Genomic DNA, 55,933 nt, shown 5'->3' with positions numbered 1-55,933 from the left:
GTTGGATCAGATGTTCCACTGCTCGGCAAAGTTCCATTTAGCCCTGAACTTCGCGAAGGTGGAGATGGTGGAAGCCCGGTAGTTATTTCGGCTCCAGAAAGTCCAAGTGCTCAAGTGATTAACGAAATCGTTGGCAAGCTGATTGTGCGAGAGAAATCTTTACTTGGCGTCAGACTCGGGCTTGCGTAACTCTTCCACAATCTCTTTGGCAAGATCGCCCAGCTCATTGCGTAAGTAATCGCGCGTAGCAACATCACCTAGTGCAATTCTTAGGCTTGCCAGTTCACGCGTCAGATACTCAGTGTCGGCGATACTACGAGCATTCTGTGCGCGATCTTCGTTAAGTGAGATGCGATCTCTATCTGCCTGGCGATTTTGCGCAAGAAGAATAAGTGGAGCAGCGTAAGAGGCTTGCAAGGAGAGAATGAGAGTAAGGAAGATGAATGGAAAATCATCAAATCTAAGATCACGTGGAGCGAGCGCGTTCCAGATAACCCAACTAAACACAAAGACTGTCATGTATACCAAGAAGCGAGCAGTGCCTAAGAAACGAGCAAACTTCTCGGAAAGGCGACCGAATGCCTCCGGATCATAATTTGCGCGAAGGGATCGACGGGTCTCGCGTGGGGTATCTAAACCATTGTTACGTGCCATCATCAGAGCTCCTTCGGTACATCGTGTGAATCTTCAAAACTTGTATCAATACTTTCAAGGGCGGCAGTTGTTGTTGCTGAATCTCGGTGGTCATGTCGCCAGTTTTCAGGAAGCAAGTGGTCTAGGACGTCATCGACCGTTACTGCGCCAAGCAGGCGATCATTTGCATCGATAACCGGCAGGGAGAGCAAGTTATAACTAGCTAAGTATGAGGAAACAGCATGTAAAGAGGCATCGGGGTTTACGCCTTGGGTATTGGTATCAACGATCGATCCCAAGAGCGTTGATGGACGCTCACGCAGTAGTCGCTGGTAGTGCACCATTCCGATAAATCGCCCAGTAGGTGTTTCTAGTGGTTGGCGGGCGATAAATACTTGTGATGCTAGCGCAGGTGAGATTTCACTCTGACGCACGGCTGCCAGTGCATCAGCAACGGTGTAATCAGCTGACATCACGATTGGCTCTGTCGTCATCATTCCACCGGCTGAGTAATCCTCATATGTCATTAACCGCAATACATCTTCCGCATCTTCCGGGTCCATCAAGTTAATTAGTTCTTGTGCACGTTCTTCACCGATTTCGCGCAACAAGTCTGCTGCGTCATCAGGATCCATCTCCTCCAGTACATCGGCAGCGCGTTCACCTTCGAGTTCAGCAAGGAGAGCCACGCGCTCTGCCTCATCCATTTCTTCTAGAACATCGGCAAGACGTTCGTCATTGAGTGCACGCGCAACTTCAACGCGGCGTTTAGGTGCCAAGTCTTGAATCACGGCAGCTAAATCTGCCGCACGCAGATTACTTAACGTTGAAAGCAAATTTGCAACACCTTGATTTGATTCGTGTTGTGCAAAGCCGGTGACATCTTCCCATGCAAGAGTTGATGTTGCTCCTTTACGGCGGAAGCCATGGCCTTTTCGCATTATGTGAACGCGAGTGATGAGCCAATCGCCGGTGCGGTTCTGCTCCATCGCCATATCTTCCACAAGCACAGCTTCATTATCTTCAATCACTGTGATGGTGCGGTCGAGTAGATCACCTAGTACGAGTAATTCACCAGTGCGGGTATCAAAGCGGCGCATATTAAGAAGCCCAGTAATCACAACGGCGCCTGATTCAATTGATGTCACACGGGTGATTGGAACGAATACACGACGGCGAAGTGGTACTTCAACTACTAAACCTAGAATGCGCGGTGATTGGTTATTAGAACGCAGGGTCGCCACAGCATCGCGCACCTTGCCGACTGGATCACCGTTAGGGTCAAAAACTGCAGTTCCGGCTAAGCGGGCGAGAAATATTCGATTGCTGTTATTTCCGCTCATGGGATAAGAGTAACGGGTGACCTATCGGCTAGGTTTGCGCAATGGAGTCATCTGGGAAATCATCGGCCGGCATAGGTATCGATAACCACACTCAGATGCCTGCACGCCCCGACCTGATTCGCCTCATTATCGGAGTATGTGGAGTCGGCTCCTCAGGGCCCCTAATTGCAATGAGTGCGATGCCGGTACCCACATTGATTTTCTGGCGAAATTTCGGAGGCGCGCTACTTACTCTGCCATTTGCACTGCGACATAAAGTCACTCGCACAGGTGTTCAATTAGCTGCACTTGCGGGAGTGTTGCTCGCACTGCACTTTGTAGGATTCTTTTTATCAATGCGTATGACAAGTGTTGCAGCAGGTACAGCCCTGGCTGCAACACAACCTATCTATGCCGCCTTCTTTGTAAAACTCACAGGGGGCCACATTCCAGGTAAAGCATGGGTTGGAATGTTTATTAGTTTTCTCGGCGTACTTCTTGTGACGGGCGTTGACTTGCAACTGGATAAAAAATCATTCTTAGGAGATCTGGCAGCGTTGATAGCCGGTGCACTCGCTGCTGCCTATATGTTGGTAGGTTCGCGCGCACAGCAGCAAATGGAAACAACGTCTTATACGACTATTTGTTACTTCGTATGTTCAATTACCGCACTACCGATGGCCTTACTCCTTGGCTATGAAGTGATTCATTTTTCAGCCAGAGAATGGTGGATCCTGCTGGGTCTGATTTTGGGAGCGCAACTCCTTGGCCACACGGTATTTAACTCAACGCTTAAGCGGGTATCTCCTGCAATTGTTTCGATGATTGTCTTCTTTGAAGTACCTGTAGCAGCAATTCTCGCCTTCATCTTTGACATTGGCAAGCAACCAACTTTAAGTATTATTCCTGGAGTAGTTCTTATTCTGCTTGGTTGTGGACTTGTTGTATTAAGGAATACAAAAGAGAGTAGCGTGGAACTGTGATAGACCTACACACTCACACAACCTGTAGCGACGGTACTGATTCCCCATTCGCGCTAGTGAAGAAAGCACTTTCTACTGGCGTTACCACTCTTGCTATCACCGATCATGATTCCACTGCTGGATGGAGTGAAGCAATTACCGCGCTGCAACCTCAAATTGAACTTGTCTTAGGTGCAGAAATTTCTTGCCTGACTTCAGATGGAATTAGCGTGCACATGCTCGGACTTCTCTTTGATGGCGAAAACGCTGCGATTCAACAAATTCTTGCTGATTCACGCGATACCCGTATACCTAGAATGCGAAAAATGGTTGAACTCCTGCGAGCTGATGGCATTGATATTTCGCTAGCGGATGTGCAGGCGCAGACTCCAGCAGGTGCCACAGTGGGTAGACCACACCTAGCAGATGCACTTGTGCGCAAAGGAGTAGTCGCAAGCCGGGATGAAGCTTTCTTAAACTTGCTCAACAATGAATCCAAATACTATGTAACTCACGCTGCGCCCACTCCGGTCGAAGCAATTCGCGCAATTCATGCAGCGGGGGGAGTGGCAGTCATTGCTCATCCTTTTGCATCGCGCCGAGGGCAAATCATTACATCAGAGACATTTGCTGATTTGGTTGCTGCGGGGCTTAATGGCATTGAGGTAGACCATCGTGATCAAAATGCAGAGGAGCGCAAAACTCTGCGTGAAATAGCACAGGAGCTCAACCTTGTTATCACTGGATCAAGTGATTATCACGGCACCGGAAAACTTAATGCAATGGCAGAGAACACAACACTTGCGGCACAATGGGAAGCCTTAGAAGCGCAAGCAGATGCACGAAGGGTGGTACGAGTATGAATTCAATGGGAACAATTACCTTTGCCACGCAAGCTTTTGTCACACTCTTTGTCATTATGGATCCACCAGGAGCTACGCCAATATTTCTTGGTTTGGTAGGAGATAAATCGCCACGCGAGCGAGTGCGTTTAGCGTGGCAGGCAGCAGCTGTTTCACTCTTTGTTATTGCTAGTTTTGCTTTCTTCGGGCAGTTCATTCTGGAATATATGAATGTCTCTATCGAGGCGCTGCAGGCAGCTGGAGGGTTACTTCTCCTCTATGTCTCATTACAACTTCTCACTGGCACATCAAAAGGTGGAGCTGATCAGAAAAGTTCCAATATCGGAATGGTGCCACTTGGTACTCCACTCCTTGCTGGCCCTGGAGCAATCGTTGCAACCATGATTTATGTGCAGAAGGCAGACTCAACTGCGCAGTTCATAGGATTAGCCGTGGCAATAGTTGCGGTGCACCTAATCATCGGAACAGTTCTGATGGCATCGACCAAGATTGTTGGTGTAATTAAAGATGCTGGGGTCACATTGTTGGCAAGTATCGCTGGGTTACTACTTGCGGCAATTGCAGTACAGATGTTGGCAAATGCAATCAAGGCATTTACCGCAAATTAGCTAGATATTCGCTTAGTCCGAGTGCGTTCGCGTTTTACCTGTGGAGCTGAACTCTTTGGAGCACTCTTTGCCGGAGTAGCTTTCTCAACCTTGGGTGCACGCACCTTCTTGAGACTTCCAGTTGAATCGCGCGGAATGTCGAGCATTTCATATAAGTGATCTGAAGAGGAATATGTTTCAAGTGGTTCTGCTAGACCTAATTTGAGTGCGGTATCAATCATCTTCCAACGCGCGAGATCATCCCAGTCAACGAAGGTTACTGAAATACCGTGGGCGCCGGCTCGCGCAGTACGACCAATGCGGTGCACATATGTCTTCTCATCTTCTGGGCATTGGTAATTAATGACGTGAGTAATACCATCGATATCAATTCCACGTGCTGCAACATCTGTTGCAATCAGGACATCTGATTTACCAGCCTTGAAATCATTGAGCGCCTTTTCGCGCGCAGATTGCCCGAGATCACCGTGGATAGTTGCCGCGTTAAATCCACGCTCTACTAACTCATCTGATGTCTTCTGTGCGGTGCGCTTGGTGCGACAAAAGACAATAGTTGGCCCGCGACCATTGGCTTGAAGAATGCGTCCAAGTAGCTCGATTTTATCCATGGCGTGCGCGCGGATCACGTGCTGCACAATGCGAGAGACAACTGCGCCTTCATCCTCATTATCTTGCGTGCGAATGTGCACAGGCTGGTTCATGAAACGACGTGCTAAAGCAATGATGTCCCCGGGCATGGTCGCTGAAAAGAGCATCGTCTGCTGGCGAGCAGGAGTACTAGTAAAGATTTTCTCAACATCAGGTAAGAAACCGAGATCAAGCATTTCATCAGCTTCATCCAGAACTACTCGCGAAACGTTCTTCAGCGTGAGTTGTCCTTGACGATATAAATCTAATAAGCGACCTGGGGTTCCCACCACAATCTCGACGCCCTTTTGTAGCGCTTCAATCTGTGGTTCAAATGCCCGGCCGCCGTAGACAGCCAAAGTGCGAATTCCGCGGTTGAAGGAGAGCTCTTCAATATCTTTGGTGACCTGAACGCAGAGCTCGCGCGTTGGAACAACAATGAGAACTTGCGGATGCCCCTGATTAGCTAGTTGTGACCAATCAGCATCATTGGGTGCAATCACGCGCTCAATGACTGGAATTCCAAATGCGAGGGTCTTACCGGTACCGGTCTTTGCTTGACCAATCACATCGCCATCGGCAAGTGCAATAGGCATGACCATCTCTTGAATAGGAAAAGGTGAAGTAAAGCCATGTTCATTGAGCGCATCGATTGTCTCTTTGCGAAGTGGTAAGTCTGCGAAAGTTATCGACACTTAGTTGGCACCGAAACCGACGCGACGCTCGGTTGGTTGCCCGATTTCTACATAGCCAATTTTCTCTGCCGGCACGATAACTTCATGGCCGCGAACATCTGAAAGAACAAGGGGAGTAGCTGATGAAAGCGCAGCGGTGACTGCGGCCTTGATCGCTTCGGGAGCCATTGGGCATTCAAAGGAGAGCTCGCTGCTGACATGTGTAATGGAGATGCGAACTTGTGATGCCTTATCTGATTTCTTTGTGCTCATAGCCCTATCTTAGAGTCAGAGTTCAGTACGGGGAAATCCAGAAATTCCCCGCCACATGAGGTTCTCAACGAGTTCTATCGCTTGTTGGCGAGTGAGTTTTCCATCTCTTTCCAGCCAATGACGAGCTGTGACTTGAACATAGCCAATTAATCCAACGCCGAGCATCATCGCTTCCTCACGAGGAAGTCCGGTGTCATTGGCGATCACACCACTGACCGCGGCGGCGCAGTCATAGGTCATGCGATTAAGTCGCTCGCGAACTTGAGGCTCAACGTTCATATCACTTTCAAAGAGGAGGCGAAATGCCTCTCCCTCATTTTCAATAAAATTAAAGTAAGCATCAATAGTCACATGCACGCGTTGCTTATTATCTGGAGTTGAAGAGATAGCTTTCTGAAGTTCAAAGACCAGAGAATCAATGTGAAGGTCAAGAACGGCGAGATAGAGATCTAGTTTTGAGGGAAAGTGCTGGTAGAGAACTGGCTTACTGACATTGGCTCGGTCTGCTATCTCATCCATCGCCGCTGAGTGATATCCAGCAGCTGTGAAGACTTCAAGAGCCGCCGAGAGCAAAATCGCTCGTCGCTCGTCGCGCGGCAGGCGTGATTTATCTGAACGCGAATTATGTGCAGATGCAGTTTCGGTAGTCATTATGCGCATCGTACAGAATTGGCAGGCAAAGGCACAGTACGGCAGAATCACTCCCATGAAGACTCCGCCGCTGGTTACGCCAGGTCCTGCGCTTAGCGTTGCTGAGGTTCGTCGATATAGCCGTCACTTAATCATCCCTGATGTTGCAATGGCGGGTCAGCAGCGCATGATGAATGCCAAAGTACTCTGCGTTGGCGCAGGAGGCCTCGGATCTCCAGCCCTGATGTATTTAGCTGCAGCTGGTATTGGAACTCTTGGAATCGTTGAATACGACACAGTTGATGAGTCAAACCTGCAGCGACAAATTATTCATGGCCAATCAGATATCGGCAAAAGTAAAGCACAGAGTGCGAAAGAGAAAATTGCTGAGATAAATCCGTATGTGAATGTCATTACCCATGAAGCACGACTTGATAATTCGAATGTGATGGAGATTTTTTCTCAATACGACATTATTGTTGATGGCACAGATAATTTTGCAACTCGCTACTTGGTTAACGATGCATGTGTACTTTTAAAGAAACCATATGTGTGGGGTTCTATCTATCGCTTTGACGGACAGGCAAGTGTGTTCTGGGCCGAGTATGGTCCTTGCTATCGCTGCCTCTATCCAGAACCACCACCTCCGGGCATGGTTCCAAGTTGTGCTGAAGGCGGAGTTCTTGGAGTTCTCTGCGCAACAATTGGCTCAATCCAAACTACAGAAGCAATCAAAGTTCTCACTGGAGTCGGTGAACCACTTATTGGTTCTTTGATGGTTTATGACGCACTTGATATGAGCTTTAGAAAGATTAAAGTGCGTAAAGATCCTAACTGCCCACTGTGTAGTGATAACCCGACTCAGACCGCGCTACTGCCTGATTACGAAGCATTCTGTGGGGTGCTCTCTGATGCTGCGCAGGAAGCAAGTGCTGGTTCAACTATTACGGTGCAAGAGCTGAAGTCAAAGATTGATGCGCAAGAGAACTATTACCTCATCGACGTGCGCGAACCAAGTGAATACGAGATTGTAAAGATTCCAACAGCGCATCTGATTCCAAAACAAGGATTTATTGATGGATCTGTATTGGCAACCTTGCCGCAAGACCGACCAATCATCTTGCATTGCAAGAGTGGTGTGCGATCTGCCGAGTGTCTAGCAATACTTAAGGATGCCGGATTCTCTGATGCATCACATGTCTTTGGTGGCGTGGTGGCATGGGCGAAGCAGATTGATACATCACTGCCGGTCTATTAATGCTTGCTAATTACACCGGCTATCGAGCCCTGCTTGTGCATGCCCATCCTGATGATGAAACTATCAACAATGGCAGCACGATGGCACTTTATGCAGCACTAGGTGCGCAGGTAACACTGGTTACTTGCACCCGTGGTGAAGAAGGTGAAGTTCTAATTCCAGCTCTTGCCCACCTAGCAGCAAATGAAACCGACGCACTGGGTGATCACCGCGTGGAAGAGTTAGCGCAAGCAATGGCCGAACTCGGTGTTACAGATCATCGGTTTCTTGGTGAGGGAGTCAAGCGTTATCGCGATAGCGGCATGATGGGAACAGAACCCAACAATCGCGCCGATACTTTTTGGAGCGCAGACTTCGATGAAGCTAGCCAGTTACTGGTTTCAATTATTGATGAAATCAAGCCACATGTGATGATTACCTATGATGAATTTGGTGGCTATGGCCACCCCGATCACATCCAAGCCCATCGCGTTGCGATGGCGGCGGCTGAGCGCGCTACTTGGAATATCCCCAAAATTTATTGGAATGTGATGCCCAAATCTGTTATTCAAGCGGGCATCGAGAAGATGAAATCACTTGGTTCAGATTTCTTCGGAGCAGAGAGCGCCGATGATTTGCCTTTCGCAAAAGATGACTCTTTTGTTCATGCATGCATCGATGGTGGTGATTACGTTCATCAGAAGATGGCTGCGATGGCTGCGCATGGCACACAAATAGCAATCGATGGCCCTTTCTTTTCGCTCTCAAATAATCTTGGGCTCGAGATCTGGGGTAATGAGTACTACACGCTAGTTAAGGGTGAAAAAAGTGGAGAGCTAGATGGGCAGGGCCACGAGAGCGATCTCTTTGCCGGCATATCAGTCACATCATGAGAGCGCTGTTTTCGCTTCTCTTTGGAGCAGTTGTAGCACTAGGTGCAACTCTGATTCACCCAACCCGTCCACCCATTGGAGTGATACTTGCACTCATTGGTACTTACATGTGCATTCGCTGGGTGGGTCGATATTTTGGTAAGAAGAGATACAAGCTCATCGCACTCTTTGGTTGGTTTATTGTCATCGTTCGCGCCGGAACATTTGGTGTGGGAAAAGAACTGCTGATCCTAGGAGATAACTCAGGGACGGCACTTTTGTTTATTGGATTTATCATTGGAGTAATTGCAGTCCTACAACGCGCCTAACTTACTTCCAGCGCCAACTCTGTCCGGTGGGTCCATCGCTGATCTCCAGGCCGCGTGCTTCTAGCTCTGTGCGCAGGGAATCACTTCGATCCCACTCTTTAGCTTCTCTGGCAACAACTCGATCATTCAGAAGTTGTTCCAACTCGGGGGTAAGTGGTTTTGACTCAGGAACTCGATTGAGTTCGAGTCCGAGTACCTGATCTGCATATAAGAAAATGGCACGTTTATCTTGTGAGCCCATGGCAGAATCTTTTTCAATGGTGCGCAACCTTTGCATGGCCCGCGGTGTGTCAAGGTCATTGGTGAGTGCATCAGTAATCTCTTGATCAATTTTAATCTCTGTTGATATTCCCCATTCAGACATCAGCGCGCGCCACTTGCGAAGCGTTGAGTGCGCAGCATCAAGTGCTGCCCAAGAGAGATCCATCTGTGATCGATAGCGGTTTTCCAGGAATGAGAAACGGAGTGAGAGCGGATCTAAACCACGTTCCTGCACATCACTAAGAAGTACAACATTTCCGGCACTTTTTGACATCTTGCGACCTTCAAAGAGCAGATGTTCTCCATGGACCCAGGTAGCTACAACTTCAGAATGGGTTAACGAGTTTGACTGAGCTCTTTCATTTTCGTGGTGTGGAAATCTAAGGTCAATTCCGCCCACGTGAATATCTACCTTCGAATCCAGGAAATCAATTGACATTGTGCTGCACTCGATATGCCAGCCAGGAAAACCTGGCCCCCATGGGGATTCCCAGATCATTTGCGTGCGTTCGCCGGCTAATTTCCAGAGCGCCCAATCGGCATGGAAGCGCTTACCGCTTTCATCGTTGTGCTCATGACGATAGCCGGGTTTGAGCGCTGCTAATTTGTTGCCGCTAATTGCACCATAACTTTCAATAGATGTTGCATCAAAGTAGACCGAGCCATCACTTCCGATGTAGGCGTTCTTACTTTCGATAAGTTTTTCGATGGCAGCGATCATTGAATTCATATTCTCAGATGCTCGTGGATATCTGTCGGCTTTTCTGACATTGAGTAAGGCCAAATCTTTGTGGAAGCGGGATTCAAATTCGCGAGCAATAGCAAATGGGTCAGTCTTCGTGCGTTTAGATTCTGCCAATAATTTATCTTCACCTTCGAAGTCATCGGCCATGTGTCCAACGTCAGTGATGTTTTGAATGAGTTCCACGTCTACACCTGTCATGGTTAGTGTGCGGGAGATCAGATCTGCAAGTAAGAAGGTACGAAGGTTTCCTACATGAGCATCTCGGTAGACGGTAGGACCACAGCAGTAGATGGAGATATAACCATCACGACTGGCTATTTCTTGAACTTCTCGAGTGCGGGTGTCATAAATGTGAAGCTGACCGCTGGCGGCATCTCGGCGGTTAAAGACTGGGATGACGCGAAAGAAAGCAATATCTGCGAGTTCAAATTCAATGAACTCACCCCGGCGATTGATGAGGCGTGTCTCACTATGTAGAACGCCGACGATGTCACGGAATCCGCCATCCGAATCTCGCAGGCGAATAGTGGCTCGCTTGCCAACGGCAGCCCGTAAAGTCTCGGCGTTCACGTGGCAACCTTAATCATGTAATCAGTCTCTTGCAGGGTTAGACTTATCGCCTACCGCTTCAAGCCTTCTGGAGGATCTTTCGTGACATATGTAATCGCCGAACCTTGCGTGGACGTTAAAGATAAGTCCTGCCGCGAAGAGTGCCCCGTTGATTGCATTTATGACGGTGCTCGGATGCTCTATATCCAACCCGACGAATGTGTTGATTGTGGTGCGTGCGAGCCGGTATGCCCGGTCGAAGCTATTTATTATGAAGATGATGTTCCGGGTCAGTGGCAGAACTACAAGAAGATCAATACTGAATTTTTCATAGAACTTGGATCACCTGGGGGAGCATCAAAGGTCGGAGAGACAAACTCTGATCACACCGATGTCACTGCTCTTGCGCCAAAAACTACCTGATTTTCCATGGGACGCGCTCGCTCCCTATGGCGAGATAGCGCGCAAGCACCCGCAAGGTGCCATTGATTTATCAGTGGGAACTCCAGTAGATCCCACTCCTGAATTCATTCAGCAAGCTTTACGTCAGTCATCTGATTCGCCAAGTTACCCGGTAACAATGGGAACTCAAGAACTGCGCACTGCAATTCATCATTGGGCTACAACAACTCTTGGTGCCAGTGGCGACTTTGCCGTGTTACCCCTTATTGGATCTAAAGAGTTCGTTGCTTGGTTACCCACCTTTCTTGAATCGGCAACTGTTCTTTACCCACGTATTGCCTACCCAACATATTTAGTCGGCGCACTCCTTGCCCAAGCAAAACCCACCGACGTCGATATTGATGCAGCAGCATGGCCCAAGGCCGATATGGCATGGGTGAATTCACCTTCTAATCCAACCGGAAGAGTTCACTCCGAATCTGAATTACGTGCAGCCATTGAATGGTCACGAAAGAATAAGAGCGTCGTAGTTTCAGATGAGTGCTACCTGGAATTTGGCGATACCAAAACTCCTACCTCTATTTTGCGATACACAGATGGTGATAACACCAATGTTTTGGGTGTGTACTCACTTTCCAAGAGATCTTCGATGGCTGGCTATCGCGCAGCTTTCGTAGTGGGGGATCCACAATTAATTGCCAGAATTCTTGAAGTACGTAAGCACGCCGGCATGATGGTCTCTTTACCGGTGCAGCACGCCATGGTCGCCGCACTTTCTGATAGCAAACATGTTGCTGAACAACGTGGGCGCTACAACGCACGTCGCACTCGCCTGGCACCTGCTCTGATTTCTGCCGGTTTCAGTATCGATCATTCAGAAGCCGGCCTCTATATCTGGGCAACGCGAAATGAAAGCTCATGGGACTCAGTTGCCTGGCTGGCAGCACTGGGAATTCTTGCCACTCCCGGCGTTTTTTATGGCCAAGCAGGAGAGAACCATATTCGGATTGCACTGACTGCCACTGATCAACAGATAGCAACAGCGGCAGAGCGCATTCTTGCGAAAGTCAGTGCACCCTAATGGCTGTTGGAATTTTACTAGTCGGTGGTCTTGGCACCCGCCTTAAGCCACTGACTAATGAATCTCCCAAACCGATGTTGCCAGTTGCTGGCTTGCCTGTCACTGAACATCAAATACTTGCCGCTAAGCGCGCTGGTATTCACACCCTTGTGCTTGCCACTTCCTACCTGGCAGAAGTCTTTACGCCATATTTTGGTGATGGAAGTAAATGGGGAATCAACATCCGCTACGCAGTTGAGAAGGAGCCCCTTGGTACCGGCGGTGCAATAAGAAATGCGGCGCAGCTATTAGAAGGCGATGAGCCGATTGTCATTTTCAATGGCGATGTTTTAAGCCGGCATTCGATTGCAGACCAAATTGCATTTCATCAAGAAAAGAATGCTGATGTCACACTGCACCTCATTGAAGTCGATGATGCGCGTGCATTTGGCTGCGTGCCGACAGACTCAGAGGGACGAGTTACCGCCTTCTTGGAGAAGATGGAAAATCCGGTAACCAAATTTATTAATGCCGGCTGCTATGTTTTTAACCCTGATGTCATCAAGGAGATTCCGCTGGGATCCGTGGTCAGCGTTGAACGCGAAACTTTCCCAGCACTGATTGCACAGAACCGCCCGGTCTTTGGATATAAGCAAGCTGCTTATTGGCTCGATGTCGGCACACCGGCAGCACTCTTTCAAGGCTCACGCGATCTAGTAGCTGCACCCTTTCTTGCGATGGCTGGCTCCACGATTGGCAATGACACCCAGATCACTGGCGGTACCGCAATCGGTGCCAACACAACGATTGCATCGGGCTGCCGCATCGATGACTGCATCATCGGCGATAACGTGGTGATCGAATCTGATGTGAAATTGTCACAATGCTTCATTGCAGAGGGAACACATGTGAATAGAGGCACCGAAAAAGCCCGTACCTACCTCTCAAATAGCTCAGATTTACCAATTTCTCTCTAAAAATCGACTTTTCGTCCTAAAAAAAGCGCCAAAAGTCTCGACTTAGGAGTTGACTCCAAGGGATTACACCGGTGTAATTAATACCTAGAGCGCAGGTGATTCACAACGAATTCCGCCCCTAATGACTTGAGGAGATTTGCAGATGCCAATCCGCCCAGAAGGAACATCGACTGGCAAGCCATCAGCCCCCACTGCTGGACCAACTATTCAACTAGCTAATGGCGAGAATTTTGAACTCTCCTGGCAAGAGCGCTCACTCTGCGCTCAAACTGATCCGGAAGCTTTCTTTCCAGAAAAGGGTGGCTCCACTCGCGAAGCAAAGCGAGTCTGCCTCTCATGTGATGTGCGCCAAGAGTGTCTTGAATACGCTCTGGCGCACGATGAACGCTTTGGTATCTGGGGCGGTCTCTCAGAGCGTGAGCGTCGTCGACTTAAGCGTCGCCCTGCGTAAGGGCAGCCAGCAACAATTTCCGGCCCTGGGCCTTACTTTAGGTAGGTTCTTCCCATGAGCGCTCCGCGGGTAACTGCACTCTTAGTTGTACACGATGGAGCAACTTGGCTATCTGAAGTTGTCGCTTCTCTTGCTTCGCAATCTGTGCGACCTAATCAAGTTTTTGCCATTGATACTGGCTCCCTCGATGCTTCGGTGAAGTTGCTGAAAGGCGCTCGCATTCCGGTAGCAACAATCGATAGAGAAAGTGGATTTGGTGCTGCCGTAGCTCATGGAATCACGCAGCTGCCTGCGCTGATTAAAGATAGTGAAGAATGGATTTGGATTCTTCACGATGATTGCGCGTTGCATCCGGCCGCACTTGAATCTTTATTAGCAGCGATTGCAGATCGCCCCAGTGTTGTGATGGCTGGACCAAAACTTCTTGGTTGGCATGATCGAACGCATCTCATTGAATTAGGAATCAGTATTGCAACTAACGGTGCGAGATGGACAGGTCTTGAACCTCTTGAATACGATCAAGGTCAACACGATGGCGTAACAGAAGTTCTTTCTGTGAGCACAGCAGGTGCCCTCATCCGTCGTGACGTCTTTGAAGAACTCGGTGGCTTTGATCAGAATTTAGAGCTATTCCGAGATGATGTTGATTTTGGTTGGCGTGTTCGCGTTGCGGGACACTCGGTGATTGCCGTCTCTGATGCGATTGGGTATCACGCACAAGCATCGGCGACCGAACGAAGAAGTGTTGATGTGCAAGGAGCGTTTCTTCACCGCCCACTTTTACTAGATCGGCGCAATGCAGCCTATGTCTTGCTTGCTAACTCAAGTGTGTGGTCACTACCTGGACTCATCTTCACGCTATTTGCCGGGGCTATCTTGCGTTCTGTCGGCTACCTATTTGCCAAACTCCCCGGCTATGCATCGGATGAGATCTTGGCAATTGGCTCACTCATTATTCATCCCACCGAATTACTTTCAGCTAGAAAATTTCGCAAACAGCACCGACTGATTTCTCCGAGAGTGGTCAATGCCTTTGTTCCATCGCGGATATCCCAACTTCGTTCATCTATTTCTCGTCTGGCATCGACGCTACGTTCCGCTGTGCTTCCTCATTCACCATCACGTGAACTACCGATTGTCAGCGACTTAGAAATAAATGAGGATGAAGATCCTCTTACCCCGGTGTCACGAACTCCATGGAAATCACTTTTCTATAGACCCATGATTATTGCCGCATCAATCATCACACTCGTCTCACTTTCCTGGGCACGACATAGGTTTGGGCCATTAGCCGGAGGAGCTCTTGCCGAATCTCCAGCTAGTTTCCGAGATTTAATCAAGCTCTATATCTCTAGTTGGCATGACGTGGGTATGGGCAGTGCGCAATCCACTCCTACTTGGGTCTTAGTCATCGCAATCGCATCTCTGCTCTTCTTCGGAAATGTTTCAGTATTTATCACTATTTTCTTTCTCATCGCTCCCTTGATACTTCTGCTTTCAGCACACCGATATTTAAAGAGATTTACAGATAATCAGTGGCTATCAGCTGGCGCTTCCTTGCTCTATGCCTTATCGCCGGTGGCGATTGCATCGGTGAACGCCGGGCGACTCGGAGTACTTGTCTTTATGGCGTTACTGCCCTTTTTCATAGTGCAATTTCATACCTGGGCCGAAATCGATCGTTGGAGTTGGCGAAGCATCTTTGGATACTCACTTTTTATCTGGTTCCTGCTTTCATTTAATCCATCGGTGCTGCTTATCCTTTTCGTGGGAATCATCCTTACAATTTTCGGCGACTTCAGGAAAGCATCAAATAATTACCAGGATCAACTCTTCCTCGAACGACTCAAGCGTCGCCTGACTCTTCTCATAATTCCATTCTTGTTATCGGCGCCGGCTTCTTTCGGTGTGTTACTCAACCCAACCCGTATTCTTCGAGAAATTGGACTATCCGTTTCTGGCGGTGGCCCGAACCTAGCAATTCTTGCCAATCCAGGTGGGCCGGGATCTCTTCCGTGGTGGTGTGCCAGTCCGATAGTGGCAATTTTGCTCGTCGCCTATTTCTCTACTACCGCCGCTCGAAAATTTGCAGTCCCAGGAATTACTTTCTTGCTGTGTGGAACTTTGATTAGCGTTGCAGTCATACCGGGTAATGGAACACCGTTAAATGCCCAAGTATCTGTTGGAACCTTTATCGCTATTGCCACGCTCTTCTCATTAACATCTGGTGTTGTGATGTTCGATAAAATTAGATCTCGACTTGAACAATCCCACATTAATTTCAGGCATATTTCGGTTGCACTCATTCTCGCTTTAACCCTGGTTTATAGTGCGACATCTCTTTCCTGGTTGGTTTCTGCGGGAGCTGATTCACCACTTCGTACGGGGCAGAAGAACGTACTACCGGCCTACCTTGCAATAGAGAAGAGCGCCAAGTCACTCGTGCTTCGTCCATACACCAGAAATGGCGAGCAAACTCTGTCCTATTACATTTCCAGAGGAAGAGATATCACACTGGGTGAAGTAGATGTTGCGCCAGCGGATACGGAAGTAATTTCCCGAGCAGTTGAAGGCTTAATCGACAACACCGGTGTGAGTTCAAGTGCAGTCTTAGCAACCTACGGAATCAAATACGTTTACTTAAAGAATCCGATTATTGATGAGGTAGTTCAAACTATTGATGGCTTAGGAGGCTTCATTAGAACCTCTGCGACAAAAGCTGGAGTTGTCTGGAAGGTAAATGAGCCAACCGGACGCATCATTCTTACCGACTACGCCGGAGAAGTTTCCATCATCGAAGCAACCGGAATTAGCGCCATTGTGCCGCGTCCCGGAACACTCACACTTACTGAAAGTTTTAGTAAAGGGTGGAGAATTTACCAAGATGGATTTACTGCAGCTCGTATTGAAGATCGCGATGGTCTTCCCACCTTTGAAATCACCAACGCTGGCGAAGTCACCATCTTCCATGATGGAACACAGCGAAGGGCCTGGATCTCCTTCTTCATGATTGTGCTGGTCACTGTCATTGTTCTTGCGCTGCCCTCTGGTCGCCGCAAGAGTGAGATATCTGAAAAGGAGCTGGCATGAAAAGCAACCGTGGCTTCCTTCTCTTCCTCGTGACAATCTCGATTTTAGCGATTAGCAATTTGCTTAACTTCACCGTCTCAACATCTCGATTTAATCAGTCATACCCTTCTGTTATTTGCCCACCTAATACATCGGGATTAACCACAGCAATTTCTCTGACAAGTTCTAAGACTCAGATCAGAAAAACTGGCACCTCCGCAATGAACACTCGTGAGGCAGGAATTAGCCGTTATGCAATCGCTTCCCAGTCTGCTGTCATCGATGCTGGAGCAATTACCCCTGTTGTGTGGCAGGTCCGAAAGGGTGTGTGGGCTGGTGCATCTGCATGTCAGGCCCCGATTACTTCACGGTGGTTTGTGGGCGCAACTGCAGATATCACTTCGAAGGGTTCGCTGAACTTAGTAAATAGCGGTTTAGGTAAAGCACTTGTTCGCGTCTCAGTCTTTAGCGAGAATGGTGAACTGACCCCCAGAGATTTAATTGTGGGTGCGAATTCATTTAAGCAGATCTCACTGCCATCTTTGGCTCCAGGTGCGAAATCAATTGCTATCCATATTGAAGCAAAGTCTGGCCGCGTCAATGGTTTTCTTGTAGATGAACGTGGCAAGGGCCTGCGATCACTGGGCGGAGATATCGTTAATTCAACGGATGATCCTGGTAAGAAGTTGCAGATTCCGGCTATCCCGCAACAAGTGAAGAGGAAGACGCCGAGCCCTCACACATTGCGACTCTTAGTCCCTGGTGATGTTGATGCGCGTATCAGCGCTGAGATTCGCTCTACCGATGGAACCTTTTCTCCGGTTGGGATAAATGGCAGGGTTGTTGCCCATAAGAAAGTCGTTGAGATTCCCATGAATATCTTGATGTCGTCCGGAAAATTTGCACTACATATTTCTTCCGATCAACCAATTCTTGGATCTGTGTTTTCACCGACGCTCTCGCAAGGAAAGAGTGATTTCGTATGGAGTACTGCCGTTCCGGACTTGCAAGAGTTCACCTTGGCTACCACTGGCTTAGCCCCCACCTTGGTTTTCACAGGCAGTGAAATCGAAGTCAGACTCACAGTGATGCAGGCCGGTGGCAAATCTAGAACAATTGATATCAAGGGTTCTGACATAGCTACCTACGTACTTTCTGACTCAGCCCGGTCTGTCAGCTTTTCGGCAATCTCGCCCGGAACTTCTGGCGCGGCTCTGATTTCATCCAAGAGTGGATACGGATATGTTCCATTGACTCCGGGCAGTGTTCTGACAAAGTCTTCAATTCCAGATTCAAATATCCGTGTGTTAAATCCCTGACTTTTATAGCTACACCGATAGCCTTATACACATGAGTTCTTCGGTACGTTCTGGGCGCAGTTGCTCTCGTGTGAGTTGCAATTCTTCGGCATCGATGACCCTTACCTATATTTATGCTGAATCCACTGCCGTCCTTGGACCGCTGGCAACTTTTTCTGAACCTCATTCATATGATCTCTGCGATAAACACTCTGCCCGGCTTACCGTTCCGCAAGGTTGGAATGTCATCAAGCAGGCTGTAGATGAAAATCAGAGTGGACCAAGTGAAGACGATCTCATGGCAATCGCCGATGCTGTCCGTGAGGTAGCTCTGAATTCTCACGCCACGACTACTGATGTCTCAACAACTACTTCACAATCAAGCGTGGGCAGACGCGGGCATTTGCGCGCAGTGCCTTCCTAATTTCACTTCTGCATACTCAATTCTTTACGATACCTTCATGAGCGCATCGATATTTAAGGCCTATGACATCCGTGGGTTAGTAGATGAAGAACTCACGCCAGATTTTGCATTTGCCACTGGGGTTGCCTTCGCTCGCTTCTTAGAAATTGAACGTGAACCAGGAACCGTTGTCATTGGCGAAGATATGCGTCCATCTTCACCCACGCTGGCAACTGCATTTTCAGCGGGTGTTACTTCGCAAGGCCTAGATGTCATTCGTATCGGACTTGCCTCTACAGATATGTTGTATTTCGCTGCCGGAAAGTTAAATCTGCCGGGTGCGATGTTTACGGCAAGCCATAATCCTGCTGCATACAATGGAATCAAACTCTGCTTTAGCGGTGCACGTCCCATAGGTAAAGAATCGGGCTTGTTAACAATCGAAAAGTTCGTTTATGAAGGCACTCCCATGGCGATGAGAAATGTCGGTGTCGAGAAATCGAAGAATATGCTGGAGGAATATGTCGATCACTTACGCACCTTGGTCGATGTTTCACAGATTCGCCCTTTGAAAATAGTTATCGATGCCGGCAACGGAATGGGCGGATACACAGCACCAGCTGTCTTTAAGAGACTTAACGCAGAAGTAATTGAGCTCTTCTTTGAATTAGATGGTTCTTTCCCTAATCACGAAGCCAACCCGATTGATCCAAAGAATCTCGTTGACTTACAAAAGGCGGTGAAGAAACATGGTGCAGATATCGGGCTCGCATTCGATGGTGATGCCGATCGCTGTTTCCTTGTTGATGAAAAGGGAGCACTTGTCAATCCATCTTCTTTGACATCACTGATTGCATCTCGCGAGCTAGTTAAGTATCCCGGGTCAAATATTATTTATAACCTCATCTCCTCGCGAGCAGTGAAAGAAGTCGTGGAAGAAAACGGCGGAACGGCGGTTCGTTCACGTGTGGGCCATTCGTACATTAAAAAGCTCATGGCCGAAACAGATGCCGTATTTGGTGGAGAACACTCAGGCCATTTCTACTTTAGAGATTTTTGGAAGGCAGACTCTGGAATGCTGGCCGCGCTACATGCAATTGCCGCACTCGGTGAAAGCAAGAAGTCACTCTCCACAATTCTTAAGCCATTTAACAGATATCACTCAAGTGGAGAGATTAACTCGACAGTCTCTGATGCAGCTGCCTCGATGGAAACTATCCAGCAAAAATTTGAAGCAGATAGTGATGTAGAAATGGATCATCTTGATGGTCTGACTGTCAGCGCCAAAGACTGGTGGTTTAATCTTCGGGCCTCTAATACCGAGCCACTCCTTCGACTCAACGTTGAGGCTTCTACCGAAGGGCGCATGGAGAAGGTTCGCGATGAAGTTCTCAAGGCGATACGAAGCTAAGTCTGTTTCACCCTTTTTCCCGGAGTCCACTAAACTAATTCCGTAGCCGACTAGCACAGTAGAGCCCTACGCCGAAGGTCAAGCGAAAAAGACAATCCTCATAGTCAATTGAGGAACTACCTAGGGAGATATGTTTTCATGACACAAGTAACAACAATTCCAAAGCACGATATAGCCGACGCTTCACTTGCTGCCGAGGGGCGCAAGCGCATCGAATGGGCAGAGCGCAACATGCCGGTCCTTGCACAAATTCGTGAACGATTTGAAAAGTCACAACCATTTACCGGCGTACGAATCGCAGCATGTATGCACGTCACAACTGAGACCGCTAACTTGATGCGTGTTCTTAAAGCTGGCGGCGCTGAAATTGCTCTCTGTGCTTCTAACCCATTGTCTACTCAAGATGACACAGCTGCAGCTCTTGTTCATGAATACGGAATCTCTGTATTTGCACGTAATGCAGTTGATCGTGACGGGTATTACTCGCACATCAACGCTGCCCTCGACATCGAACCTCACCAAGTCTTCGATGATGGTTGCGACTTAGTAAACACTCTTCACACAACTCGCAAGGAGCTCCTACCAAATATCGCTGGTGGTTGCGAAGAGACTACTACTGGAGTTATTCGCCTTAACCAGATGGCAAAAGATGGCGCACTCACATTTCCGATGATCGCAGTCAATGACACAGACACAAAGCACATGTTTGATAATCGCTATGGCACAGGTCAATCGACTCTTGACGCGGTCTTCCGTGCGACTAACTTCTTACTTGCAGGACGCATTGTCGTTGTTGCAGGATTTGGTTATTGCGGAAAAGGTGTTGCAGAGCGCGCAAAGGGCATGGGCGCAGATGTAGTTGTGACAGAAATTGATCCAACTAAGGCACTCGATGCAATGATGCAAGGTTTCCGTGTAATGCCGATGTTAGATGCAGCCAAAGTTGGCGATGTATTTATTACAGTCACCGGTAACCGCGATGTACTGCGCGATGAACACTTCGCAGCGATGAAAGATGGCGCAATCATGGCTAACTCAGGTCACTTTGATATCGAAATCGATGTTGCTTGGCTAGAGCAGAACTCAAAACAGAAGAATGCCAAGATGCGTCACCAGACCGATGAATACGTGATGAAAGATGGTCGCCGCTTACTTCTTCTCGCTGAAGGTCGTCTAGTAAACCTCGGCGCAGCTGAAGGTCACCCAGCATCAGTGATGGATATGTCATTCTCTGATCAGGCCCTAACTGCGGAATACCTCGTTAAGGAAGCAAAGAACCTTCCTGCTGGAGTGCATGAAGTTCCAACATATATCGATAAGGAAGTTGCGGCGTTGAAACTCATTTCGATGGGTGGACGTATCGATGTACTCACACCAGCTCAAGATATGTACCTTAATTCTTGGGAGCACGGTTCATAAATGATCGTTGATATTGCATGACACTCATCATGGTCGTCGATGACGATCAAGATCTCGCCGAAATGCTGGGAATTGTTCTTACAAGTTCTGGCTTCGATGTAGATATGGTGAGTAGAGGAGATGAGGCGCTGGAGGTATTTAGAAATAATCCTCCGGACCTCGTCTTACTTGATGTCATGTTGCCAGGAATAGATGGCATAGAGGTCTGTCGACTAATTAGAAAAGAGTCGATGGTGCCAATCGTGATGCTCAGCGCCAAGGGGGAGACCCAAGATGTTGTGCGGGGGCTTGAAGCAGGCGCCGATGATTACATGCAGAAACCATTTCGGGACAAGGCTGAACTCATTGCGCGTATTCGCACTCGTTTGCGTCGCACCAATTCTGATGTGACCGGCCTTCTTTCCATCGGTGACATCACAATCGATGTGACAGCCCACGAAGTTCGTCGCGGTGCGATTCTCATTCAGCTAACCCGTCTTGAATTTGATTTGCTGGTCGCTCTAGCAAAAGACCCAGGTCGGGTGTTTACACGCGACGCGCTCTTAAGTGAGGTCTGGGGCTACCGACAAACAACTGATACGCGATTGGTCAATGTGCACGTGCAGCGACTTCGTTCAAAGGTTGAACACGACGCCGACCGTCCAGAGATCATCATGACGGTTCGTGGCGTGGGCTATAAGGCGGGCGGAGCCGCTTAACATGAACCGTTTACGACGGTCACTCAAACATTCACTAGCAACACGAGTGATTCTCTCAACTCTCTTTCTGTCCTTAACTGTCGTATCGCTTACCGGTTCTGCGCTGTATTCACGTCTAGCTGATGGAATCCTGGCAACTAGCCTGAACTCTTCACTGGCTGAAGCCCGATACACATTTTTTAATGCTGAATACCAAGTACTTGCATCGCAGTCGATGACAGTTCAAGCCCGTAAAGAAGCTCTCGCTGAATTCGTTGTGAGAACCTCGACCCAAGGAATTAATGAGGAGCGTCGAGAAGTAATTTTTGCAAAGTCTCCAGGAGGACCTACTACAGCAAATTCTTATGAGATGTCTTCGAATGTCATTAAGAACTCATCCATTCCTAAAGATCTTCGCGCCCAGATCAAAAAAGATGCCAAACTTCATTATGCCTACGGTCCTGCACGATATAACAACGGAGAGAGTATTGACTCTCTCTTTGTGGGTCAGAGAATTATTATTCCGACTGGGGGGCGATACGAGATTTACATCATCTTTTCTCTCAAGAACCAGACGGCAACAGTAGATCTCATCAAGAACTCACTTCTGCTTACTGGAATCGCACTCATTTTCCTCATCGGACTTATCACCTGGCTCGTAGTGCGACAAGTGGTTCGACCGGTGCGTGAAGCAGCACGTATCGCTAATCAGTTTACGCAGGGAGACTTCACTCAGCGGATGAAAGTCGTTTCAACCGATGAGATGGCAACGCTGGCAATTTCTTATAATGAAATGGCCCTATCTATTGAAGAGCAAATCACTCGACTAGAGCATCTCTCACGTGTCCAGCAGCGTTTTGTTTCAGATGTCACCCACGAACTACGAACTCCTTTAACCACACTGCGTATGGCATCAGAGGTAATCCACATCCAACGCAGCTCTTTTGATCCACTCGTCGCCCGGAGTTCTGAGCTACTGGTTGCTCAACTAGATAGATTCGAGCGGTTGCTCGAAGACCTACTTGAAGTAAGTCGTTTCGATGCCGAAGTTGCTGTGCTCGAACCTGTCGATTTTGATGTCATTGGTCTTATTAATCGATGTGCCACTGATTTAGATATAGCTAGCAATGTGCCAACACAGCAAGTAGAGGTGGTAGCTGATCAGGAATTTGTCAGCATTAATGCCGATATCCGCAGAGTTGAGCGCATTATGCGCAATCTTTTGTCAAACGCACTCGATCATGCAGAAGGAAAGAAGGTTCTTGTGAGCGTCGTTGCTACCGAAACCGAGGTTGGTATTGGTGTTCGAGATTACGGCTCAGGACTTGATGAATCGGCCCTGACTCGCGTCTTCGACCGGTTCTGGCGAGAAGATCCATCACGTGCTCGAGTACGCGGTGGAACTGGTTTGGGTCTTTCCATCGCACTTGAGGATGCACGACTTCACAATGGAGAATTAGATGCGTGGGGACGCCCTAACCAAGGAGCTCATTTTGTTCTCACCTTGCCCCGCAAGGCTGGCGAGTTAATAAATTCAAGACCAATTAAGGCCACGCCAAAAGATTTCCACCAGGAGGCTTTTTACCAATAACCGCTAGCCGTCATTGCAGCAGTATGGCTAGGTGAATTTACTCAGCTCACTAGAGGAACTCATCTTTCCAGTTCGTTGTTTAGGTTGTGGCGCCCTAGGTTTGGAAATCTGTTCGCAGTGCAGAAAATTCTGGCAGCCGAGAATTTATAGATCTCACTCTCGCCAGAAACCACATTTCCCGATTTATTCTTCCATTCCCTATTCACCGATTGCAGGGAAAGTTTTGTTAGCTGCAAAAGAACATGCATTGCGACGAGCAGATGAGCTAATGGTGAGCGCACTTTCTCATTCGCTTTCGCTCTGTTTACAAGAGCAAGGATTGGGATTTTTAGTGCCAATTCCTTCGCGAAAATCCGTTGCGAGATTACGAGGGAGACAATTCATTAACGAATTAACCAGAGAAATTGGTGGTAGTGCACGGGTGCCAACCCGTGAATTGTTGACTCACACCAGGGTCGTCAAAGATCAATCAAAGCTCGATGCAAAGAAACGAGTAGAAAATTTGGAAGGGTCACTGGCATCCCTGCGTTATCACAGTGGAAAGGCAATCATTGTCGATGACCTCGTCACAACGGGGGTGACTTTGCAGGAGGCGGCCCGCGCATTGCGTGCTGCAGGCATTGAGGTTTCGGCTGCGATTACAGCTTGCGTGGCAGAACCTCTACGATAAGGGGGCTCGAATAGGGCGCCCATTGCAAGTGATTGGGATTGGCAAGTGGAAGGTAGGCAAATGGCTTCAATTCTCGACCGCATCATGCGAGCCGGCGAAGGAAAAATTCTTCGTGACTTAAGCAAGGTCGTCGAAAAGGTCAACGCCTTCGAAAGTTCAATCTCTGCACTTGCTGATGACCAACTGCGAGCAAAGACTGAAGAATTTAAGAAACGCCTAACGCAAGGCGAAACACTCGATGATTTACTTCCTGAGGCATTTGCCGTTGTTCGCGAAGCCGCAAAGCGCACACTTGGCCAACGTCACTATGACGTTCAAATCATGGGTGGGGCGGCGCTTCACCGTGGCAATATCGCAGAAATGCGCACCGGTGAAGGAAAGACTCTCGTTGCAACACTTCCTTCTTATCTGAACGCACTAGCAGGACGTGGAGTCCACGTTGTTACAGTCAATGATTACTTGGCTGAACGTGACAGCGAATGGATGGGTCGTGTTCACCGATTCCTTGGTCTAAGTGTTGGAGTAATTCTTAATAGCATGACATCTGCAGAACGTCGTGCGGCATACTCTTCAGATATTACTTATGGAACAAACAATGAATTTGGTTTTGATTATCTTCGCGACAATATGGCATGGTCACTCGAAGACTGTGTGCAGCGTGATCACTACTTCGCAGTTGTCGATGAAGTTGACTCGATTCTTATTGACGAGGCACGCACACCGCTAATCATTAGTGGACCGGCTGATAAGGCAACGAAGTGGTATGTCGAGTTTGCCAATATTGCAACCAAACTACAACGCGATTCACACTATGAAGTAGATGAGAAGAAGAAGACCGTTGGAATCCTCGAAGACGGCGTTACCAAGGTGGAAGAGCTGCTTGGGATTGAGAATCTATATGAAGCCGCCAACACAACCCTGATTGGCTATCTCAATAACTCAGTCCGTGCGAAGGAACTCTTTAAGCGCGATAAAGATTATGTAGTAATGAATGGCGAGCTTCTTATTGTTGATGAGCACACTGGCCGCATGCTTGCAGGTCGTCGCTATAGCGAAGGACTACATCAAGCACTTGAAGCAAAAGAACGCATTGAAATTAAAGATGAAAACCAAACCCTTGCCACAATTACACTTCAAAATTACTTCCGACTCTACGAAACCATCTCTGGAATGACCGGAACGGCAGTTACAGAAGCTTCGGAGTTTCATCAAATTTATAAGCTTGGTGTTGTTCCTATCCCAACAAATCGCCCGATGCAACGTATTGATGAAGCTGATTTAGTCTACAAATCTGAGGCAGGAAAGTTTGCAGCTGTTACTCGCGACATCGTTGAGCGTCATCGCAAGGGCCAACCGGTATTGGTTGGAACCGTCAGCGTTGAAAAATCGGAAGAACTTTCTGCATTCCTCAAAAAAGCAGGCGTCCCTCACGAAGTTCTCAATGCTAAGCATCACGAGCGGGAAGCGGCAATCATTGCTCGCGCTGGAACTAAAGGGGCCGTTACTGTTGCGACAAATATGGCAGGACGCGGAACCGACATCATGCTGGGTGGAAACCCAGAGTTTATGGCTGACTTTGAATTACAGCGCAAGGGAATTTCACCGGTAGATAACGCAACTGAATATGAAGCTGCCTGGCCGGCAGAGATTGCAAAGCAAAAGGCTGCAATTGCCAAGGAGCATGAAGAAGTTGTCGCACTCGGTGGGCTCTATGTTCTTGGAACTGAGCGACATGAGTCCAGGCGTATCGATAATCAGCTCCGTGGACGATCAGGACGTCAAGGCGATCCTGGTGAATCTCGTTTCTACCTCTCACTGCAAGATGATTTGATGCGCAGATTTAACTCTGGAATTGTTGAACGTGTATTAGGAGCAGCTGGCTTACCGGAAGATGAACCCATTGAATCAAAGATGGTTTCAAACGCAATTCGCTCAGCCCAGACACAGGTGGAAGCGCAGAACTTTGAAATCCGTAAGAACGTTCTTAAGTATGACGATGTCATGAACCGCCAGCGTGAAGTAATTTATGCAGAACGCCGCTTAGTACTTGAGGGTAAAGATATTGGAAGCCAAGTTGGCGATTTCATGGCTGACACCTTGAGCGCATACGTTCAGGTGGCAACAGCCCAGGGCTATGCCGAAGATTGGGATCTTGATCAACTCTGGGCAGCTCTCAAACTTATCTATCCGATCTCCTTTACGCCACAAGATTTAGAGAAGGAGTTTGGTTCACGATCAGCTTTGGATGTGGAGATTTTAGAGACTCGAATTCTCGATGATGCCGTTGCCGCATATGCAAAGCGTGAAGCAGCGTTAGGAGTAGAAGTCTTACGCGAATTAGAGCGCAAAGTACTGCTCTCTGTCCTTGACCGTAAATGGCGAGAGCATCTCTATGAGATGGATTATTTGCAAGAAGGTATCGGCCTGCGTGCGATGGCACAACGTGATCCACTGGTTGAATATCAGCGTGAAGGTTTTGAACTCTTCTCGGCCATGATGGATGGTATTAAAGAAGAGTTAGCCAGCCTTGTCTTTAACGTCGAAGTAACAATCGAAGGCGATGGCTCAGAAGTGAAGGCACGCGGAGTTAATGACAAGCCGGCAAATACGGCTCCACTTCGTTACACCGCAGCAGATGAAAATGGTGTTGTGACATCTAATGAAGTCTCGCGTAATAGCCCATGCCCATGTGGCTCTGGCAAGAAATTCAAGCGCTGCCACGGCGCTGCCTAATTCACTTTAGAGCAAACGCAGAGCGGTGCAGAGCCAACGTCCGTCAACACCTTCAAAGCGAATAACAATTGCGCGAAGTCGATTTCCAAATCTGACCGTCACCGTTGATTCACAAATGCCATCTAGTGGCTCTGATTGATGGATACTTCTAATCTTTCCAATCTCACTCTGACTTCCAGTCTTGCACAGCAGCTCCATATAGATCACCCGATGACATGAACGAATCAATTGCGCTGGTTGCCTGCGACCGGCCCAAATTTCAAGGATGCTCACAATGAACTTCATCGTCCACTGATGTAAATCTGGCAGATCTGTGGCCGAAGATGGAATTGGCATCTCATCCGGTTCAATCTCTTCCCCGAAGGTAGAAGGAACTAGGTAGAGCCTTGCCACTTGTGGTGGCATGACGGGTGTGGGGGGAGCAAATAAATCTAGAACTGGATGGCTCCAGAGTGCAGGATCTTCCGTGCTTGAAATCAATTGTAGAAAAGGCTTAGTGCGTGGAATGGGTTGCGTGTAGGTATCTGTTGTCATGGGTGCACAGTGGAGTCAGTCGCTCATGTAGTAATCGGCTAGAAAGATGAAATGCGCTCATCCTTTCGCTGTACTGTGCAAAAGGCGAGATCCGGTTTCTTACCCCCTTTTACGCTGCCGCCATGGCCCCTAGGAAGCAGAAGAACACCCGATTCATTCTCTCGATCTCACTTTTCATAGCAGCGCTCCTGGCTTCTTTTCTGATGTCCGTTGCCGCAAATCAGAAGGAGAAATATTGGGTGGCAAGTAGGCCGATTGCATCAGGAACATCTATTGAGAGCACTGACCTTAATCTCATCTCAGTCACCCTGGGGCCAGCTCGGGGAAGGTATGTATCTGCAGATATTGATCCCACCGGCCTGATTTCACGCCGCATCATTGCCGCAGGAGAATTAATTGAAGTCGATGCACTGACTAACCAATCAATTTCTGCCAGGCAAAAGCAGGTTTCTCTGAGTATGCGCGCGGTAGATATTCCATCACAAGTCGGTGTTGGAGAGATTGTCAGCCTCTATCAGTTACACGATGAAAAGAATGGCGAAAGCTTGCAGGCGCCCACCTTCATCCTCGGAAGCGTCTTCGTAGTTTCAATCGATAGGAAAGGATCAAATTTCGGGGGAGAAGTGGCAATGACAGTGTCAGTAGCTGGTGAATTCATTGCTGACGTATTAGCGGCGACCACTAGCGGTCGTTTGGTTGCCGTACAAACACATGGCTAAGTCAGAACACGCTAGTGCGGTTACAGCGATTCATGGTTCTGACTTTGAAAGCTTTGCGGCAAGTACCTTATTTAGCCAAGGCTGGAGCGTCCTATACCGCGCACTGGATTGGGTATCTCTCAATGAGTTTTTGCAGGGTTTAGAGACACAACCAGATGTATTACTCATCTCCACAGATTTAGAGGGGATTGATCCCCAGTCTCTTCATAAACTCACTAATAGCGGGATGAGAATCTTCATCTTTCGAAAAAGCGATGCAGATCTGCGTCAATTTCCAGATTCCTTTGCCCAGCCCAGCGTTGCCCTCGAGTTGATTGCGATGATTCGCGGTTCGATGAGAAGACCGATGCTCAGAGTCAGTGAGCCGATTACCCAGCAAACTCGAGCCCATGTCCTGGCAATTGCAGCTGCCCATGCTGGCGCTGGCTGCACATCCTTAAGTATTAACATCGCAACTGAACTTAGTCTTTTAGCAAAGAAAGTTCTCATCATTGATGCAAATGCTATTTCTCCAGCTATTGCAATTCTCTTAGGGCAACAAGGGTTGAACTCTGCAAAGAGCTTTCAAAAGATTGCCAGTAATCTGTGGGCACTGGAAGTCACTCAGGAAAATACCGCTGAATCTATTGCGCTATTGGACACCGCTAAAACGGAGTTTGATTACATCATCATCGATTCCGGTGTCATCAACGAACTTGCGCAAGTACTTCGAGGCCAACGCTGGACTGGTGAGATTTTGGTGTGGGTCACTTCGCAGGCAGATGAATTATGGATCATCGCAAAATCTAACCGAGTGGGAGTCGAGCGAGTTCGCAAGATTTCACAAGCTCTCTCACAAAATTCAATGAAGCCCACAATCTCTTTTGTGCAGGCCATGTCGGCTCCAGGAAAGAGAGGCGCAATTTACGACGAAGCATTTCTGGCGGGTGCAAGGACGATTGGCCCTAAGAAAATTCTTGCGTATCCGGCGGATTCACGTTCGATAGCAATGGCTGAAAATGAGCAGACATCACTCTATGAATCCAATGATCGAAGCCTGCTCCGCAAGAGCATTGCCAGTTTGGCCGGTGAGGTAGGGGGATAACTTCTTATAGGCTAGGCACATGCGTGCATACATTGGTGTTACCGCCTCTGAAATTCAAGAATTTCTCCAATCAGGAGAGTTCGATGTCAGCGATGCCTATGCAGCTACCCCCACATTCATATCTAGCAATAGCGATCTCGATGAAGAAGAAGTCGAATACACCCTTTCACTGATTGCAGCTGAAGATGCAGTGGAGCTACTTGGTTCTGCTGTTGGTACTGCCTGTGTGTTAGCTCTGGAAGTTCCTGAATCAAACATTGAAGCAGAGCATGAACTCTCAATCTCACTTTCTGCACCTCTGCTGTGGGATTACGTGCAATGCTGTTTTGAAGTTTCAGCTGATGGTCAGGAACTGACCTGGTTTGCCACACAAGAGATTGCCAGCAATTTGGCAACGTGGCTTTCGTAAGGATCCGTAATATGGCATCGATTGAAGAATTTGTGAAAGAGCGAAGTCCGCTCACCGACATTCATATCCACCGCCTGCGAGAACTGATTGCCGATTGGCAACTTCTTTCAGATTTATCATTTGCCGATCTCATTCTCTGGGTTCCGCTGCGAAAAGATTTCAAGAGTTGGCCCACGGGATACGTTGCAGTTGCGCACATCAGACCAACAACTGCCGCAACTCTCTTTCCACTTGATGTCATCGGGGATGAAATCACCCATGGGCAGCGCAAATATATAGATCAAGCACTTGCTAGTGCTGAGATTGTCAGAGATACAGAACCAGAACCGATGGGGGAGTTCTCGGTTAAAGAGGAAACAATCCCAGTCTTAGTTGATGGCCTTGTGGTTGCAGTTATTTCGCGACATAGAAATGCCGAACTCATGCGCCAACCCAGCCGCCTTGAACTTAATTATCGCGAGATTGCACATAATTTATATCGAATGATTACGGAAGGAAGTTTTCCATATCCAGATGCAGGATCACTTTTTGACCCGGCACCGCGAGTGGGTGATGGATTAATCCGCCTTGATGTCAACGGTGTTGTCTCCTATGCAAGTCCGAATGCACAATCAGCATTTAGCCGCTTAGGGTGGGTGAAGGAAGTTGAAGGCATTGAGCTTGGAACTCTTGCACAATCACTTGCGCAACACAGTGCTGATGCCCAAGAAGAGAGTATCGCTGGGGCACTTACAGGTAAATCACTGAAACGAGTTGAAGTTGAAAATGCGGGTGGAACTATCTCATTTACCGTCCTGCCACTAATTCAAGGTGAAAACCGGATTGGTGCAATCGTTTTACTTAATAACGTCACTGAGATTCGCAGACGCGAGCGAGAGTTAGTTACCAAGGATGTGACTATTCGCGAGATTCATCACCGAGTAAAGAATAATTTGCAGACTGTTTCAGCTCTGCTTAGGTTGCAGGCCCGCCGCATCAATGATCCCAACGCGAGTGCGGCACTTAACGAGGCGGTTCGTCGTATTGCCTCCATTGCCTTGGTACATGAAACTCTTTCCAATACCCCCGATGCATCAGTGGGATTTGATCAGGTGCTAGATAGCCTGGTCACACATGCGCTAGAGCTGAGCCCTCGAATGAATGAATTGCGTATCGAGCGAACCGGCACCTTTGGTTCACTTGACCCACGAATTGCAACACCGCTAGCCCTAGTCATTACCGAACTCATTCATAACGCCCTCGAACACGGATTAGCTGAGGAGGGTTCAGTGCTCGGAATTCATGTTGATTCAGGGAATTCAGATATTCAAGTGATCATTTCAGATGATGGTGTGGGCTTACCTGAAGGATTTAATATCGCTGAGTCCCCAAACCTTGGTCTGCAAATTGTGCGCACACTGACCGAAAATGAACTCAGCGGCACGCTCTCATTGGTCTCTGATCACGTACAGACGAAAGCGATATTGGTTTTTCCCAATACTAAGTAAAAATCAGTGGTTAAGAAAGACCGTTATCCATCAAGCGAGCACGGTTACGAGCGGCGCGACGTTTAAGGGCGCGGCGTTCATCTTCTGAAAGTCCGCCCCACACACCTGCATCTTGACCTGATTCCAGCGCCCAAGCAAGGCATGGATCTTTTACGATGCAGCGATTACATACCTTCTTCGCTTCTTCAATCTGGCTAATTGCAGGGCCAGTATTTCCAACGGGGAAGAAGAGCTCAGGATCTTCATCACGACACGCAGATTGATGTCTCCAGTCCATGGCTCACCCCTTTCAATTCCAGATATAAATGTGTGCGCAACTAGTGCGTGCAAGAGGTTAATTCTCCCTGTTACTACAAAGATAAACAAGAAGGAAGGCGAAAAGATTTCGTACTTTGTAGTGATTTATATCCCTCTTACGCTCTTTGCGTTATGAAATGATTGAGCGCAGTTGGTGCTAGTGCCCCCGACAGGAATCGAACCTGTGCACCTGCCTCCGGAGGGCAGTGCTCTATCCCCTGAGCTACGGGGGCGCAGGTAGAAGGGTAGATTATCTGACTATGAGCGATACCGAGAGCGCATATTTTGCAACAGGTTGTTTCTGGGGCGCCGAGCGCAGATTATGGAATATTCCTGGAGTACTACAGACAAGCGTTGGCTATATGGGTGGAGCACGTCCAGATCCTTCATATGAACAAGTGTGCACAGGAGTTACCGGCCACGCTGAAATTGTGGAAGTGAGCTTTGATCCAACGAAGGTCACATATAGACGATTACTAGAAGAGTTCTGGGTGATGCATGATCCGACGTCACTGAACCGACAAGGTGGAGATATCGGAACCCAGTATCGGAGTGCGATTTTTACAACGAGTGATTCTCAGTTGCTTCAGGCAGAGGCAACACGCGATGTGTATCAGGCAGCACTTTCCCGAAAAGGTATTGGCGAGATTGTTACCGAGATCAAGAGCGCGCAAGGCATCCCTTACTATCTCGCGGAGGAGTACCACCAGCGATATTTAGCGAAGAATCCCAATGGCTATGACTGTCATTCAAGTACGGGAGTCCCATTTCCTTCGCAAGTCTCCAGTTAAGCGATTACTCTGTACCCATGACCGATAAGTTCCTGCACCCGGAGACTCTTGCAATTTCAGCAGGGCGTCCGCAAGCAGCGCCGGGCGCCGGGTTAAATACACACATCTCCCTGAACTCCACATACCGTGCCGGAGGTGACATTAATTATGGCCGCTTCGGAAATGAAAACTGGCATGACTTAGAGAATGCAATTTCGGCACTGGAAGAAGCACAGTCAACGTTGGTCTTTGCCTCAGGGATGGCGGCAATCACTGCCGTCTTTTCGCTCTTGCCACACGGAGCACCTGTAGTTGCCTCACATGAAGGCTATAGCGGCACCATGTCACTACTCAAGCGTTATCACACCGAAGGACGACTAGAAGTTCGCTTTGTAGATATTACAGATACAAAAGAAGTAATTAGCCAATTACAGGGCGCCGCCTTCTTATGGGTGGAATCACCAACCAACCCTGGGTTAAATGTTGCTGAAGTAGCAGTAATCATTGGCGAAGCAAAAAAGCGTAATTTGGGTGTGGGATTTGATAATACTTTTGCAACACCGCTCAATCAAAAGCCGCTGACTTTTGGCGCCGATATTGTCATGCATTCAGTAGCCAAATATCTAGCAGGCCATAGTGATGTAATTTTGGGTTCACTTTCGGTGAAGGATCCTGCGCTTCATACCCGCCTCATTGAAGCCCGCACAACTCTAGGTGGCGTTGCCGGTCCTTTTGAAGTCTGGCTTGGTCTGCGCGGACTTCGCACCTTCCCACTTCGATTTAACCGTGCCCAAGAAAGTGCGGCCATCTTGGCAAAGAAGTTAGCTGATCACCCTGCAGTGAAAAATGTTCGCTATCCCGGATTTGGTGCAGTTGTTTCATTCCAAGCTGGCGCAAGCGCCGAGCAGGCCGAAGCAATCTGTGATGCATCAACTCTGATTGCCAATGCAACAAGTCTGGGGGGAGTTGAAACCACGTGGGAGCGCCGGCGTCGGTGGGAACGCGAGAGCCATAGCGTGCCGGAGAATCTCATCCGTCTTTCAGTGGGATGCGAACATATCGATGACCTCTGGCACGATATCGACACTGCACTCACCCAGGGGTAAAGCGCGCACTTTGATTCAAAGTGGAGTATTTTTAGCCATATGAAAGCGCTCCGAAGAACCCTTGCGGCAATCACTGTTGCACTTCTTGCCTTCCGCGCTGTTGGATCATTTCTATCCTGGGTTGAAAAACAAGATGAGAATGAAACTGATGCTTGGATTGACGAAGACGAATTCGAAGAAGCGTAAATGTCTGACAACCAGTATGTAGCTGGGTCTTGCAATATTGGCACCGGAGAAATTCGCCGCCGCCAAATAGTTGCCATTATTGGAAGCGCTCTCAGCGTGAGCGCACTTATTGGATTTATCTCAACAAGTGCCGAACCCTCGCTTCGACTAGGAATCTTTATTCCCCTGGCTGTGGCATCAATTGGCTGGGTGCAATCGAAACGAAAATTCTGTCTCGCATACGGCCTGATGGGAACATTTAATTTCGGCAAGCTGGGTCAGCTCTCGCGCGTGCAAGATAAAGCAGCGCTTGCAGCCGATCGAAAGACTGCAGTGGTCATTCTCACTCAATCACTCTCGTTAGCTGCAGTCCTCACATTAGTTGTTTATCTGCTGCCACTCTCCAGCTAAATCTACTCTTACATTTTCACCCCTGTAGTGGGATGCTATTGAAATGAAAATCATCATTCATCCTCGCCATGCAGAACTCGCTAGTGACTTTTCATCGATAGCAGAAGAGAAGTTACTCTCTATGAATCGCTTTAGTGTGACGATAGACCGCATTGAAGTGGAAGTACTGCATGAGGCAAACCCGCGACAGGGCAAACATTCTCATAAGGTGGTTATTACTTCACACGGTTCAGGTCCGCTACTGCGAGCAGAGGCTGCTTCATTTAATGACGTGGCGGCATTTGATGATGCAATTAAGAGTATTGAATTACAAATTAGAAAAATACATGAACGCGAGAAGAGCCATGATCGTCATACCTTGCGCACCATGAAGGTGGATGTGAAAGAGTAACTAGCGGAATTGTTTCTCTCTCTTTTCTTGCCTCTCTTTTTGTTTCGCTGAATTTTTCTGCACGCGCATTGGATCTATTGGCGGTATAGGAGGTTGGCCAAGTGCGATGATCGCACTCTCTCTAGCGTAAATCGCTGCCGCGACTGCGCCTTTCTTTACTGTAATGACAGAAATCTTTTGCTCTGGCTTGCTTGCAATTTGCATGGCAGATCGAGCATCTTGATTAGCTTTATTAATAGCCAGATAAAAACTCTGGTTTATTTCACGCATTTGCTGGTCGCGAAGTTGCATCGCTTGGTTAAAGGCATCCATATCTCGCTGGAATTGTTCGAGGACCCCTGAAGGCAGAGGAGGTGGTGTCCGTTGATCTGCTACAGCAGATTGAGAGAAAGAAGAGAGCGAGCAGAGAGTGAAGATAACCGCTGCGGATATGCCTCTTCTCATGGCTTAATAGTATTAAAGAGGTGGTGTGAATCTTCTGTGAATCACCTAGCGGTTTCGTGTGCAAGGGCGTGAAGTGGTAGAAAAAGTGGGAATTGCGTGAAAGGCTGGGCGCATGAGCCAACTCATCATGATTATTGACGACGAAGTCGGAGTCCGCGAGGTGCTCGCCGATGCCTTCAAACTCGCTGGATTTGAAACTGTCGTGGCAGCTGATGCCATGGTTGCCCTTACTCTGCTTCGCACAACCAAACCAGATCTTCTTGTTGTTGATATCAATATGCCCATGATGGATGGCTTTGAATTTATTGAACGCATTAGAAGTACCGGAGATAACACTCCTGCACTGATGCTAAGTGCGCGCGGTGACCGAGCCGACATTACTCGTGGATTAACTCTGGGTGCCGATGACTATGTGACAAAACCATGGCGCGGTCTAGAAGAACTCGTGCTTCGAGTAAGAGCCATCTTGCGAAGAACTCAATTTACAGTTACTTCTGATACGAGCTTAAGCAGTGGTCCCATTAAACTTGATAACGACACACATCAAGTCACATTTAACGGCGAGGTAGTGGAGTTATCTCCGACAGAATTTCGCCTGCTGCATGTATTGCTCGAAAGCAAGGGACGGGTATTGACTAAGACTTACTTACTCGATGAGGTCTGGGGAATCACCTTTGAATCTGAGAGCACCGTTGTAGATACTTATATTTCCTACCTGCGAAAGAAATTACATCGTGATGGATATGAAGGCATAAAGACGATTAGAGGGGTCGGCTTCCAACTTCTTACGGAGAAGAGTTGAAGATCTCAAACAGTACAAGGACCAGCATATTCACAGTTTTGCTGGTCACAGTAGTCACCTTGGGAATCGGTAGCTACTCCGCTTTTCATACCCGTAGCGCTGAATTATCTGAGGTAAATGCCTCACTCGATTTTGTTGCACAAGAGGCGATAGATAACCCAGAGCAATCAATTGGCGCAGCTCTCTTTGCTATCGAGCAGTTAACTCTTAATGCAACGCTGACGCTTTTAACCGAGGAGGGTCAAGAGACTGTAGTTCGTGAGTCCTCTTTGAGTTATCTAGGAGCCCCTGCAAAAGATCTCATTGAAAAGGCAACCGCCCGCCCGGTGTCAATAAAATCTGGTGATCCCTATCAATTGCGAGCAGTGCGCCTTGATGAGAAAGATTTCCTACTCATTGCCCGATCCACTAACGCGATAGATGAACACTTTGAGGTCAATCTCCGTGCATTGGGAGTTGTTACTTTTTTTGTCGATCTCATCGCAGGAGTATTACTCTTTTTCTTCTTTAGGCGAGCTAATCGCCGAGATGAATATGCATCCCTTGCTCGTATGCAGGAATTTCTGGGCGATGCATCTCATGAATTGCGCACCCCACTCACCGTGGTCAAAGGTTATGTGGAGATGCTGAGTAAGAAACAGCTGGTAACGGCTGAAGATCAAGATCGTGCATTTACTCGCGTGGGAACTGAAATCAATCGGATGGAGAATCTGATTCAAGATTTACTGCTTCTTGCCGAACTAGGTGAGAGCGGAAGTCGAGATATTGAAAAAATGGATGTGAGTGAGTTGTTAAGCGCTCATGGCACTGACTTCACGACTCTTAATCCTGGGCGCAAGGTAGTCTTAAAAATTGAGAATGACTTGGCGGTAGTGGCTTCCAGAGATTATCTCTCTCGATTTATCCAAAATGCTTTTACCAACATCATGCGCCACACCAGTGCAGATGCTGCGGTAACAATCACATGTAGTAAATCTGGAAAGAACGTCCTGATTTTGATTGAAGATGCTGGGCAAGGATTACCTGAGGGTGCTTACGCTGAGAATATTCGCTCACTCAATCGCTTTGATAAGTCTCGCTCGCGCGAAAATGGTGGTTCGGGGTTGGGTATGAGCATCATGTCTGCCGTTATTGAAAAACTGAACGGCACTTTCTCGCTACGCAAGAGCGCCCTGGGCGGCTTGGCGGTAGTGGCGAGCCTTCCTTTAGCTAAAGACTAAACTTAGCCCTGTGAGCGATGCCAATCTCGAAGATGTATTTGTTGAGCTCACCGAGAAATTTAGTGATACCAACTCCTTAGTCAGAGTTGTCCTCTCGGGTCGGCGCAGAAATATGCAGACTGCGCACGAGCGCATCGACCTGCGACCTGTTTTGATTAAAGATTCCATTGCGATACAAGTTAGTCATAGCGATAGTCGACAAATGACAACGAAGAATTATGAAGTAGGGCAAGCACCCTTTAGCGAATTAATGCGCTCTGGATATGCCAATATTCTGCTAGAACAGACTCACCAATCAATCAGTGTGCGAATTACGAAAAAGGGTGAAGCACTCATCCACCGCGAATCAACCGAGCGCGAACAAGAGCTTTCACATGACCGCAGTAAGTCGCGATTACTTGACCCATCTGATCCCTATCTGATTGCAGTTGGTATATCTGATGCCCAAGGCAATCTCAAAGCTAGCAAGTCAGATAAATACAAGCAGGTAGAAGAATTCTTGCGATTACTCACCCCAACGCTAACAAGTGCAATCAAGGCCGGGCATATCGACCAACCCACTGCTGCCAAGCCCCTGACAATCGTCGATCTTGGTTGTGGCCATGCCTACCTAACATTTGCAGCTCATCAATATCTACGTAGCCAAGGTATGCCGGTTAAAGTCATCGGTATTGATGTTCGCACCTCTGCTCGAGATCGCAACAATGAGATAGCCAAGCAATTAGGAATCTCTTCGAGTATCGAGTTTCGAGCTGAGGAGATAGCAGATACCACTCTTACCTCAGCTGATATCGCCATCGCACTTCATGCATGTGACACAGCAACTGATGATGCAATTGCCTGGGCGATTAACTCTGATGCCAAGCTGGCTTTGATAGCACCTTGTTGTCACCATGATATTCAGGCACAGATGAACGAGATTCCGCAGCCATGGTCGATCATTACCCGCAACGGAATTATGAAAGAACGCCTGGGAGATTTGCTTACCGATGGCCTACGCATGCAGATCATGAAATTGCGTGGCTATCGGGTAGAGGCAATTGAATTTATTGGGGGAGAGCACACCCCCAGAAATCTCATGATTCGCGCAGTAAAGACCGGTGCAGGGGTGGACGCATCAGAAAAGCAGAGATATGACGAGATGCTGGCGCTCTGGAAAGTTAAACCTGCGCTAGCAACGCTGATCAAAGGTTAGACTTCGCACTATGTCCAAAGTCCTTGCATCACTTCCTATCGGTGAAAAAGTCGGAATCGCCTTCTCTGGCGGACTCGATACATCGGTCGCTGTGGCCTGGATGCGCGCAAAAGGTGCGGTGCCATGCACCTACACCGCAGATCTTGGCCAATATGACGAGACCGATATTGATTCAGTTCCAGTTCGCGCCAAAGAATATGGCGCAGAGATTTCACGACTTGTTGATTGCAAGACCCCACTTGTCGAAGAAGGTCTTGCTGCAATTGCCTGCGGCGCTTTCCATATTCGCTCTGGTGGTAAGGCCTATTTCAATACAACACCACTTGGCCGCGCCGTAACTGGAACGCTGCTGGTTCGTGCGATGTTGCATGACAAGGTTGAAATCTGGGGAGATGGTTCTACCTATAAAGGTAATGACATCGAACGTTTCTATCGCTATGGTCTGCTTGCTAATCCAAATCTTCGTATCTATAAGCCTTGGCTCGATGCTGATTTCGTGCGCGAACTTGGTGGGCGCAAAGAGATGTCACAGTGGTTAGTTGCTAACAATCTGCCATATCGCGACAGCACTGAAAAGGCTTATTCAACTGATGCAAATATCTTGGGCGCAACCCATGAGGCAAAGGATTTAGAGAACCTCGATGCCTCCATTGAGATTGTTACTCCCATTATGGGCGTGAAGTTCTGGGATTCATCAATTTCTATTGCATCTGAAGATGTGAAGATTGAGTATGTCCAGGGTCGCCCGGTGGCAATTAACGGCCAACGCTTTAGCGATGTCGTAGCACTCATGGATGAGGCAAATAAAATTGGTGGTCGCCATGGCCTTGGAATGAGTGATCAGATTGAAAATAGAATTATCGAAGCTAAGTCTCGTGGAATCTATGAGGCTCCAGGAATGGCGCTGCTCTTTATCGCTTACGAGCGACTCATCTCTGCAATTCATAATGAAGACACGATTGCGAACTACCATGCTGAAGGTCGCAGACTGGGTCGCTTACTCTATGAAGGACGCTGGCTTGATCCACAGAGTTTGATGCTCCGTGAATCACTCACACGTTGGGTTGCATCGGCTGTTACCGGCGAAGTCACACTTCGTCTGCGCCGCGGTGATGACTATTCAATTATCAATACAACTGGACCTGCCTTGAGTTATCACCCAGATAAGTTATCGATGGAGCGCACTGAAGATGCTGCCTTTGGACCAACAGATCGTATTGGGCAGTTAACTATGCGTAATCTAGATATTGCCGATACCCGGGCAAAGTTAGAGATGTATCGCGATCAAGGCCAACTCGGTGGCGGAGATTTCAACCTGATTAAGGAGTTAGAAAATTAATAAGACCACTCGCAAAGCAATAGCTGGCGTCATTGCCGCCACACTCGTAGGACTCACCGTCCTAGTTGGTCTCAACGTTACCGAAGGAGAGAAGATGTCAGGTGCAACAGTGCTGCCAGTAGTTTCTACAGTAGCAGGGGAAGTTCCCACAATTTCAAAGCCAGAAGGTAGCGCGCCAACAGAGCTCACTACCAAAGACATCATCGTTGGAACCGGGGCAGAAGTTCTTCCGACATCTACTTTGACTTTTCACTACACACTCATGGCGTGGTCAACTGGAAAAATCATTGAGTCATCCTGGGTCGGCCAGCCAGCAACATTTCCGTTAGCGGAGGTAGTTGAAGGTTGGCAGAAAGGTTTGCCTGGTGCCAAAGAGGGCGGACGTAGATTGCTGATACTTCCACCAGAGATGGGATATGGCGCAGCTGGTTCTGGACCAATCGGTCCGAATGAAACTCTCGTCTTCTCCGTCGACATTATTGGTGTCGCTTAAAGAAATAGTTTTACTTCTTTAACCAAACCGTTGTACCGGCCGGAATTTTGCCGTCGGTAAGTGGGTGGGAAGAGATGAGAATTTCCCCTTTAGGCATTGGATAACTTTCACCTCGGAAGTTGGTGATGCAGTGCCAGCCATTTGGCCGTGAGAAGTGCAAGACAGATGAATTACCAGTCTTATGCCACTTTATCTTTTCTTCAGTGATTAGTGATTTACGAAGTCCCAGTGCGATGCGATAAATGGAGAGCGCCGAGTTCGGATCATTCTCTTCTGCTTCTACTGAGTAATCTGCAAACCAAGACGGTTGTGGCAAGTGTGCACCGCCTGTTCCAAAACCAAAAGAAGAACCTGATTTCTGCCACGGCAGCGGCACACGGCAGCCATCTCGCCCCTTATCCATTTTGTTATTGCGTAGGTATTGCGGATCTTGAATCTGACTTGCTGGAATATCAGTGACTTCGTGCAGACCTAACTCTTCACCTTGATACATATAGGTACTACCAGGAAGGGCCAAGATAAATAGCGTTGCCGCAAGTGCGTTCTGTGTGCCAGCGGCTGCATCTAGCGGGTGAGAAGTTCCATTGGAGAGCATCCATGAACGACGATCCACCGCTGAATTAAGACCCATCTTCGTTGCATGGCGGATTTGATCGTGGTTTGAAAGTGTCCATGTGCAAGAAGATTTGTTCTTTAGGGCAAGCTCCAGCGCATCTTGCACGCTCTCCTTATATGCAGCTGCTTCAAAGGGAGTCTCAATGAAACGGAAATCAAAACATTGTCCCAAAGTCTTTGTGCTGGCATAGAGCGGAAGTCGTTCGGGGTGCACAAATGCCTCTGCCACAGCTACTCGTGGCGGGTCATACTGGTTAAATAGTTTGCGCCATTGTTTGTAAATCTTAAAGAGTTCATCGCGGTCGGCCAAGATTCCCTTGCCCTTATTACCGCGCTCTTCCAGGGTTTCAAAGACTGGCAGGCTACGAAGTGGCTCAGAGAGATCTTTCTTCAGTGCATGTGCCACATCGATGCGAAACCCATCAACACCGCGATCAGCCCAGAACTTAAGTGTCTTAAGAAATTCCTTTTCCACTTCTGGGTTATCCCAGTTAAAATCTGGTTGCTCTGGTGCAAACCAATGCATGTACCACTGGTTACCTTTGCCACCCATGACTGATTCATGGGTCCAGGCACTAGGCGCAAAGTGTGAAACCCAATCAGTGGGTGGCAGCTCGCCCTTTTCACCTTTTCCATCTCGGAAGATGTAACGATTGCGCGCTTTAGAGCCAGGCTTTGCTTCGATTGCTTCCTTAAACCACACATGCAAATTAGATGAGTGGTTAGGAACGATATCGACAAATATTCGGATACCAACCTTATGTAGTTCTGCCAGCAGCTCATCAAAATCTGCCAGCGTTCCAAGCCGTGGATCTACATCACGATAATCAGCGACGTCATAGCCACCGTCTGCTAGCGCCGATGGATAAAAAGGACTTAACCAGACCGCATCAAGGCTCAATGATTTCAAGTATGAAATACGCGAGGTAACACCTTTGAGATCGCCGATGCCGTCGCCATTTGAATCGGCGAAGCTACGCGGGTAGATCTGGTAGATGGCCGCTTGGCGCCACCAATTCTTATCTTTTGAGAGTCCAACGCTTTTAGGCATGGGTCGTACTCTACGGAAGGAGTCCAAGGCAATTGTCGAAAAGCACACAAATGTGATGTAAATGGAATGTATTTGCGGTTTTGTGCAGTCGTCACCCTTTTGAGTAGGATTCTATGAAGTTACATTCTCCCGCTTCAAGGAACAGGTTCTTGACTATGACAACGGTTTTACTTACTGGTGCCAGCGGATATATTGGCAAGCACATCGCCCTACAACTACTCAATGATGGATACACAGTCCGTGCTTCGGTGCGCAAGCTCAGTAAAGGTGATGAGGTGCGTAACGCAGTTGCCCCACACCTTTCACCTGGAGTCGATCTTGCTAGCAAGCTTTCATTTGTTGAACTTGATCTAGAAAAAGATGCTGGGTGGAGCCAAGCGTTAGTGGGCATTGATGTGCTGATGCACACCGCCTCTCCCTTCCCGCTTGGGTCACCAAAGGATGAGAATGAACTTATTCGCCCGGCAGTTGATGGAACCTTGCGCGCACTTCGCGCCGCACAAGCTGGCGGCATTACCCGAGTGATTCTCACATCTTCGATGGCGGCAATTTATGCTCGTGATTTACCGGCAGGGACTAGCGCCTATGACGAGAGTATGTGGACTGATGTGAATCATCCGGCCGGCAAAGATGCCTACATACGCTCCAAGACTTTAGCTGAACAAGCTGCGTGGGATTTCATTAAGAACCAAGCACCTGAAATTGAGCTCACAGTGATTAACCCAGCACTGGTATTGGGCGCTCCGTTAGATAACAACTTTGGGTCTTCTATCTCCTTGGTGGAAAGATTGCTCCTAGGTAAGGACCCGATGGTTCCTGATCTGCGCATGCCGATAGTGGATGTCAAAGATGTTGCTCGCATGCACGTGCAATCCATCAAAGTTACCGCTACTGCGGGAGAGCGAATTTTATCTGTTTCTGAGACTAAATCATTTATGGAGATTGCAAAGCTTCTCAAATCAAAGTATCCACAAAGTAAGGTCAAGACCGCACTTGCACCCAATCTTTTAATCAAGTTCCTCTCACTCTTTGACCCGGCAATTAAGTCAGTCGTAGCAATGCTGGGTAAGCCACTCATCATTAGCCATGCCAAGGCCGAGCGATTGCTGGGAATCAGCTTTATTCCGGCGCAGGTAAGCATTCTGGAATCAGCTGACTACCTTTATAAGAATGGGCTCATAAAAGGGTAAATGGTTGGCACTCTTTCTCGTGGCCTTCTCTAGGCTATAGCCATGACCTTGCTACATATCCTGGACCTGCTCTCCACCTTTGTCTTCGCACTTGTTGGTGCTCGGGTGGCTGCAGATAAGGGCCTTGATTATGGCGGTATTGCATTCATAGCAGCGATTGCATCAGTATCAGGTGGAACCCTTCGAAATGTATTTCTTGGCCTGACTCCGATCTGGATCACAGATGGCTGGATTGTTATCAGCATTATTGCTGCTGTAGTTCTTACTCTTGTCTTTAGACGTGTCACACATATTGGTAAGACGCTACTCATTATGGACACCTTTGGCCTTGCTGTGGCAACACTTTCTGGAACACAGCTCGCCTTTGAAGAAAACGTTGCCTGGTATGCAGCCATTCTTTTGGGAGTCATAACCGCTGTGACCGGCGGGCTATTACGAGACATTCTCTGTCAGCTAGAGCCGGTCTTGCTCCACCGCGAAACGATTGGCACATCAGCACTCATGGGAGCGATTACCTTTGTTGCCCTGCATCAACTCAGCGTTGCAGATAATCTGGCGGCAATCATTGGGGGAGTAGTAGTGATGCTTACCCGTGTGATTTCAATCCAATTCGATCTACACCTGCCTAAGTTCAGCAAGTAGCAGGAGAGATAAGTTCTCATCAAAACTCACCTTGGATATTGACATTGGCTCATAACACAGTACTTTTGCCAGAATGTTCGTGGCAAATCTAGGAGTCAAATGAAAATTGCTGTTGTTGGCAGTTACGGCGTTGGAATGACGATGCGGATTCCGCAACTTCCGCAGGCTGGTGAAACTCTCATGGGTGGCGTATTTGATGCTGGACCAGGTGGCAAAGGATCTAATCAAGCAATAGGTGCGGCGCGACTTGGCGCCGAAGTAAGTTTCCTTACCGCTATTGGCCCTGATGATTTTGGACAAGGTGCACGTGCACTATGGAAAGTAGAAGGTGTCGATGATTCATGTGTGGTCACCGGCAAGGGCCACACCATGGTGGGATTTATCTTGGTCGAATCCGATGGTGAAAATAGAATCTTGGTTGCAGCTGGGGCCCTGGATGAATTAACTCCAGCTCATGTGGAAAGTTTCCGTACACATATCGCTAAAGCTGATGTGATCGTGGTTTCCATGGAACTTGCTCTGCCCGCGGTCTTGGCTTCGTTAAAGATTGGGCGGGAAGAAGGTCGTTTAATAGTTCTTAATCCAGCTCCGGCAGTGAAATTACCGCCAGAGGCATGGTCGATGTTTGATGTCATCACACCCAATCGAACTGAGGCCCCGGTATTACTTGGAATCCCGGGCGATCATGGGCTCTCACCTAAAGAACTCATTGCCCAGATGCGACTTAAGACCAGTGCCAAGATAGTGATGACTTTAGGCTCGGAAGGCTCGCTCGTAGATGATGGCAGCGATGTGTACGCCGTTCCGGCCATTAAGGCGAAGAAAGTAGTTGATACAACTGGTGCTGGAGATAGTTTCACCTCTGCCTTAGCTGTTGCTATAGCTGAAGGGTGTGATTTTCATGAGTGTGTGAAATTTGCAACCGCTTCAGGTTCACACTCTGTTGGCATTGCCGGAGTTATTGATTCACTACCTACGAGAGAAGAGATTGAAAAATGTCTAGCACAGTAGATGCTGCCACTTTAACCCCAGCCCAACTTGCTCCGTATATTCAACATACCAAGATAGAAGTGGGCTCTACTCGGCAAGAGATGATTGCCCATGTGGAAGATGCCATCAAATATGGCTTTAGCGCGGCAATGGTGCCGGGATCATGGGTTGCACTGACCGCATCAATTCTTAAAGGAACAGGAATTGAAGTTGCCTCAGCTTTAGATTTTCCCACCGTAGGTGTGATGACTAGTGCGGGCAAAGCTGCCGAGGCAGCAGAACTTGTGCGATTAGGTGCCACTCAAATTGATATTGGGGTTCAGATCGGTTGGCTCAAATCTGGAATGTATGACGAATTCCGGGAAGATATAGCGGGTGTGGTGCGCGCATCCGGTGTTCCGATCAAGGTGATGTTAGAACTCCCACTGCTAACGGAAGCAGAGAAGGAGTTGGCAGTGCAGCTCTCCATGGAAGCCGGCGTTGCATATTTAAAGAATGCGAGCAGTGGCCAGATAGAGACTGCTAACCCTGAGAGCGTGCGATATTTAGTAGCGCGTGCCAAGGGCGGAGTTCTCGTTAAAGCCTCTGGTTCCATTAAGCATTTAGCCCAAGCTCGCGCGCTAATTGCAGCAGGTGCATCGTTACTTGGTACCAGCGCCGGAATCGAGATAATTTCTGATACGAGTAGCGCTGAGACAAAGAGTTACTGATAGGTAGCCGATAAGCAGGTGCAACGTAACGGTGCGTTACTAAGCCGGTTGCGGAGATACAGGCCGGGGGAGTGTCTCCTGGCTGGGGGAATCCCAGCGACACTTGCCAAAAACCTATTGACATCCAGGCGTAATGGGAGTTTTATACCCATATTGCGCCTGGAAAGGATTCCACGGATGCATTCATCGGAGAGGATGAGCAGGCATGGCGCAGAAGGCTAAATCTCGTCGATTTAAATTTCCAGAAGAGGCGAGCGTTGTTTTTGCACTCCTTGTTCTTGTCGGAATTGTGGGAGCGCTGCGCCCAACATTTTTAAAGCCTGAAAACCTTCTTAACCTTGCTGCAAGCTATTCCATCTCAGCACTTCTTGCCGGGTGCATTGTCTATCTACTTTCCATGGGAGAAATTGATCTCTCATTCGGTTGGATCCTTAACCTTTCTGCAGTAGTCGCAGGTCTTTCCATGATTGCCGGAGTTCCGGTCTGGATAGCAATCATTTTTGGAATCTGTGCCGGTGGATTTATGGGAGCAATCAACGGTGTGCTCACAGTTGTGATGAGACTTCCATTAATCATTGTTACCTTGGGTACAGCTTCGATATTTCAGGGTCTTTCTCTGATCTCAAATAAGTCAGGTTCTGTCGTTCCAACTGATAAGAAACTTACTGAAAATATCTTCTTTAGAGTCCTCGGTGGCGATATTGAAACACCAGTACCTTTTATTTTGATTTTTGTGGTCTTTGCATTTCTAGTACTTCATTTGACTTTACATAAGACTCGTTTTGGATATCGAATTCTTGCTATTGGTAGTAATCCAGAGGCGGCGCGTCTGGCTGGCATACCAACTAAGAAAATCAAGATTCTCACCTGCACACTTATGGGTGTTGTCTCTGGCATCGGTGGAATCCTCTTCCTTGGTTTTAGAGGAGCAGTTGATCCAAGTACGGGAGCTAACTTGCTACTGCCAGTTGTGGCAGCGGCAATCATTGGCGGAACTCCACTTTCAGGTGGAGCCGGAACAGTTTGGGGCTCATTAGTCGGTGCACTCATTGTGGGAGTTATCGGAGTAGGCATTGTCTTCTTGGGTATCGATGCCGTGTGGAGCACCCTGGTAACCGGGCTCGTCATTATCTTTGCAATCGGTGTGGATCAAATTGTTCGAGTTCGGAAAAATCGAGCGAGTTAAAATAAGTTTCAACCTTGCTCATCGGGAGCATTGCTTGAATAGAAAAGAAGGAGAGGAAAAAGATGACAATCAAGAGCCGTCGTGCACGTTTTAGTGCAATAGCAGTTGTTACAGCGTTGGTTTTTTCTGCTAGCGCAGTAGCCACTCCTGCGCAGGCTGCGCAGAAGAGACTGACCATCGGTTTCGTAGTACACGTGATTGGTAATCCATTCATTCAACAAATTATCGATGCAGCCCAAATGGCTGCTAGAGATCTCAATGTAAAGCTCGTAGTAACTGGCCCAGCCGGTGCTGAAGGCGATGCGCAACTCACTGCGGTGCAAAACCTAGCCGCATCTGGTGTTGACGGGATTGCAACTTCTGTTCCTGCTGCTTCCATGGTTAAGGGACTGAACACAATCATTAAGGCCGGAACACCTATCGTTATGTTTAACGGACTTGGCGAAGGAGTTAACGGACCATATGTTGGTGAAAAGTCAGTTGAATCTGGACGCCTTCTTGGAAAGATGGTCCTAGATAAGATCGGTGGAACAACCGCTAAGGGTGGTGTCATCGTTGGAAACTGCTACCCAGGATTCCCAGTGTTGGAAAACCGCCAAAAAGGTGTGCTAGAAAGTCTTGCTAAGGCTTCTGGGGTCAAGATCATTGGACCATCAGATGTCAAGGTTGACTCAGCAGCTAACTTCGCTGCATGGCAAGGACTTCTTGCTGCGAATCCAGACGCACTTGCAATGGTCGGTCTCTGCGCTCCCGATGTTGAAAGCATCGGTAAAGTAAATGCAGCTGCTCCATCATCAAAGGCAATTGGTGGCGGCTATGACCTCACAACCGGAAACCTCGAAGCACTTGCAAATGGAACTGCCCACATCAGCTTGGGACAGACTCCATTCGTTCAGGGATACCTTCCTGTCAAGGTGTTGGCAGATAGCCTCCGAAACAAGATCAAGATTAACAAGCCAGGCTTCTTAGACTCAGGAACAGAAATTGTTACTGCAACTAAGGTCATAGAGCCATTCGGTTCAGCACCACTTACCTTCAAAGCGCTGCAGAAAATGTCAGCTTCAAAGGCTTTGACTCGTAAGTACTACGACCCAATAGTTAAGGGTTACATCAAGGATTGGCAGAAGAACCTCAAGCCAATCTCAGATGAATCTGCTTAATTAATAAGTAACCGGGACAAACTACGAACGGAGGTCACACATTGAATACTCAAAGCGTTCATAACGTGATCTCCGTTCGTGGCCTGGCTAAGCGCTACGGTGGGGTTAAAGCCCTCAACGGATTAGATTTAGATTTAGAGGCGAATAAAGTCCACGCCATTGTTGGTGAAAATGGGGCTGGCAAATCAACGTTCATGAAGATTCTCTCGGGTGGAGTCACCCCCGATGAGGGCAGTATCGAATTCATGGGGGAGAAGTTCTCCTCCTTTACCGTGCAATCAGCATCAAAGCTTGGTGTCGGAATCATGTATCAAGAGCTGCGCTTGTTTCAGCATCGTGATGTATTAACTAATCTTTTTCCAGATCGCGAAATGCGCATCGGCCCATTTATTGCTAGAAAGAAGATGGCTGAGATTGCGCTACCGGTCCTTAAGTCCATTGGACTCGATGTGGATCTCAATCAGATTGTCGGAGAAGTGCCCCTTTCAGACCAGCAACTGATTGAACTTGCCCGTGTTCTCATTGAAAAACCTAAACTTCTCATTTTGGATGAACCCACCTCTGCCCTCAATGCCCGTGAAAGTAAGCGCTTACTTGACCTAGTGAAAGCTTTGCCGGCGCAGGGAACGACAGTGCTTTATGTTTCACATAGATTAGATGAGGTTTTTGCAGTTGCAGATCACATCACTGTGATGCGCAATGGCTCGCTTGTTTTTTCAAAACCCACCACAGAGCTCGACATTCCTACCGTCATTGGTGGAATTGTGGGAGAAAAAGCCGCTTCCTCCATTGCCAAGAAAACAGGCAGTGCCGATTTATATGCAAGTGCGAAAAAAGTCTTGGAAGTGAAGAACCTCAGTAATGGTAAGCAGGTCCTAGACATTTCGCTAAACGTTGCAGCAGGTGAAATTGTTGGTGTCGCCGGGCTCATTGGTTCTGGCGCCGATGAACTACTTGAGACTCTCTTTGGAGCGCGGCCAAAGGTCGCAGGCACGGTCACTGTGCAAGGCGTTGAAAAGACCCATTTAAGTCCTCAGAATTCAGTGCGCGATGGTGTTGCTTTAATTCCAGCAGATCGCAAACGGGTAGGGCTGATGCTGGAGCGAACAGTTTCAGATAATTTATCTCACGTTGCTATAGGTGGAGATAAAAAAGGAACGCTATTGATCTCTAAAAAAGCGATGGCTGCAACTGCCATGAGGCTTGTTGATAAGTTTGTGATTAAAACTGAAGGCGTTCAAGTAAATGTTGGAAATCTATCTGGCGGTAACCAACAGAAGGTAGTTATCGGCAAGTGGCTAGAAATTAGTCCGGGACTGGTCCTGCTCGATGACCCAACGCGAGGTGTAGATATTGGAGCCAAAGTCGAGCTTTTCCGCCTTGTTCGCGAAGTTGCTGCTGAAGGTAAGGGCATCTTATTTAGGTCAACGGAAATCTCTGAGTTAACTACCTTGTGCGATCGCATAGTTGTAGTCAAAGATGGTGTCAGTACACGTGAGGTCTCCGGTGTTGATGATGGCGAGCTCATCAAATTAATTAACGAATAGTCCACCCATAAGACCGATTGAGAAGAGAAAGAGGAAGAAATGGTAAGAAGAGCGTTCACTATGCGTTTAAAGCCAGGCAGTTTGGCGACATACAAGATGCACCACGATGCGATTTGGGCAGAGATGATTGCCGAACTAGAAAAGTCCGGTATTGCAGATATGACTATTTTTGAAAATGATCCAGTTCTCGTGATGTATTCAGTGATTACCGATGTTGAGGCGTGGGATCGACTATGGCACTCAGAGGTACACGACCGCTGGGCGGTATTGATGAGCCCACTGATGGAGTTCAACTCAGATGGAATTGTTAACTCAACAGAGCTTCGCGAAGTCTTCCATCTCGAAACGAACGCTGGTAAGTAGCAAAGATGTCGGCTGCAAAACTTGCTCTTGTCACGGGTGCTAGTCGTGGAATCGGACGCCAGATTGCGTTAGGTCTGGCTGACCAAGGCCACCAAGTTATTGCAGTCTCACGTTCGGCACTTGATACAAGCGCATTGTCGGCTTCTCAGAAGTCGATGATCACAAGCATCACCGGTGATGTCAGCGACAACTCCTTTGTTGAAAAGCTTGAGAAGCAGGTTTCAAAAGAGTATGGCGCTGTGCAAATTCTTGTAAATGCAGCAGGAGTATTTGGACCCATTGATCTCATCCAGAATACCGATCCAGGCGAATGGGTGCGCACCATCATTATCGATGCCATCGCGCCCTATTACACCGCTCGTTCATTCTTACCTGGAATGCTTAAGAGCAAGTGGGGCAGAATTATCAATTTAACATCTGCTGCCTCCTTGCATCCACCAGGCCCACTTAACAGTGCTTACGGAACTTCTAAAGCAGCGCTGAATCAACTCACCAGACATCTTGCAGCTGAGGTTGCTGGCTCAGGTGTCACCGCAAATGTCATGCATCCAGGTGATGTTCGAAGTGATATGTGGGGCGATATTAAGGCCAAGGCAGAGGCTCTTGGTGAGGTGGGCAAAGATTACAAAGCCTGGGTTGATTGGGTAGATCAGACCGGCGGGGATGATCCGAAGAAGGCGATGGATCTCGTTCTTAAGTTAGTAAGTAGTGAAAGTGATTCGGTCAATGGCAGATTCTGCTGGATTGATCAACCACTGCAAGCGCCAATTCCAAGCTGGGAAGATCCGGTAGACGCCAGACCTTGGGGTTAGCATGACAGAAGCAAGAACTGCCCTAGTAACAGGTGCTTCACGTGGAATTGGGTTTGGGATAGCTCTTCGTTTAGCAGAAGAAGGTTTTAGAACTGCCATTGTTGGACGGGATAAAACAAGAATTCAAGCAGCAGCTAAAGAGATTACCGAAATCTCTGGCACCCAAGCCCTGGCAGTAGTTGGCGATGTTTCATCTTGGAGTGATTGTGTTGCAGCTGTTGAAAAAGTAGTGAGAGAGTTTGGTTCTATCGATGTGCTCGTTCCCAATGCTGGCATGGGAATTATTGGCTCCGTTGTTGAGTCAAATCCTGCTGACTGGGCGATGATGATGCAGACCAACTATTTAGGAACAGCGCACATTGTCAAAGCTGTGCTTCCTGCAATGCTCAAGCAAGGCTCCGGAGATGTCATCGCAGTTGTTTCTGCTGGTGGCACTAAGGGATATCCGGAATGGTCGGGATATTGCGCAACTAAGTGGGCGGTAATGGGATTCATGGATAGTTTTGCGCAAGAAGTAATCACGCAAGGTATCCGTGTCTCCACACTCTGCCCCGGTGGCGTAGATACCGCATTTTGGGATGATCTCAATAAAGATATCAATCGCGCCGGAACCGAAGGACGCGGTAAATTAATGAGTCCAGCAGATGTTGCCGAAATGGTGATGCTACAAGTGAATCTGCCTCGTAATGTGATGCTCAAGAACGCGCTCTTTTTTCCTACAACTGAATGGCATTGAGAACCTTAAATGCATTGTTGCCGTATTTCGCCAAGGCGGGTTAGCAACTAGACCCATTTCCTGGGTACTTCTATAAGTGGGTTGTGAGGGACTCGAACCCCCGACCCAGGCATTAAGAGTGCCTTGCTCTACCAACTGAGCTAACAACCCATTTAAGTGCGTAAACACTTAAATGCAGAGCAGACCCTACCAGCGAGGCGCACCTTGTCTAACCACCTCACAGGGGCGAAGATAGTCAAATGTCTCGCTGGGAAATACAGATAGCGCTAATGATTTCTGCGGGGGTATTGGCGATTTCCATACCGCCTGCTAGCGCCGCAGAGAGTGCGCCAGGGGTTGCGCTGGCGGTCTTGGAGACGTTGCCGGTTAAAGGGCGTGCACCAAAGACTGGATATTCCAGAGCTGCATTCGGGCAGAGCTGGGCTGATGTTGATCGCAATGGATGCGATACGCGAAACGATATCTTGAAACGAGATATGACTTCGATTGTGTTCAAGCCCAAAACGCGCAATTGCGTAGTGCTTTCCGGAATTCTCACCGATAGATATTCCGGGGAGATGATCGACTTTGTGCGCGGCAATGTGAGCAGCATGGAGGTGCAGATAGATCACGTGGTGGCACTATCTAATTCCTGGCAGACAGGTGCATTTAAGTTAAGCATCGCCCAGAGAACAGCCCTTGCAAATGACCCACTGAATCTCTTTGCAGTCAAAGGCAGACTTAATCTGCAGAAAAGTGATGGTGATGCGGCAACGTGGGTGCCACCGCTAAAAAGTTTTAGATGTGCCTATGTGGCACAACAGATTGCGGTGAAAGCGAAGTATGAATTATGGGTAGTGGCCCCGGAAAAGGCGGCGATGTCAGCAATCTTGGCACAGTGTCCAACACAGCAAGTGCCGGTTAGTTAGGAAGATCTACGGTGTAGTGCACACCGCTAAACTGCTTACGCCACTTCGTAACTTCACGCTTGACTGATTGTGAGTCAACAGTGGCAGCAAGTGATTGCGCAATGAAATCGCTGAGCTGATCCATATCTTCTACCTTCATGCCAAGACGCACGATTTCTGGGGTGCCGATACGAAGACCATTGAGATCTCCGTCGACAGGTGCAATCGGTAAACCAATCCCGCAAGCGAGCAAACCCGCATCGCCCATGCGCTTGGCAGCAGTTTGTCCGCCACCATAAGGAGCTGCGAGGATCGCAAATTGGTGAGACATGGTGAAGCCCTTATCTGCGGCATAAATATTGACGCCGCGGTTCTGCAAGTTCTGGGCCAGTGCTTGGGAAGTCTTAACCATCATCTGCGCGTACTCAGGGCCAACTGCCTTCCAATCTTGAAGAGTCACACCGAGAGCTGCAGTTTTTGCGGCATCGAAGTTAGCGGTCAGTCCTGGGTATGCGATTGCATCAAGCTTCTGTGCGATGGCATCATCGTTGGTGACGATAAGTCCACCTGCCGGTCCACCGAGTGACTTATATGTTGAGAAGGTCATCAAGTGCGCGCCTTCAACAAGTGGTTGCGGCCAGACTTTTCCAGCAATCATTCCGCAGAGATGTGCTGCATCAAAAAGTACCTTGGCACCGACTTCATCAGCGATTGCACGCACATCTGCAATCGGGTGATGGAATAGATTGAGCGAGCCACCCACAGTGATCATCGTCGGCTTTACTTCGTGGGCAAGTTTGCGCAGGGCATCGATATCGATGGTGTAGCCAGATTCATCCACGGGTGCCGAGATTGTGTTGAGGCGATAGAGGCCAGCAGATCCACCTTTATGGTGAGTCACGTGTCCACCGATTGTGGGAGGGGGAGCGATGATGGTGTCACCGGGTTCGGTATTTGCCATAAAGGCATAGAGGTTTGCAATCGCACCGGAAGGAACGCGAAACTCGGCATAAGTGGAACCAAATACTTCACAGGCTAGCTCTTGGGTAATGATTTCAATCTGCTCAATGGCGCCAAGTCCGGTTTCATATTTATCGCCCGGATGCCCCAAGGATGCGCGCGAGCTCATGCCGGATGCAAGTAATTTTTCTGCCCGAGGATTAAGAATATTTGTGGCCGGATTGAGATTGATACCTTCAATATCGTGCAGGCGATGATTCTCTTGCGCTAACTCTTCAATCCAGCTCTGAACATCGGAGCCACTTTTTCCATCAACTTGAGCTGCGATTCTGGCGATGAGCTCCTGTGAAGCCGGGGTTGCCCAACTCTGAGTCTTAAGTGACTGCGTCATACGGTCAATTAAAGCGCATCGCCGCCGCGCTCGCCGGTGCGAATGCGAATTACTTGCTCAACGTTAGTAACCCAGAGCTTGCCATCACCAATGGAGCCGGTGCTTGCCGTGTTTACGATGACGTCAATAATGGATTGTGCTTCGCCATCTTCAACGAGTACTTCAATGCGCACCTTAGGAATGAAATCAACTGTGTATTCAGCCCCACGATAGATCTCAGTGTGTCCCTTTTGGCGACCAAAGCCGCGAGTTTCTGAGACTGTCATGCCAGCGATGCCAGCTGCTTGCAGCGCAACCTTGATGTCATCGACCTTTGCCGGCTTAACGATTGCGGTGATGAGTTTCATGCTGTTCTCTTTTCTTAGTTTTCGAATACTAGTAACGGTTTGAATTTCCAGTGATGTCATAGGCAGATTCAGCATGGAATGTTGTGTCCAGGCCGTTGAGTTCATCGTCTCGATAAACACGGAAGCCGATAGTCTTTTGAATCAGGGTGGCAATAATCCAGGTGGCTGTGAAGGAGAAGGCAGCTACTACGAGAATCGCAACTACTTGTCGACCTAGCTGTGTGGTTCCGCCGCCCACGAGTAGTCCATCTGCGCCAGCAGCGTTAGCAGTTAGCGTTGCAATCAGGCCGATTGCAAGCATTCCGAGAATTCCACCAACACCGTGGACACCGACCACATCGAGTGAATCGTCATAACCAAACTTATATTTACGTGAGACAGCCCAGGACGATACAACACCGGCAATCAGACCAAGAATGAGTGCGCCCAACGGATTTAAGTAACCACACGCTGGTGTGATTGCAACAGCGCCAGCGATAGCACCGGATGCCACACCGAGAGTTGTTGCTTTTCCATCGCGCTTTTTCTCATAGGCAATCCAGGTCATGGCAGCAGCTGCTGTGCAAATTTGAGTATTGATCATCGCAGTTGCAGCAAGGGAGCCGGCAGAGAGAGCAGATCCAGCATTAAATCCAAACCAACCAAACCAGAGCATGCCGGCGCCAAGAAGTACCAGCGGCATATTGTGTGGTCGCATCGGATCGCGTCTGAAGCCATCGCGCTTTCCCAGAACAAGTGCGAGAGCGAGAGCTGCCGCACCTGAGTTAATTTCAACAACTGTGCCGCCAGCAAAATCTAGCGCTTTAAGTTTGTCGATGATCCATCCGCCTTCACCGTTTTGGGCAGCAAATGCCCAGTGGGCAACGGGTAGATAGACGAGTGTGATCCAGATGCCAACGAAGAGAACCCAGGAACCGTACTTGGCGCGGTCGGCAATAGCTCCAGAAAGGAGAGCCACAGTAATAATGGCAAAGGTAAGTTGGAACATGGCAAAGGCAAGTACTGGAATTTGGTGACCTTCAGCGCCAGTTACCTGATCAATGGTGGAAGCCAGACCTATGTGATCAAGGTTTCCAATGAGGCCACCTTGTGATGGACCGAAGGCGAGTGAGTATCCATAGAGCACCCAGATGATTGTTGTGATGCCGATTGCGGCAAATGACATCATCATCATATTTAGCGCTGATTTCGCGCGGACCATGCCGCCATAAAAGACTGCCAGACCTGGAGTCATGAAAAGTACTAATGCTGCACTTGCTAAAACCCATGCGGTATCACCGCTATTGATCTCCGGCATTGTTAGTGGGTCTCCTTATACCGTTGGTAGGACGCTTGAATTTCTGCTTCAGCTGCAACATGGCCAACCCAATCACCACCGTGAACTTCTTTACCTGGCTCTAGTGTTTTATAGACCTCAAAGAAGTGCTTGATTTCATCTAGTTCATAGATGGGAACATCTGGCAGATCATTTAAATTGTTCTTGCGAATATCTCCCGCTGCGACACAGAGCAACTTGTCATCGCCACCTTTTTCATCGGTCATGCGAAACATTCCAATAACGCGGCAAGAGACCACACAACCAGGGAAGGTGGGCTCATCAAGCATGATGAGTGCATCGAGTGGATCGCCATCATTAGAAAGGGTGTTCTTCACAAAGCCGTAGTCGTGTGGGAAGCGAGTCGCGGTGAAGAGCATGCGATCTAGGCGCACTTCGCCAGTCTCATGATTGATTTCGTACTTATTACGAGAACCCGCTGGAATTTCCACAACAACATCGAAGATCATAAGAATGGACTCCCTGTGCTTAGTAAGTGATGTAGTGGGGATTAAAGAACTTGGGGTGAACGACGGGGCTCGAACCCGCGACATCTCGGACCACAACCGAGTGCTCTACCAGCTGAGCTACGCCCACCATGTGCTGTGCAGGGGCTACTTTACCTGCCCCGGCTCGCTTTGGATAAATACGCTCTGGCGGTAGTAAGCCAATTCGGCAATCGAATCGCGAATATCTCCCAGTGCGCGGTGATTACCGGTCTTGGCTGGGGCGGCAAAGTAAGTCTTCGGATACCAGCGGCGGGCAAGTTCCTTAATCGATGAGACATCGATGGTGCGATAGTGCAGATACTCATTAAGTGCGTGCATGTCACGAGCGATGAAGTTGCGATCTACCGAGACTGAGTTTCCGGCTAGTGGTGATTTGCCTGGCTCACATCCAGCTGCTTGCAGATAAGTAAGTATCTGCATCTGAGCATCTTCAATCGAGATGCCATTGGGAATCTCGGTGATCAGGCCCGAGCTCGTGTGCATCTGTCGCACAAAATCGCCCATGGCATCTAATTGCTCGGCAGTTGCGCCGATGACCAGATCGATGCCGTCTCCGATGATATTTAGCTCTGAGTCAGTGACCAGGACAGCGATTTCAACTAGGGCATCGGTGGCCAGATCCAGCCCGGTCATTTCGCAATCAATCCAGATGAGATGGGGGAGTTCGGTGGCCATAGGCGCAAGGGTAAGGGTTATGGGGGTGGAGCGATAATTCAGGCTCCGTTCACCTGCTGTTAACTTAGAGTCTCATTACTTAATGCGGATTGCCACCATTATCTGCTCATGGCAATTGAACTAAAAGAGCGCCCGACCCCACCGGTGCCTCGGGAAATCACAACCAAGCCCCGTCGCTCTGATCAGATTTTTCGCCTGGTTGTAACTATTGGCGGAATGGCTTCATTAGTAATTC

61 protein-coding genes and 3 tRNA genes (2 of these 64 only partly in view) are annotated in these 55,933 nt (G+C 48.4%); 46 read left to right on the top strand and 18 right to left on the bottom strand.

What is annotated here, in order from left to right:
* Positions 1–189 carry the end of an Mrp/NBP35 family ATP-binding protein gene (locus tag A1sIIB76_RS04975; protein WP_095684936.1) on the top strand. 930 nt of this gene lie to the left of the window's left edge, so the window shows 189 of its 1,119 coding nt (coding positions 931–1,119); its start codon lies off the left edge, out of view; the stop codon is at positions 187–189.
* Here the strand turns inward: A1sIIB76_RS04975 and A1sIIB76_RS04970 are convergent.
* Complete coding sequence (locus A1sIIB76_RS04970; RefSeq protein ID WP_095685225.1) at positions 160–654, bottom strand: DUF1003 domain-containing protein; 495 nt, start codon at positions 652–654, stop codon at positions 160–162. The two genes, A1sIIB76_RS04975 and A1sIIB76_RS04970, sit on opposite strands and share 30 nt — an antisense overlap.
* Positions 655–656: 2 nt before the next feature.
* A complete protein-coding gene (locus tag A1sIIB76_RS04965) occupies positions 657–1,976 on the bottom strand; it encodes a magnesium transporter MgtE N-terminal domain-containing protein (RefSeq protein WP_095684935.1) in 1,320 nt (439 codons plus the stop codon).
* Positions 1,977–2,017: 41 nt separating this feature from the next.
* On the opposite strand from A1sIIB76_RS04965, the gene A1sIIB76_RS04960 reads away from it, so the two are divergent.
* Genes A1sIIB76_RS04960 through A1sIIB76_RS04950 form a run of 3 tightly spaced genes read left to right on the top strand, consistent with a single transcriptional unit; the run spans position 2,018 to position 4,388 of the window.
* On the top strand, positions 2,018–2,938 hold the full coding sequence (locus tag A1sIIB76_RS04960) for a DMT family transporter (protein ID WP_190279059.1): 921 nt from the start codon (positions 2,018–2,020) through the stop codon (positions 2,936–2,938).
* Positions 2,935–3,780 (top strand): PHP domain-containing protein, encoded by an 846-nt coding sequence (locus tag A1sIIB76_RS04955; protein WP_095684934.1) that lies wholly within the window; start codon positions 2,935–2,937, stop codon positions 3,778–3,780. The genes A1sIIB76_RS04960 and A1sIIB76_RS04955 overlap by 4 nt, the downstream gene beginning before the upstream one ends.
* Entirely contained in the window at positions 3,777–4,388 is a 612-nt protein-coding gene (locus tag A1sIIB76_RS04950) for a MarC family protein (RefSeq protein WP_095684933.1), read from the top strand. The genes A1sIIB76_RS04955 and A1sIIB76_RS04950 overlap by 4 nt, the downstream gene beginning before the upstream one ends.
* On the opposite strand, the gene A1sIIB76_RS04945 is transcribed toward A1sIIB76_RS04950, so the two are convergent.
* From A1sIIB76_RS04945 to A1sIIB76_RS04935, 3 genes are read right to left on the bottom strand one after another with little or no spacing between them, the layout of a single operon-like run.
* Positions 4,385–5,710, bottom strand: a complete 1,326-nt coding sequence (locus A1sIIB76_RS04945; protein WP_095684932.1) for a DEAD/DEAH box helicase — start codon at positions 5,708–5,710, stop codon at positions 4,385–4,387. The genes A1sIIB76_RS04950 and A1sIIB76_RS04945 overlap by 4 nt on opposite strands.
* Positions 5,711–5,962, bottom strand: a complete 252-nt coding sequence (locus A1sIIB76_RS04940; RefSeq protein WP_095684931.1) for a DUF3107 domain-containing protein — start codon at positions 5,960–5,962, stop codon at positions 5,711–5,713.
* Positions 5,963–5,977: 15 nt separating this feature from the next.
* Positions 5,978–6,622, bottom strand: a complete 645-nt coding sequence (locus tag A1sIIB76_RS04935; RefSeq protein ID WP_095685223.1) for a TetR/AcrR family transcriptional regulator — start codon at positions 6,620–6,622, stop codon at positions 5,978–5,980.
* Between the two features lie 46 nt (positions 6,623–6,668).
* On the opposite strand from A1sIIB76_RS04935, the gene moeZ reads away from it, so the two are divergent.
* From moeZ to A1sIIB76_RS04920, 3 genes are read left to right on the top strand one after another with little or no spacing between them, the layout of a single operon-like run.
* Entirely contained in the window at positions 6,669–7,850 is a 1,182-nt protein-coding gene (gene moeZ / locus A1sIIB76_RS04930) for an adenylyltransferase/sulfurtransferase MoeZ (protein WP_095684930.1), read from the top strand.
* Positions 7,850–8,722, top strand: a complete 873-nt coding sequence (gene mshB, locus A1sIIB76_RS04925; RefSeq protein WP_095684929.1) for an N-acetyl-1-D-myo-inositol-2-amino-2-deoxy-alpha-D-glucopyranoside deacetylase — start codon at positions 7,850–7,852, stop codon at positions 8,720–8,722. Before moeZ ends, mshB begins: the two co-directional genes overlap by 1 nt.
* The gene (locus A1sIIB76_RS04920; protein ID WP_095675102.1) at positions 8,719–9,030 is read left to right on the top strand and encodes a hypothetical protein; all 312 of its coding nucleotides are present in this window, start codon (positions 8,719–8,721) and stop codon (positions 9,028–9,030) included. The genes mshB and A1sIIB76_RS04920 overlap by 4 nt, the downstream gene beginning before the upstream one ends.
* Before the next feature lies 1 nt (position 9,031).
* On the opposite strand, the gene cysS is transcribed toward A1sIIB76_RS04920, so the two are convergent.
* Positions 9,032–10,606: a cysteine--tRNA ligase gene (cysS, locus tag A1sIIB76_RS04915; protein WP_095684928.1), complete on the bottom strand. Its 1,575-nt coding sequence runs from the start codon at positions 10,604–10,606 to the stop codon at positions 9,032–9,034.
* A gap of 81 nt (positions 10,607–10,687) precedes the next feature.
* Here cysS and fdxA point away from each other — a divergent pair, with 81 nt between their 5' ends.
* The 13 genes from fdxA (at position 10,688) to secA (ending at position 26,746) form a co-directional block, all read left to right on the top strand.
* The gene (gene fdxA / locus A1sIIB76_RS04910; RefSeq protein WP_095675100.1) at positions 10,688–11,008 is read left to right on the top strand and encodes a ferredoxin; all 321 of its coding nucleotides are present in this window, start codon (positions 10,688–10,690) and stop codon (positions 11,006–11,008) included.
* Positions 10,977–12,068, top strand: a complete 1,092-nt coding sequence (gene dapC / locus A1sIIB76_RS04905) for a succinyldiaminopimelate transaminase (RefSeq protein ID WP_095697133.1) — start codon at positions 10,977–10,979, stop codon at positions 12,066–12,068. Before fdxA ends, dapC begins: the two co-directional genes overlap by 32 nt.
* Complete coding sequence (locus A1sIIB76_RS04900) at positions 12,068–13,024, top strand: nucleotidyltransferase family protein (RefSeq protein ID WP_095684926.1); 957 nt, start codon at positions 12,068–12,070, stop codon at positions 13,022–13,024. Before dapC ends, A1sIIB76_RS04900 begins: the two co-directional genes overlap by 1 nt.
* Before the next feature lie 142 nt (positions 13,025–13,166).
* On the top strand, positions 13,167–13,475 hold the full coding sequence (locus A1sIIB76_RS04895; RefSeq protein WP_223298131.1) for a WhiB family transcriptional regulator: 309 nt from the start codon (positions 13,167–13,169) through the stop codon (positions 13,473–13,475).
* Positions 13,476–13,529: 54 nt separating this feature from the next.
* Positions 13,530–16,565: a glycosyltransferase family 2 protein gene (locus A1sIIB76_RS04890; RefSeq protein ID WP_095684925.1), complete on the top strand. Its 3,036-nt coding sequence runs from the start codon at positions 13,530–13,532 to the stop codon at positions 16,563–16,565.
* On the top strand, positions 16,562–17,863 hold the full coding sequence (locus A1sIIB76_RS04885; RefSeq protein ID WP_095675096.1) for a DUF5719 family protein: 1,302 nt from the start codon (positions 16,562–16,564) through the stop codon (positions 17,861–17,863). Before A1sIIB76_RS04890 ends, A1sIIB76_RS04885 begins: the two co-directional genes overlap by 4 nt.
* A 31-nt stretch (positions 17,864–17,894) precedes the next feature.
* Positions 17,895–18,266: a DUF3499 domain-containing protein gene (locus A1sIIB76_RS04880; protein ID WP_095675095.1), complete on the top strand. Its 372-nt coding sequence runs from the start codon at positions 17,895–17,897 to the stop codon at positions 18,264–18,266.
* 37 nt (positions 18,267–18,303) lie between these two features.
* On the top strand, positions 18,304–19,656 hold the full coding sequence (locus A1sIIB76_RS04875) for a phosphomannomutase/phosphoglucomutase (RefSeq protein ID WP_095675094.1): 1,353 nt from the start codon (positions 18,304–18,306) through the stop codon (positions 19,654–19,656).
* A 138-nt stretch (positions 19,657–19,794) separates the two neighbouring features.
* On the top strand, positions 19,795–21,075 hold the full coding sequence (gene ahcY, locus A1sIIB76_RS04870) for an adenosylhomocysteinase (RefSeq protein ID WP_095675093.1): 1,281 nt from the start codon (positions 19,795–19,797) through the stop codon (positions 21,073–21,075).
* Between the two features lie 17 nt (positions 21,076–21,092).
* Complete coding sequence (gene mtrA / locus A1sIIB76_RS04865; RefSeq protein WP_095675092.1) at positions 21,093–21,773, top strand: MtrAB system response regulator MtrA; 681 nt, start codon at positions 21,093–21,095, stop codon at positions 21,771–21,773.
* Between the two features lies 1 nt (position 21,774).
* The gene (gene mtrB / locus A1sIIB76_RS04860) at positions 21,775–23,343 is read left to right on the top strand and encodes an MtrAB system histidine kinase MtrB (RefSeq protein ID WP_095697132.1); all 1,569 of its coding nucleotides are present in this window, start codon (positions 21,775–21,777) and stop codon (positions 23,341–23,343) included.
* A 331-nt stretch (positions 23,344–23,674) separates the two neighbouring features.
* Positions 23,675–24,013, top strand: a complete 339-nt coding sequence (locus tag A1sIIB76_RS06920; RefSeq protein ID WP_223298756.1) for a ComF family protein — start codon at positions 23,675–23,677, stop codon at positions 24,011–24,013.
* 60 nt (positions 24,014–24,073) lie between these two features.
* Positions 24,074–26,746 carry a preprotein translocase subunit SecA gene (secA, locus tag A1sIIB76_RS04850; RefSeq protein ID WP_095697130.1) on the top strand — a complete coding sequence of 891 codons (2,673 nt, stop codon included), beginning with the start codon at positions 24,074–24,076 and terminating at the stop codon, positions 26,744–26,746.
* A 6-nt stretch (positions 26,747–26,752) separates the two neighbouring features.
* Here secA and A1sIIB76_RS04845 read toward each other — a convergent pair whose 3' ends face one another.
* Positions 26,753–27,280, bottom strand: a complete 528-nt coding sequence (locus A1sIIB76_RS04845; RefSeq protein WP_095693855.1) for an Rv3235 family protein — start codon at positions 27,278–27,280, stop codon at positions 26,753–26,755.
* A gap of 122 nt (positions 27,281–27,402) precedes the next feature.
* On the opposite strand from A1sIIB76_RS04845, the gene A1sIIB76_RS04840 reads away from it, so the two are divergent.
* The 4 genes from A1sIIB76_RS04840 to A1sIIB76_RS04825 are packed head-to-tail and all read left to right on the top strand — an operon-like array spanning position 27,403 to position 30,979.
* On the top strand, positions 27,403–27,999 hold the full coding sequence (locus tag A1sIIB76_RS04840) for a flagella basal body P-ring formation protein FlgA (protein ID WP_095697129.1): 597 nt from the start codon (positions 27,403–27,405) through the stop codon (positions 27,997–27,999).
* The gene (locus tag A1sIIB76_RS04835) at positions 27,992–29,083 is read left to right on the top strand and encodes a CpaE/TadZ family protein (protein WP_095697128.1); all 1,092 of its coding nucleotides are present in this window, start codon (positions 27,992–27,994) and stop codon (positions 29,081–29,083) included. The genes A1sIIB76_RS04840 and A1sIIB76_RS04835 overlap by 8 nt, the downstream gene beginning before the upstream one ends.
* A gap of 19 nt (positions 29,084–29,102) precedes the next feature.
* Positions 29,103–29,492 carry a DUF6912 family protein gene (locus tag A1sIIB76_RS04830; RefSeq protein WP_095697127.1) on the top strand — a complete coding sequence of 130 codons (390 nt, stop codon included), beginning with the start codon at positions 29,103–29,105 and terminating at the stop codon, positions 29,490–29,492.
* An 11-nt stretch (positions 29,493–29,503) separates the two neighbouring features.
* Complete coding sequence (locus tag A1sIIB76_RS04825) at positions 29,504–30,979, top strand: sensor histidine kinase (RefSeq protein ID WP_095675084.1); 1,476 nt, start codon at positions 29,504–29,506, stop codon at positions 30,977–30,979.
* A gap of 10 nt (positions 30,980–30,989) precedes the next feature.
* Here A1sIIB76_RS04825 and A1sIIB76_RS04820 read toward each other — a convergent pair whose 3' ends face one another.
* Both A1sIIB76_RS04820 and A1sIIB76_RS04815 read right to left on the bottom strand, forming a co-directional pair.
* Entirely contained in the window at positions 30,990–31,256 is a 267-nt protein-coding gene (locus A1sIIB76_RS04820) for a WhiB family transcriptional regulator (RefSeq protein WP_095684919.1), read from the bottom strand.
* A gap of 181 nt (positions 31,257–31,437) precedes the next feature.
* Positions 31,438–31,509 (bottom strand) — tRNA-Arg (locus A1sIIB76_RS04815).
* A gap of 27 nt (positions 31,510–31,536) precedes the next feature.
* Here A1sIIB76_RS04815 and msrA point away from each other — a divergent pair.
* From msrA to hpf, 5 genes are read left to right on the top strand one after another with little or no spacing between them, the layout of a single operon-like run.
* On the top strand, positions 31,537–32,067 hold the full coding sequence (gene msrA / locus A1sIIB76_RS04810) for a peptide-methionine (S)-S-oxide reductase MsrA (protein ID WP_095675082.1): 531 nt from the start codon (positions 31,537–31,539) through the stop codon (positions 32,065–32,067).
* Between the two features lie 17 nt (positions 32,068–32,084).
* Positions 32,085–33,152, top strand: coding sequence for a trans-sulfuration enzyme family protein (locus A1sIIB76_RS04805; protein ID WP_095684918.1), 1,068 nt, complete (start codon positions 32,085–32,087; stop codon positions 33,150–33,152).
* Between the two features lie 39 nt (positions 33,153–33,191).
* Complete coding sequence (locus tag A1sIIB76_RS06915) at positions 33,192–33,338, top strand: hypothetical protein (protein ID WP_190277042.1); 147 nt, start codon at positions 33,192–33,194, stop codon at positions 33,336–33,338.
* Complete coding sequence (locus tag A1sIIB76_RS04800; RefSeq protein WP_095684917.1) at positions 33,339–33,728, top strand: hypothetical protein; 390 nt, start codon at positions 33,339–33,341, stop codon at positions 33,726–33,728. It abuts the gene before it with no gap.
* A 43-nt stretch (positions 33,729–33,771) separates the two neighbouring features.
* Complete coding sequence (gene hpf / locus A1sIIB76_RS04795; RefSeq protein ID WP_095675079.1) at positions 33,772–34,119, top strand: ribosome hibernation-promoting factor, HPF/YfiA family; 348 nt, start codon at positions 33,772–33,774, stop codon at positions 34,117–34,119.
* Here the strand turns inward: hpf and A1sIIB76_RS04790 are convergent, their stop codons facing one another.
* Entirely contained in the window at positions 34,120–34,563 is a 444-nt protein-coding gene (locus A1sIIB76_RS04790) for a hypothetical protein (protein ID WP_125918790.1), read from the bottom strand. It abuts the gene before it with no gap.
* Positions 34,564–34,675: 112 nt separating this feature from the next.
* Between A1sIIB76_RS04790 and A1sIIB76_RS04785 the strand changes: the two genes are divergently transcribed.
* The 5 genes from A1sIIB76_RS04785 to A1sIIB76_RS04765 all read left to right on the top strand — a co-directional run bounded on the left by A1sIIB76_RS04785 (position 34,676) and on the right by A1sIIB76_RS04765 (position 39,612).
* On the top strand, positions 34,676–35,365 hold the full coding sequence (locus tag A1sIIB76_RS04785) for a response regulator transcription factor (protein WP_095697126.1): 690 nt from the start codon (positions 34,676–34,678) through the stop codon (positions 35,363–35,365).
* A 38-nt stretch (positions 35,366–35,403) separates the two neighbouring features.
* The gene (locus A1sIIB76_RS04780) at positions 35,404–36,585 is read left to right on the top strand and encodes a sensor histidine kinase (RefSeq protein ID WP_223298130.1); all 1,182 of its coding nucleotides are present in this window, start codon (positions 35,404–35,406) and stop codon (positions 36,583–36,585) included.
* A gap of 10 nt (positions 36,586–36,595) precedes the next feature.
* Complete coding sequence (locus A1sIIB76_RS04775; protein ID WP_223298755.1) at positions 36,596–37,780, top strand: class I SAM-dependent methyltransferase; 1,185 nt, start codon at positions 36,596–36,598, stop codon at positions 37,778–37,780.
* 10 nt (positions 37,781–37,790) lie between these two features.
* Positions 37,791–39,119, top strand: a complete 1,329-nt coding sequence (gene argG, locus A1sIIB76_RS04770) for an argininosuccinate synthase (RefSeq protein WP_095697125.1) — start codon at positions 37,791–37,793, stop codon at positions 39,117–39,119.
* Between the two features lie 94 nt (positions 39,120–39,213).
* Positions 39,214–39,612: an FKBP-type peptidyl-prolyl cis-trans isomerase gene (locus A1sIIB76_RS04765; RefSeq protein WP_095697124.1), complete on the top strand. Its 399-nt coding sequence runs from the start codon at positions 39,214–39,216 to the stop codon at positions 39,610–39,612.
* A 10-nt stretch (positions 39,613–39,622) separates the two neighbouring features.
* Here A1sIIB76_RS04765 and A1sIIB76_RS04760 read toward each other — a convergent pair whose 3' ends face one another.
* Positions 39,623–41,278 (bottom strand): glycoside hydrolase family 13 protein, encoded by a 1,656-nt coding sequence (locus A1sIIB76_RS04760; protein ID WP_095697123.1) that lies wholly within the window; start codon positions 41,276–41,278, stop codon positions 39,623–39,625.
* Between the two features lie 155 nt (positions 41,279–41,433).
* On the opposite strand from A1sIIB76_RS04760, the gene A1sIIB76_RS04755 reads away from it, so the two are divergent.
* The 10 genes from A1sIIB76_RS04755 to A1sIIB76_RS04710 all read left to right on the top strand — a co-directional run bounded on the left by A1sIIB76_RS04755 (position 41,434) and on the right by A1sIIB76_RS04710 (position 50,614).
* Entirely contained in the window at positions 41,434–42,468 is a 1,035-nt protein-coding gene (locus A1sIIB76_RS04755; protein ID WP_223298128.1) for an SDR family oxidoreductase, read from the top strand.
* A gap of 42 nt (positions 42,469–42,510) precedes the next feature.
* Positions 42,511–43,110, top strand: a complete 600-nt coding sequence (locus tag A1sIIB76_RS04750; RefSeq protein WP_095684909.1) for a trimeric intracellular cation channel family protein — start codon at positions 42,511–42,513, stop codon at positions 43,108–43,110.
* A 99-nt stretch (positions 43,111–43,209) separates the two neighbouring features.
* Complete coding sequence (locus A1sIIB76_RS04745) at positions 43,210–44,121, top strand: ribokinase (protein WP_095684908.1); 912 nt, start codon at positions 43,210–43,212, stop codon at positions 44,119–44,121.
* Complete coding sequence (gene deoC, locus A1sIIB76_RS04740; protein WP_095684907.1) at positions 44,106–44,810, top strand: deoxyribose-phosphate aldolase; 705 nt, start codon at positions 44,106–44,108, stop codon at positions 44,808–44,810. The genes A1sIIB76_RS04745 and deoC overlap by 16 nt, the downstream gene beginning before the upstream one ends.
* Before the next feature lie 205 nt (positions 44,811–45,015).
* Positions 45,016–45,996: an ABC transporter permease gene (locus tag A1sIIB76_RS04735; protein ID WP_095684906.1), complete on the top strand. Its 981-nt coding sequence runs from the start codon at positions 45,016–45,018 to the stop codon at positions 45,994–45,996.
* A gap of 62 nt (positions 45,997–46,058) precedes the next feature.
* Positions 46,059–47,156, top strand: a complete 1,098-nt coding sequence (locus A1sIIB76_RS04730; RefSeq protein ID WP_095684905.1) for a sugar ABC transporter substrate-binding protein — start codon at positions 46,059–46,061, stop codon at positions 47,154–47,156.
* A gap of 41 nt (positions 47,157–47,197) precedes the next feature.
* Entirely contained in the window at positions 47,198–48,703 is a 1,506-nt protein-coding gene (locus A1sIIB76_RS04725; protein ID WP_095684904.1) for a sugar ABC transporter ATP-binding protein, read from the top strand.
* A gap of 39 nt (positions 48,704–48,742) precedes the next feature.
* Entirely contained in the window at positions 48,743–49,066 is a 324-nt protein-coding gene (locus tag A1sIIB76_RS04720; RefSeq protein ID WP_095684903.1) for an L-rhamnose mutarotase, read from the top strand.
* 5 nt (positions 49,067–49,071) lie between these two features.
* A complete protein-coding gene (locus A1sIIB76_RS04715; protein WP_095697122.1) occupies positions 49,072–49,878 on the top strand; it encodes an SDR family NAD(P)-dependent oxidoreductase in 807 nt (268 codons plus the stop codon).
* A 1-nt stretch (position 49,879) separates the two neighbouring features.
* A complete protein-coding gene (locus A1sIIB76_RS04710; RefSeq protein ID WP_095697121.1) occupies positions 49,880–50,614 on the top strand; it encodes an SDR family oxidoreductase in 735 nt (244 codons plus the stop codon).
* Positions 50,615–50,691: 77 nt separating this feature from the next.
* On the opposite strand, the gene A1sIIB76_RS04705 is transcribed toward A1sIIB76_RS04710, so the two are convergent.
* Positions 50,692–50,764: transfer RNA gene (locus A1sIIB76_RS04705), tRNA-Lys, on the bottom strand.
* An 89-nt stretch (positions 50,765–50,853) separates the two neighbouring features.
* On the opposite strand from A1sIIB76_RS04705, the gene A1sIIB76_RS04700 reads away from it, so the two are divergent.
* Positions 50,854–51,522, top strand: a complete 669-nt coding sequence (locus A1sIIB76_RS04700; protein WP_095684900.1) for an HNH endonuclease family protein — start codon at positions 50,854–50,856, stop codon at positions 51,520–51,522.
* Here A1sIIB76_RS04700 and A1sIIB76_RS04695 read toward each other — a convergent pair.
* From A1sIIB76_RS04695 to orn, 6 genes are all read right to left on the bottom strand, one after another.
* Positions 51,515–52,852, bottom strand: coding sequence for a serine hydroxymethyltransferase (locus tag A1sIIB76_RS04695; protein WP_095684899.1), 1,338 nt, complete (start codon positions 52,850–52,852; stop codon positions 51,515–51,517). The genes A1sIIB76_RS04700 and A1sIIB76_RS04695 overlap by 8 nt on opposite strands.
* Positions 52,853–52,860: 8 nt before the next feature.
* Complete coding sequence (locus A1sIIB76_RS04690; protein WP_095675060.1) at positions 52,861–53,199, bottom strand: P-II family nitrogen regulator; 339 nt, start codon at positions 53,197–53,199, stop codon at positions 52,861–52,863.
* 28 nt (positions 53,200–53,227) lie between these two features.
* Entirely contained in the window at positions 53,228–54,496 is a 1,269-nt protein-coding gene (locus A1sIIB76_RS04685; RefSeq protein WP_095697120.1) for an ammonium transporter, read from the bottom strand.
* Between the two features lie 2 nt (positions 54,497–54,498).
* The gene (locus tag A1sIIB76_RS04680; protein ID WP_095675058.1) at positions 54,499–54,984 is read right to left on the bottom strand and encodes an inorganic diphosphatase; all 486 of its coding nucleotides are present in this window, start codon (positions 54,982–54,984) and stop codon (positions 54,499–54,501) included.
* A 51-nt stretch (positions 54,985–55,035) separates the two neighbouring features.
* Positions 55,036–55,111, bottom strand: a tRNA-His gene (locus A1sIIB76_RS04675).
* A gap of 17 nt (positions 55,112–55,128) precedes the next feature.
* Positions 55,129–55,698, bottom strand: a complete 570-nt coding sequence (orn, locus tag A1sIIB76_RS04670; protein WP_095697119.1) for an oligoribonuclease — start codon at positions 55,696–55,698, stop codon at positions 55,129–55,131.
* 108 nt (positions 55,699–55,806) lie between these two features.
* Between orn and pstC the strand changes: the two genes are divergently transcribed.
* Positions 55,807–55,933: the start of a phosphate ABC transporter permease subunit PstC gene (gene pstC / locus A1sIIB76_RS04665; RefSeq protein WP_095675056.1), read on the top strand. The gene runs 866 nt beyond the window's last position; the window shows 127 of its 993 coding nt (coding positions 1–127); the start codon lies at positions 55,807–55,809; its stop codon lies beyond the right edge, outside the window.

The organism is Candidatus Planktophila versatilis (genome assembly GCF_002288265.1).
Lineage (GTDB): Bacteria > Actinomycetota > Actinomycetes > Nanopelagicales > Nanopelagicaceae > Planktophila > Planktophila versatilis.
The sequence above is the reverse complement of the archived record's forward strand: the minus strand, read 5'-3'. Positions and strand labels throughout refer to the sequence as shown.

Bases quoted from the DNA above. Each gene is read 5' to 3' on its own strand.
- A1sIIB76_RS04970 (WP_095685225.1), bottom strand. From the start codon at position 654: ATGGCACGTAACAATGGTTTAGATACCCCACGCGAGACCCGTCGATCC.
- A1sIIB76_RS04965 (WP_095684935.1), bottom strand. From the start codon at position 1,976: ATGAGCGGAAATAACAGCAATCGAATATTTCTCGCCCGCTTAGCCGGA.
- A1sIIB76_RS04960 (WP_190279059.1), top strand. From the start codon at position 2,018: ATGGAGTCATCTGGGAAATCATCGGCCGGCATAGGTATCGATAACCAC.
- A1sIIB76_RS04950 (WP_095684933.1), top strand. From the start codon at position 3,777: ATGAATTCAATGGGAACAATTACCTTTGCCACGCAAGCTTTTGTCACA.
- A1sIIB76_RS04940 (WP_095684931.1), bottom strand. From the start codon at position 5,962: ATGAGCACAAAGAAATCAGATAAGGCATCACAAGTTCGCATCTCCATT.
- A1sIIB76_RS04935 (WP_095685223.1), bottom strand. From the start codon at position 6,622: ATGCGCATAATGACTACCGAAACTGCATCTGCACATAATTCGCGTTCA.
- moeZ (WP_095684930.1), top strand. From the start codon at position 6,669: ATGAAGACTCCGCCGCTGGTTACGCCAGGTCCTGCGCTTAGCGTTGCT.
- mshB (WP_095684929.1), top strand. From the start codon at position 7,850: ATGCTTGCTAATTACACCGGCTATCGAGCCCTGCTTGTGCATGCCCAT.
- A1sIIB76_RS04920 (WP_095675102.1), top strand. From the start codon at position 8,719: ATGAGAGCGCTGTTTTCGCTTCTCTTTGGAGCAGTTGTAGCACTAGGT.
- dapC (WP_095697133.1), top strand. From the start codon at position 10,977: ATGTCACTGCTCTTGCGCCAAAAACTACCTGATTTTCCATGGGACGCG.
- A1sIIB76_RS04900 (WP_095684926.1), top strand. From the start codon at position 12,068: ATGGCTGTTGGAATTTTACTAGTCGGTGGTCTTGGCACCCGCCTTAAG.
- A1sIIB76_RS04895 (WP_223298131.1), top strand. From the start codon at position 13,167: ATGCCAATCCGCCCAGAAGGAACATCGACTGGCAAGCCATCAGCCCCC.
- A1sIIB76_RS04890 (WP_095684925.1), top strand. From the start codon at position 13,530: ATGAGCGCTCCGCGGGTAACTGCACTCTTAGTTGTACACGATGGAGCA.
- A1sIIB76_RS04885 (WP_095675096.1), top strand. From the start codon at position 16,562: ATGAAAAGCAACCGTGGCTTCCTTCTCTTCCTCGTGACAATCTCGATT.
- A1sIIB76_RS04880 (WP_095675095.1), top strand. From the start codon at position 17,895: ATGAGTTCTTCGGTACGTTCTGGGCGCAGTTGCTCTCGTGTGAGTTGC.
- A1sIIB76_RS04875 (WP_095675094.1), top strand. From the start codon at position 18,304: ATGAGCGCATCGATATTTAAGGCCTATGACATCCGTGGGTTAGTAGAT.
- ahcY (WP_095675093.1), top strand. From the start codon at position 19,795: ATGACACAAGTAACAACAATTCCAAAGCACGATATAGCCGACGCTTCA.
- mtrA (WP_095675092.1), top strand. From the start codon at position 21,093: ATGACACTCATCATGGTCGTCGATGACGATCAAGATCTCGCCGAAATG.
- mtrB (WP_095697132.1), top strand. From the start codon at position 21,775: ATGAACCGTTTACGACGGTCACTCAAACATTCACTAGCAACACGAGTG.
- secA (WP_095697130.1), top strand. From the start codon at position 24,074: ATGGCTTCAATTCTCGACCGCATCATGCGAGCCGGCGAAGGAAAAATT.
- A1sIIB76_RS04845 (WP_095693855.1), bottom strand. From the start codon at position 27,280: ATGACAACAGATACCTACACGCAACCCATTCCACGCACTAAGCCTTTT.
- A1sIIB76_RS04840 (WP_095697129.1), top strand. From the start codon at position 27,403: ATGGCCCCTAGGAAGCAGAAGAACACCCGATTCATTCTCTCGATCTCA.
- A1sIIB76_RS04835 (WP_095697128.1), top strand. From the start codon at position 27,992: ATGGCTAAGTCAGAACACGCTAGTGCGGTTACAGCGATTCATGGTTCT.
- A1sIIB76_RS04830 (WP_095697127.1), top strand. From the start codon at position 29,103: ATGCGTGCATACATTGGTGTTACCGCCTCTGAAATTCAAGAATTTCTC.
- A1sIIB76_RS04825 (WP_095675084.1), top strand. From the start codon at position 29,504: ATGGCATCGATTGAAGAATTTGTGAAAGAGCGAAGTCCGCTCACCGAC.
- A1sIIB76_RS04820 (WP_095684919.1), bottom strand. From the start codon at position 31,256: ATGGACTGGAGACATCAATCTGCGTGTCGTGATGAAGATCCTGAGCTC.
- msrA (WP_095675082.1), top strand. From the start codon at position 31,537: ATGAGCGATACCGAGAGCGCATATTTTGCAACAGGTTGTTTCTGGGGC.
- A1sIIB76_RS04805 (WP_095684918.1), top strand. From the start codon at position 32,085: ATGACCGATAAGTTCCTGCACCCGGAGACTCTTGCAATTTCAGCAGGG.
- A1sIIB76_RS06915 (WP_190277042.1), top strand. From the start codon at position 33,192: ATGAAAGCGCTCCGAAGAACCCTTGCGGCAATCACTGTTGCACTTCTT.
- A1sIIB76_RS04800 (WP_095684917.1), top strand. From the start codon at position 33,339: ATGTCTGACAACCAGTATGTAGCTGGGTCTTGCAATATTGGCACCGGA.
- hpf (WP_095675079.1), top strand. From the start codon at position 33,772: ATGAAAATCATCATTCATCCTCGCCATGCAGAACTCGCTAGTGACTTT.
- A1sIIB76_RS04790 (WP_125918790.1), bottom strand. From the start codon at position 34,563: ATGAGAAGAGGCATATCCGCAGCGGTTATCTTCACTCTCTGCTCGCTC.
- A1sIIB76_RS04785 (WP_095697126.1), top strand. From the start codon at position 34,676: ATGAGCCAACTCATCATGATTATTGACGACGAAGTCGGAGTCCGCGAG.
- argG (WP_095697125.1), top strand. From the start codon at position 37,791: ATGTCCAAAGTCCTTGCATCACTTCCTATCGGTGAAAAAGTCGGAATC.
- A1sIIB76_RS04765 (WP_095697124.1), top strand. From the start codon at position 39,214: ATGTCAGGTGCAACAGTGCTGCCAGTAGTTTCTACAGTAGCAGGGGAA.
- A1sIIB76_RS04760 (WP_095697123.1), bottom strand. From the start codon at position 41,278: ATGCCTAAAAGCGTTGGACTCTCAAAAGATAAGAATTGGTGGCGCCAA.
- A1sIIB76_RS04755 (WP_223298128.1), top strand. From the start codon at position 41,434: ATGACAACGGTTTTACTTACTGGTGCCAGCGGATATATTGGCAAGCAC.
- A1sIIB76_RS04750 (WP_095684909.1), top strand. From the start codon at position 42,511: ATGACCTTGCTACATATCCTGGACCTGCTCTCCACCTTTGTCTTCGCA.
- A1sIIB76_RS04745 (WP_095684908.1), top strand. From the start codon at position 43,210: ATGAAAATTGCTGTTGTTGGCAGTTACGGCGTTGGAATGACGATGCGG.
- deoC (WP_095684907.1), top strand. From the start codon at position 44,106: ATGTCTAGCACAGTAGATGCTGCCACTTTAACCCCAGCCCAACTTGCT.
- A1sIIB76_RS04735 (WP_095684906.1), top strand. From the start codon at position 45,016: ATGGCGCAGAAGGCTAAATCTCGTCGATTTAAATTTCCAGAAGAGGCG.
- A1sIIB76_RS04730 (WP_095684905.1), top strand. From the start codon at position 46,059: ATGACAATCAAGAGCCGTCGTGCACGTTTTAGTGCAATAGCAGTTGTT.
- A1sIIB76_RS04720 (WP_095684903.1), top strand. From the start codon at position 48,743: ATGGTAAGAAGAGCGTTCACTATGCGTTTAAAGCCAGGCAGTTTGGCG.
- A1sIIB76_RS04715 (WP_095697122.1), top strand. From the start codon at position 49,072: ATGTCGGCTGCAAAACTTGCTCTTGTCACGGGTGCTAGTCGTGGAATC.
- A1sIIB76_RS04710 (WP_095697121.1), top strand. From the start codon at position 49,880: ATGACAGAAGCAAGAACTGCCCTAGTAACAGGTGCTTCACGTGGAATT.
- A1sIIB76_RS04700 (WP_095684900.1), top strand. From the start codon at position 50,854: ATGTCTCGCTGGGAAATACAGATAGCGCTAATGATTTCTGCGGGGGTA.
- A1sIIB76_RS04695 (WP_095684899.1), bottom strand. From the start codon at position 52,852: ATGACGCAGTCACTTAAGACTCAGAGTTGGGCAACCCCGGCTTCACAG.
- A1sIIB76_RS04690 (WP_095675060.1), bottom strand. From the start codon at position 53,199: ATGAAACTCATCACCGCAATCGTTAAGCCGGCAAAGGTCGATGACATC.
- A1sIIB76_RS04685 (WP_095697120.1), bottom strand. From the start codon at position 54,496: ATGCCGGAGATCAATAGCGGTGATACCGCATGGGTTTTAGCAAGTGCA.
- A1sIIB76_RS04680 (WP_095675058.1), bottom strand. From the start codon at position 54,984: ATGATCTTCGATGTTGTTGTGGAAATTCCAGCGGGTTCTCGTAATAAG.
- orn (WP_095697119.1), bottom strand. From the start codon at position 55,698: ATGGCCACCGAACTCCCCCATCTCATCTGGATTGATTGCGAAATGACC.